This window comes from Burkholderia sp. AW49-1, assembly GCF_053427845.1.
This window is the reverse complement of record NZ_JBSAXF010000017.1, coordinates 56,239-112,554: the sequence shown is the minus strand read 5'-3', so window position 1 is coordinate 112,554 and position 56,316 is coordinate 56,239. Positions and strand designations below refer to the sequence as shown.

Sequence of the window (56,316 nt, the reverse complement as noted above, 5' to 3'; positions counted from 1 at the left end):
GAAAAACTCGCTGTCGGGGTCGACGACGATGATGTCGTTGCGCTTGAAGGTATTCCGGTAAGCCTGCAGGCTCGCGTAGAACTGGTAGAACTGCGGATCACGGCCGAACGCATCGGCGGCGATCGACGCGGCCTTCGCGTCGCCCTCGCCCTTGATCGTCTGCGCGGACTTGTACGCATTCGCGAGCACCGCCTGCTGTTCGCGTTCCGCGTCGGCCTTGATCTGTTCGACATCGGCGGCGCCATCCGCGCGCACCTGTGCGGCCTGGTCGCGCAGCGCGGCAATCATCCGCTGATAGACGGCATCCGTCTGCGCAGCCGGCAAGTCGACGCGCGTCAACTGCACGTCGACTACGTCGACACCGAAGCCCGATGCCTTCGCGCGCACCGCCTCGCGCGCCGCATTGGCGATGTCGCGCTGGCCGCCGAGCGCGTCGTCGAGCGCGCGCTTGCCGAACGCGTCGCCGAGTGCGCCCTTCAGCGCGCCGGCCAGACGCTCGGTGGCAGCCGCCGGGTCGCCGCCCGTCGCCGTGAAATACTTCATCGGATCGGTGATCCGGTACTTGACCGCATACGCGACGAGCAGGTCGTGCTTGTCTTCGGTCGCCAGTTGCAGCGGATCCGACGACTCGAGCGATTGCAGGCGCGTGTCGATCAGCGTCGCCGTCTGCAGCGGCGGCGGCAGCTTGAAATGGATGCCGGGGCCCGCGAGTTCGGGTTGCGCGCCGTCGCGGCCCGACAGCACGGCAGTGTGGCGCGGGTCGACGGTCAGGACGGTCGATGACGCCGCGAAGGCGGCGATCACGATTGCGACGACGAGCGCAATGATTCGGTTCATGTTCTGCGCTCTCCGTTACTTCGTATCGTCTTCACGCGACCGGCTGCGAAACGCTTCGCGCGACCGCAGCACGTCGCTGCCAGGTGCGGGCGCCGCCGCGGCCGAAGCCGCGCTCGCGGGTGCGCTCGACGCAGCAGCGCCCGAGGCCGGCGCCGCGACGGGCGCGGATGCACCGGCAGGCGCCGCGGCATTCGCGGCGTTTTGTCGCCCCTGCTCGACGAGCTTGTCGAGCGGCAGATACACGACGCTGTTGCCGCCCTTGTTGCCGACGAACACCTTCGTCGCGTTCGAATAGATTTCCTGCATCGTCTCGAGGTACATCCGCTCGCGGATCACCGCGGGCGCCTTCGAATACTGTGCATAGACCTGTTTGAACCGGTCGGCGTCGCCTTCTGCCTCCGTGACCACGCGCTCGGCATACGCCTTCGCTTCGTCGGCGAGTTTCGCGGCATCGCCCTGCGCCTTCGGCAGCAGGTCGTTCGCGTAGGCCTGCGCGGCACGCTTCGCGGCCTCGCGATCTTCGCGCGCCTTCGCGACTTCGGCGTACGCGGCCTGCGTCTGTTCGGGCGCCGCGACGCTCTGCATCGTGACGGCCGTGACCTCGAGGCCCGACTGGTAGCGATCGAGATCGCGCTGGATCGCGGCGGACAATTGCTCACGCAGCGCATCGCGATCCTGGTTCAGCATGTCGGCCGCGCTGCGCGTACCGACGATTGCGCGCACCGCGGCCTGGGCGGCTTGCGACACACTGCGCTCCGGATCGACGCTGCGGAACAGGTAGTCGGTTGCCGAACGAATCCGGTACTGGACGATGAAACGCACGTCCACGATGTCGGCGTCGCGCGTCAGCATCGCCGCTTCCTTCACGTTCGCGAGACGCACGACGTTGTTCCGGCCGATCTCGATCGAACGGACCTGCGATGTATCGACGATTTCGTGCGACGCGAACGGATACGGTGCGCGCCAGTGCACGCCCTGGCCAACCGTGCCGGACAGCTTGCCGAACTGCAGCACGACGCCCGTCTGGCCGTCCTGCACGACGAACAGCCCGCTGCCTGCGTAGACAGCGACCAGCACGCCGATCACGATGCCGACGCCGACGCGCGCGGCCCGGCCATTGTCGGGCCGGAAACCGTTGCCGCCCTTGCCGCCGAACAGGCCGCTCAGACGCCGGTTGAAGTTGCGCCACATCTCATCGAGATCGGGCGGACCGTCACCGTCGCCACCGGGCGGACGCTTCGATTCGTTCGCACGCGGACGGGATCCGTCGTTGCCCTTGCCTTCGCCGCGCCCCCAGCGGGGATCGTTGATCGACAGCAAGGCGCGCATCCGCCGCCAGGTACTCCGCTCGTTGTATTCGTTCACCAGAGTTTGTTCACCAGATTAGACGCCGGCGAACCGGCCGGGACCGGTTAGCGCCCGTGTTCGGAAATCGTGTGGTCTTCGTGTGGTTCAGCGGGTGCGCCGTCGAGCGCGCCGTTGGGTAACGTCGCGCCGGAAAGGTGTTCCGCGGAGGCGATCTCGGCGATGGCGGCACGCAACACATCAAGACCCTGACCGGTGCGTGCGCTCAAAAAGACGCGCGAAATATTACCATACTCGTCCCGCTCGACCGCGTCGCCGCGGGCTGCCAACTCGGGCACGGCGTCGATTTTGTTGAACACCAGCACCTGCCGGATCGTGTCCGCACCGATCTCGTGCAGCACGCCGTTCACCTGCTCGATCTGTTCGAGCCGCACCGCGCTCGACGCGTCGACGACGTGCAGCAGCAGATCCGCATGGATCGTTTCCTCGAGGGTCGCGCGAAATGCGGCAACCAGCTGGTGAGGCAGTTCGCGAATGAACCCGACCGTATCGGACACGACGATCTGGCCTGCCTCGTCGCCGAGGTATACGCGCCGCGACGTCGTATCGAGCGTGGCGAACAGCTGGTCTGCCGCATAAGCCTGCGCTTTCGTCAGCGCATTGAACAGCGTCGACTTGCCCGCGTTCGTATAGCCGACGAGCGACACCGACATCGTGCCGCTGCGCGCGCGCTGCCGACGCTGCGTGCTGTGCTGCCGGCGCAGCCGGTCGAGCCGCGACTTCAGCATCTTGATGCGCTCGCCGATCAGTCGGCGGTCGGTTTCGAGCTGGGTTTCACCGGGGCCGCGCAGGCCGATACCGCCCTTTTGCCGCTCCAGGTGGGTCCACGCACGAATCAGGCGGGTCGACAAGTATTGCAGCTGCGCGAGTTCGACCTGCAGCTTGCCTTCGTGGCTGCGGGCACGCTGCGCGAAGATATCGAGGATGAGGCTGGTGCGATCGACCACTCGCCTGTTAAGCGCCTGCTCCAGATTGCGCTGCTGCGCCGGTGCCAGCGCGTGGTTGAAGATGACGATTTCGACGTTGTGCGCGTCGCAGGCAAGCCGCAATTCTTCGGCTTTGCCGCTGCCGATGAACATCTTGGCATCAGGACTGGCGCGACGGCCCGTGAGGGTGACGGCGGGACGGGCCCCCGCACTGGAGGCGAGAAGACTGAGTTCTTCGAGACTGGCTTCGAAATCGGTCTTGCCGAAGTCGATGCCGACGAGCGCTGCGTTGATCAAATTATCGGGTGTCAAGATAAGGCGGCTGGCATCGGTCGCTCGCGGCGACCGGACGCCGGCCGCTGCGATGGGTTAGGACGAGGCTTCCGCGTCCGGGTGGAAATTCACCGGGCGCGCCGGCACGACCGTCGAGATGGCGTGCTTGTAGACCATCTGGGTCACCGTATTACGGAGCAACACGACGTACTGGTCGAACGATTCAATGTTCCCTTGCAGCTTGATGCCGTTGACGAGATAGATCGAAACGGGAACGTGCTCTTTGCGCAGTGCGTTCAAAAACGGGTCTTGTAACAATTGCCCTTTGTTGCTCATGGCGTACTCCATCTTTTTTTGCAGGTTGATCTTGATTGGCGACGAAGAAAAAGAGATCCGGCGCCAATCGCTACACTATAGCCGATTTTGCATGCACCGCCCGGGCGTAGGCCATGCGGCCTATCCCTTGCAGGACATGCTTCAGCCCTTGTCCGCGTACGGGTTGCTCGACGAACGGAACTCTATGCGCAATGGAGTCCCGGTCAGTGAGAAAGTTTCGCGGAATCGGTTTTCGAGGTAACGCTTGTAGGTTTCCGTCACCGCGTCGAGCGCGTTGCCGTGGATGACGATCAGCGGCGGATTCTGGCCGCCCTGGTGCGCGTAGCGCAGCTTCGGACGCACCGGGCCGCGACGACGCGGCTGCTGGAACTCGACTGCCTCGATCAGCGCGCGCGTGAGCTTCGGCGTCGGCAGTTTCGCCATCGCCGCCGCGTATGCGTCATCGACCGAGCGCATCAGCGCGCCGATACCGGTCTTCTTCGCGGCCGAAATGTAGTGGGATTTCGCGAAGTCGAGGAATTTCAGCTTGCGGGTCAAATCCGCTTTCGCGCGATCGCGTGCGTGGTCGTCGAGACCGTCCCACTTGTTGACGCCGATCACGAGCGCGCGGCCCTGTTCGACGACGAAACCGGCGATGTGCGCGTCCTGATCGGAAATGTCCTGCTGCGCATCCAGCAGAAGAATGACGACGTTCGCGTCGGAGATCGACTGCAGCGTCTTCACGACAGAGAATTTCTCGATCGCCTCGAATACCTTGCCGCGACGTCGCAGGCCCGCGGTGTCGATCAGCGTATATTTTTTGCCGTTGCGCTCGAAGTCGACGTAGATCGAGTCACGCGTCGTGCCCGGCATGTCGAACGCGATCACGCGGTCCTCGCCGATCAGCGCGTTCACGAGCGTCGACTTGCCGACGTTCGGCCGGCCGACGATCGCGATCTTGATGCCGCGCGACGGATCGTCCTCGTCCGCTTCCTCCGGCTGGCCCGCGTATGCGACTTCCAGCGCCTCGTTGATCATGTCGGTCACGCCGTCGCCGTGCGCGGCCGAGATCGCGCGCGGATCGCCGAGTCCGAGCTCGTAGAAGTCCGTCGCGACCGCCGTGTACTTCATCCCCTCGGCCTTGTTGACGACCAGGAAGATCGGCCGGCCGGTCTTGCGCAGGTAGTCGGCGATCGACTTGTCCTGCGGCGCGAGGCCGTTACGGCCGTCGACGATGAACACGACGACGTCGGCTTCTTCGACGGCCTGCCGCGTCTGACGCGCCATCTCGTGCAGGATGCCGTCCTTCGCGACGGGCTCGAAGCCGCCGGTATCGACGACCAGATACGGCCGTGCGCCGACCCGCCCTTCGCCGTAATGGCGATCGCGCGTCAGGCCCGGCAAGTCGGCGACCAGCGCATCGCGCGAACGCGTGAGCCGGTTGAACAGCGTGGATTTCCCCACATTGGGGCGCCCAACGAGGGCAATGACCGGTTTCATCTGTGTTTTCTACGGTGATGCGCAGCAGCGGGAGGCCCGCTGCTGCGGGCGGCTGCGCTGAATGAAAATATCACGAATTCGCGCCGCGCCGGATGCGCGCGCCGGGCGCGCGTTGCGCGCCGTCGTCTTTCGTTTCGAACTGCCTTTCAAATACCGAGCGGCCGGGGACACCGGCCGCCTTCATGCGCGCTATCGCGGCGCGCGGGACGAGCCCGCCGCGCCACGATTGCGCTCGTGCGTGCGCGTCAGCGCGGACGGAACCCGTACAGGCCACCGTCCTTCGTCTGCACGACGAGCGTATTGCCGGCCAGTACCGGCGCCGCGGTAATCGCGCTGCCGTCGGTCTTCATCCGGGCAATGAAGCTGCCGTCCTCACGCGACAGGAAGTGCACGAACCCCTTGTAGTCGCCCATCACGACCGCATGACCGAGCAGGTAGGGCACGCCGACGTCGCGGCTCTTCAGCTTGTCGTTACGCCAAAGCTGGTTGCCGCTCGCCGCGTCGTAGGCCGTCACGACCGACCAGTCGTCGCCGCCGGCGACGACCGAATCGTCCTGCGCGAGACCGCTGCGGCTCGAGAACGCCTTTTCCCACAGCGGACGGCCCGAGTTCGCATCGAAGCAGCCGAGCTGGCCCTGGAACGTGACCGCGCACGCCTCGGCACCCACGAGCGTCGGCGGACCGCTGACGTCGTTGATGCGCTCGACTTCGGTCACGCCCTTCGGGAACGACACGGGCGTCTGCCAGAACGGCTCGCCCGTCTGCAGGTTGATCGCGACGAGACCACCGCCGGGGAAGCCCGCCAGCACGGCGGCATCGCCCGCGAACGTCATGCCTGCCGACACGCGCAGATTCAGCGGCACCGCGCGGTTACGGTAGTTCCACTTCTGTTCGCCCGTCTGCGCGTTGAACGCGATCACCTGGCCGTCGATCGTGCGCACGATCACGAGACCGTTGCCGACCAGCGGCGGCGAGAAGATCTCGCCCTGCACGCTCGTCTTCCACAGCTGCTTGCCGTCGGGGCCCAGCACGAACACACCGCCCTTCAACGCGCCGACGGCGGTCAGGTTGCCGTCGCTGCCGACTCCGGCCGACAGGTCCGAACCGACCTTCGCGCGCCACAGGGTCTGGCCCGTCTTCGCGTCGATCTTCTCGACCGAACCGTTCTCGCCCGCCGCGTAGACGGCGTCGCCAACGGCCACCGGCGAGAACAGGTAGCGCCCGCCCTTGCCGACGCTCGCCTTCCAGACCTGTTGCACGTCCATGACGGGCTTGAACTCGGTGAGCGGCGTCGGCACGCGGCGCGCGTCCTTCGACGACGAGCAGGCCGCCAATGCCAGGACAGCCGCCGCGCAGGCTACGGGCACAGCGTAACGTTTCAGCAAATTCATCGGTTAGCGAAGCAGAGTTAAGAGGTTGAGGGGGCCGGGATCAGCCGCCGAGCGCATCGAGCTTGAACTGCACGAGCTGACGCGCGGACTGGTCGTCCTGCGACAGGCCGGCGAGCGCGAGCTTGTACGCGGCGCGCGCATCGTCGGTCTTGCCTTGCGCCGCAAGCAGATCGCCACGGCGATCAGCCACGAGGCCCTTGAATGCATCGACCGGCGTGCCGGACAGCAGCGCGAGGCCCGCGTCGTACGCCTTCTCGTCGAGCAGCAGCGATGCGAGACGCAGCTTCGCGATCTGCTTGTACTCGTCGTCCTTGGCGTGATCGACGGCCCATTGCAGCTGCGCCTTCGCGCCGGCGGCGTCGCCGGCCGCGTACAACGTCTTCGCAGCCGACAGTGCGGTCATCTGCGCATACGGCGTGCTGCCGAACTTGCTTTCCATGTCGGCGGCCGCGCGGGCCATCGTCGCCTTGTCATTCGCGGCGGCGGCCTTCTGCACCTGCTCGTACAACCCGGAAGCCTCGGCGGCCTGACGGCGCTGCCAGTAATTCCAGCCGTTGAAACCGGCCGCGACGACCAGCGCCGCGAGCACGATCCACGTGGTGAGGTTGCCCCAACGGGCCCACCACGCCTTGAGACTTTCAATCGATTCTTGTTCGTCGTGATAACTCATCGGCGAGCGATTCCTTCCTTTTCAGGCTTTTCTTGTCGAGCGAATGCCAGCGCGATCAGTCGTCGCCGTCTTCGGCGGATGCAACCATCGCATTGATTAGGAATTCGGTCAAGCTTTCGACCGGTACGGTCTGCTGAACGTTCTTTTCCCCGTCCTCGCCCGCACCGCGCAACGCTTTCACGCCCACCGTGCCGTTCGCAACCTCTTCTTCGCCGAAGATCACCGCGAACGCGGCACCGCTCGCATCGGCCCGCTTCATCTGCGACTTGAAGCTTGCCGGGCCGCCGTCGGCGCTACAGTGGAAAATCACGTCGAGGCCCGTATCGCGCAGACGCTCGGCCGCGATGAACGCCTGTTCGCGCGCCGTCTCGCCCTGATGCACCACGTACACGTCGACACCTTCCTGCTCGGGCGCGAGATCCTCTTCCTTCAACAGCTCGAGAATGCGCTCGATGCCCATCGCCCAGCCGCATGCGGCGGTCGGCTTGCCGCCGAGCTGCTCGATCAGCGGATCGTAGCGGCCGCCAGCCGCGACCGTGCCCTGCGCGCCGAGCTTGTCGGTCACCCACTCGAACACGGTCAGATTGTAGTAGTCGAGGCCGCGCACGAGACGCGGATTGATCTTGAACGGGATGTTGTTCGCGAGCAGCAGGCGCTGCAGCCCTTCGAAGTGGGCACGCGACTCGTCGCCGAGGAAGTCGATCAGCTTCGGCGCGTTCTGCGCGATTTCCTGCAGCGCGGGGTTCTTGGTGTCGAGCACGCGCAACGGGTTTGTGTACAAACGACGCTTCGCATCCTCGTCCAGGACATCGGCAAACTGCTCGAGATACTTGATCAGTTCGACGCGGTGCGCGGCACGCTCTTCGGCGAGACCAAGCGAGTTGATCTCGAGCTTGATGCCGGTCAGCCCGAGGTCGTCCCACAGGCGCTGGCACATCATGATGATCTCTGCATCCGCATCCGGGCCCGCGAAGCCGAGCGCCTCGACGCCGACCTGGTGGAACTGGCGGTAGCGGCCGCGCTGCGGACGCTCGTGACGGAACATGGGGCCGATGTACCACAGGCGCTTCGGACCGTCATACAGCATGTTGTGCTCGATCGACGCGCGCACGACGGCCGCGGTGTTCTCCGGGCGCATCGTCAGGTTCTCGCCGTTCAGCGCGTCGGTGAAGCTGTACATTTCCTTCTCGACGATGTCCGTGACTTCGCCGATGCCACGCGTGAAGAGCTGCGTATGTTCGACGATCGGCGTGCGGATGTTCTGATAACCGTACGCGCGCAGCAGCGATTTCACGGTAGCTTCGAAGAACTCCCAGAGGCCGGCATCCTGCGGGAGGATGTCGTTCATGCCCTTGACGCCGGTGAGCTTCTCGATCTTGCGTTTCTGTTCAGTCATCGTTCGTGTGTGTGGACGAATTTAGTTCAGGGCCTCGGTGCGGCCGTAATTGCGTGCGACGTAGTCGCTGACGATCTGCTGGAATTCCTCGGCGATCCGCTCACCGCGCAGCGTCTTGACCTTCTCGCCGTCGATGAAGACGGGCGCGGCCGGGTTTTCGCCCGAACCCGGCAGGCTGATGCCGATGTTCGCGTGCTTCGACTCGCCCGGGCCGTTGACGATGCAGCCCATCACCGCGACGTTCATCTTCTCGACGCCAGGATATTCCTTGCGCCAGACCGGCATCTGCTCACGCAGATAGGTCTGGATCTGCATCGCGAGTTCCTGGAACAGCGTGCTCGTCGTGCGGCCGCAGCCCGGGCATGCGATCACCATCGGCGCGAACGAGCGCAGACCCATCGTCTGCAGGATTTCCTGGCCGACGATCACTTCGCCCGTGCGCGACGCGCCCGGCTCCGGCGTCAGCGAAATGCGGATCGTGTCGCCGATCCCTTCCTGCAGCAGCACGCCGAGCGCGGCCGTCGAAGCGACGATGCCCTTCGAGCCCATGCCGGCCTCGGTCAGACCGAGGTGCAGCGCGAAGCCGCAGCGGCGGCCGAGCTCACGGTACACGGCGATCAGGTCCTGCACGCCGCTGACCTTGCAGGACAGCACGATGCGGTCACGGCCGAGACCCAGTTCGACCGCGCGCTCGGCCGAGCCGATTGCCGACTGGATCAGCGCTTCGTACATCACGCTCTGCGCATCCCACGGCTGCGAACGCGCGCCGTTCTCATCCATCATGCGCGCGAGCAGGTCCTGGTCGAGACTGCCCCAGTTCACGCCGATTCGCACCGGCTTGTCGTACTTTGCTGCGGCTTCGATCATCTGCGCGAACTGCGTGTCGCGCTTCGCGCCCTGGCCGACGTTACCCGGGTTGATCCGATACTTCGACAGCGACTCCGCGCAGCCCGGGTAGTCGCGCAGCAGCAGGTGGCCGTTGTAGTGAAAATCCCCGACGAGCGGGACGGTCACGCCCATCCGGTCGAGCTGCTCGCGGATCGCCGGCACCGCAGCCGCGGCCTCCGGCGTATTGACCGTGATGCGCACCAGTTCGGAGCCCGCGTTCGCGAGCTCCTTGATCTGGATCGCCGTGCCGATCGCATCGGCCGTGTCGGTGTTCGTCATCGACTGCACGCGCACCGGCGCATCGCCGCCGATCGTCACGAGCTGCCCGCCCCAACGAACATCCACCGCATGCGACACGCGACGCGGCTGATGCCCGCCGAACACCGGCTCGGTTGAACAAATCTGACTGCTGCGTGGGGATTGAGCTTCGGATTGCATCGATAGATCCATTTACGCGGAATGCGCCGCAAGGCGGCGCATGAATTGAAAAAGCGCCGTGCCCTTGCGGCCTGTCCAGGGCAGGCCTGCGTCACGGCGCTTGACGTCAGGGCAGCGTGAACCGCGCCACGTTACCCCGCGCTGCCGAATATTTCGCCGGATCGACAGGCTTTCCGTCGAACGCGACCGTATCAAGACCTGCCTTGTTCCCGATCGTGACCTTGAACGGCCCGTCGCCGGCGACCTGCTTCGTCTCGCCGGCCCGCACCAGCGCCGAGAACAGCTCCTTGCCGTTCTTGTCACGCACGCTGAACCAGCAATCCTGCTTGACCTTCAGTTCGACCATCGACTGCCCTGCCGCCGCCACGACGCTCGCGGGCTGCGCCGGCACGGCCGCGCCGCTCGCCGCTGCTGTCGCGACGATCGGTTGCGACGCAGGCACGACGGCCGTCGGGGCCGGGGCTGAAGCAACCGGAGCAGCCGATGCAACGGCTTGCGGTGCCGCGGCGGATGCTGCAACCTGCGCCGGGACGTCGTTGCCGACTGCCGTCGACGCGCCGCCCGCGGCCGCCTCGTCGGCGGAAGACGCTGCCGGCGCGCTCGCCGCCGACGCATGTTCGGTGTCGCCACCGCCCTTGAAGCGGGCGAGCCAGCTCGACGAATCGCCGCCAGTGTGCCACATGAGCACCGCGATCACCGCGACGACAACGATCGCCGTTCCCCACAGCCACGGATGATGGCGCGACGAACCGCCGAGCGGAATCGACACGCGACCGCGCGGCAGATCCGTCCCCGACGACGCGGGCATCGACAGATCGACTTCCGGCACGCCGCGCTCGCGGCGCAATGCCTGGGCAAACGGCTCGGGATCGACACCGAGCATTTTCGCGTAGCTGCGCACGACACCGAGCGCGAACGTCACGCCGGGTAAATGGCTGATGTCGCCTGCCTCTAGGGCACGCAACTTCTGCGGGGCGACCTTGAGCCGCGCCGACACGTCGTCGACCGTCCAGCCCTTCGCCTCCCGGAGCTGCGCCAGCCGGCTGCCGACGGCCGCCAACGTTTCAAGCCCTGCCTGCGCCGGCTTCGCGGCATTCGTCTCTGCGCCGTTTGTCGGCTGCGGCTCACTCATCCTTGTCCTCGCGTCGATTCTTCTTCACTGGCGGGCGCCGCCGGCTCCCGCAACCGTCCATATCATGCGCGGCGCCGAGGCGCCGCGACCGATCGCTATTCGCGTGTTGTACCGCCAAAAGGTTCGGGCATCCCCGTCAAACCGCCCGAACTTCGATGATTTTTGCTGCTGCGCCCGTTCGCTCCGCCAGGCGCGTGCGATCCTTCACGGCGCCGGCCAGCTGGCCGCACGCGGCATCAATGTCGTCGCCGCGCGTCTTGCGCACGGTCGTGACGACACCCGCGTCGATGAGGACCTGTGCGAAACGCTTGATCTGCTCTGGCTTCGAGCGGATGAGGCCCGATTCCGGAAACGGATTGAACGGGATCAGATTGAACTTGCAGGGCACGTCGCGCGTGACGGCCAGCAGTTCGCGCGCATGCGCTTCGGTGTCGTTGACGCCGTCGAGCATGCAGTATTCGAAAGTAATGAAGTCGCGTGGCGCAACTTTCAGGTAACGCTGGCACGCGGCCATCAGCTCGCGAAGCGGATGCTTCTTGTTGAGCGGCACCAGCTCGTCGCGCAGCGCGTCGTTCGGCGCGTGCAGCGAAACGGCGAGCGCGACCGGCAATTCGGCGCCGAGGCGGTCCATCATCGGCACCACGCCGGACGTCGACAACGTGACGCGGCGACGCGACAGGCCGTAGGCGTTGTCGTCGAGCATCAGCCGCATCGCGGGCACGACCGCGCTGTAGTTCAGCAGCGGCTCGCCCATGCCCATCATCACCACGTTGGTGACGACCCGTTCGGCCTTGCCGTTCGGACCGGGCGCGCGACCAAGCGACGCACGCAGCGCAAATTCGGCCATCCGGAGCTGGCCGATGATTTCGGCTGTCGACAGGTTGCGGGAGAAACCCTGCTTGCCCGTCGAGCAGAAGCGGCAGTTGACCGCACACCCGGCCTGCGACGACACGCACAGCGTGCCGCGCGTCTCTTCCGGGATGAAAACGGTTTCGACCGCGTTGCCGTTTCCGACGTCGATCAGCCACTTGCGCGTGCCGTCGGTGGAAACGTGATCGCTGACGATATCGGGCATCACGATCGACGCGCGGCCCTTGAGCTTTTCTCTCAGGGACTTCGCGAGGTCGGTCATGCCGTCGAAATCGCCGGCGTTGTACTGATGGATCCAGCGCTGCAACTGCTTGGCGCGGAACGGCTTCTCGCCGAGGCTGCCGCAGTACGCGACAAGACCCTCGGCATCGAAGTCGAGAAGATTGACGGAAGTTTCGCTCGTCATGATGTGCTGCCTTGCCGCGTGCGCTGAATCCTGCCTACTTGTTGCCAGCCAGGGCTTAGCGCGAGTAGACGTTCATTTCCGGGAAGAAGAACGCGATTTCGACCGCGGCCGTTTCGGCAGCGTCCGAGCCGTGCACGGCGTTCGCGTCGATGCTGTCGGCGAAGTCGGCGCGAATCGTGCCCTTTTCCGCCTTCTTCGGATCCGTCGCACCCATCAGGTCGCGGTTCTTCAGGATCGCGCCTTCACCTTCCAGAACCTGGATCATCACCGGGCCCGAGATCATGAAATCGACGAGATCCTTGAAGAACGGGCGCGCTGCGTGAACTGCGTAGAACTTCTCTGCATCCGCACGCGACAGATGTGCCATGCGCGATGCGACGATCTTCAGGCCGGCGCCTTCGAAACGGCTGTAGATCTGGCCGATCACGTTCTTTGCCACCGCATCCGGCTTGATGATCGACAGGGTGCGCTCGATTGCCATAAAAACTCCAAGAAATTAAGAAGTTACGGGTTCAAATGAATCCGCTATTGTAGCACGATCCCGTGTATCATTGCGATTGAACCCTTACACGAGTGAAAGGTTCAGAATCCATATGTTTTTACGCCGTCCGGCCATTGAAACCTCGCGGCGCGGAACGTATCTTAGCCATAGCTGCTCTGGTTTGCTGCGCCGCACACCGCGCGCGCCGAACCGGGCCGGGACGCCCACGCGTTCAATGTTAGGAGAAACCATGAACGACTATCCGTACAATTTCGGCCGCGGCGGCTCCGTCAGCACCGCGGAGGTCCGCAATCGCGTGCTGCGGAACACGTACTGGCTGCTCGCGCTGTCGATGGTGCCGACGGTGCTGGGCGCATGGGTCGGCGTCGCGACGGGCTTCTCGCTGTTCGCGGCCACGAGCCCGATGATGAGCCTGCTCGCGTTCTTCGCGATCGCGTTCGGCTTCATGTTCGCGATCGAGCGGACGAAAAACAGCGGGGCCGGCGTGTTCGTGCTGCTCGGCTTCACGTTCTTCATGGGCCTGATGCTGTCGCGCCTGCTCAGCTTCATCCTCGGCTTCTCGAACGGCCCGTCACTGATCATGCTCGCATTCGGCGGCACCGGCATCATCTTCGCCACGATGGCGACGATCGCCACGGTCAGCAAGCGCGACTTCTCGGGGCTCGGCAAGTGGCTGTTCATGGGCGTGATCGTGATCCTGCTTGCTTCGGTCGCGAACGTCTTCCTGCAACTGCCGGCGCTGATGCTCACCGTGTCGGTGCTCGCGATCGCGATCTTCTCGGCCTACATGCTGTTCGACGTCCAGCGCGTCGTGAACGGCGGCGAGACGAACTACATCTCGGCTACGCTTGCGATCTATCTCGATCTGTACAACGTGTTCACGAACCTGCTCGCGCTGCTGGGCATCTTCGGCGGGAACCGCAACTGACGGTCGCTGCACACCATGAAAAAACCGGCCTCGAGGGCCGGTTTTTTTACGTCCGCCGCCCGTCCGCTCAGTCGCGCTCGAACAACGCGATCGATTCGACATGCGACGTATTCGGGAACATGTTCACGACCCCGGCACCCTTCAGCCGATAGCCGGCCTCGTGCACGAGCAGGCCCGCGTCGCGCGCGAGCGTCGACGGATTGCACGACACGTAGACGATGCGCTTCGGCAGCGGGCCTTCGCCGCTCTGCGCGATTTCGGCCAGCGCCTTCGACACCGCGAGCGCGCCTTCGCGCGGCGGGTCGATCAGGAACTTGTCGAACGCGCCGAGCGCACGGAGATCGTCGCCCGTGACTTCGAACAGGTTCCGGCACGCGAACGTCGTGTGGCCGTCGACACCGTTCTCGCGCGCATTCGCCAGCGCGCGCGTCGTCAGCGTCTCGCTGCCTTCGATGCCCATCACCTCGCGCGACAGCCGCGCGAGCGGCAGCGTGAAGTTGCCGATCCCGCAGAACAGGTCGAGCACGCGATCGTCGCGCGACGGCGCGAGCAGGCGCAGTGCGCGGCCAACCAGCACGCGGTTGATCTGATGGTTGACCTGCGTGAAGTCGGTCGGCTTGAACGGCATGCGGATGCCGAATTCCGGCAGCGTGTAGTCGAGCGGCACGTCGAGCGGATAGAACGGCGTGACCGTGTCCGGGCCCTTCGGCTGAAGCCAGAATTGCACCTTGTGTTCGTCCGCGAACGCGCGCAGCAGCGCTTCGTCATCCGCGTTGATCGGCTCCAGCACGCGCAGCACGAGCGCCGTGACTTGCGAACCGACCGCGAGTTCGATCTGCGGCATCCGGTCACGGATGGACAGCCCCTCCACCAGTCGACGCAGCGGCACGAGCATCGCCGACACGTGCGGCGGCAGCACCTCGCAGCTCGTCATGTCGGCGACATAGCTGCTCTTTTTTTCATGGAATCCAACCAGCACGCCGCCCTTCTTCGCGACGTTTCGCACGGTCAGGCGCGCGCGGTAGCGGTAGCCCCACGACGGGCCGTGGATCGGCGCGAACATCGTCTCGGCGCGCAGCTTCGACAGGTGCCACAGGTTGTCCTCGAGCACGCGCTGCTTGATCGCCACCTGCGCACGCATGTCGAGGTGCTGCATCGAGCAGCCACCGCAGGTGCCGAAAAATTTGCACTTCGGCTGCGTGCGCAGCACGCTCGGGCGCAGAATATCGACGACAGTCGCCTGCTCGTAGCTCGGCTTTCGACGATAGCTCGAATAGGTCACGCGCTCGCCGGGCAGCGCGCCCTCGACGAAGATGACCTTGCCCGGCGAGCCGTCCTCGGTCGCCGTGCGGCCGACACCGCGCGCTTCCATATCGAGCGATTCGATCTCGAGAATCGGGGCAGGCCCGGGCGCGACGGGCGCATTTTTCGATTTGCGCGCAGAAGTGGGGACGGCTTCGGACACCAGCTTTTCCTGACAAAACGTTGAAGAAGGCGAGATTGTAGACGACGAAAGCCCGCATCGCCCGCTTTCCTGGCGCAAGCGTCGATATGGATGCGTCTACCGCCCCGCGTCATGCAGGAACGGCCCGCCGCCGGCCCGCATGCGCGGCGTGCCTCCAGGCCACCGGGTGACACAAGTTCTGCTCGCAGGAGATTCAGGAGACTCGACCATGCGACTGATCGACTGGAACATTCAATGGGGTCGGGACGCAGACGGCGTCGTCGACCTCCCCCGCACCGTCGCCGCCGCCCGCGGGCTCGGCGACTTCGATGTGTTGTGTCTGCAGGAAGTGACACGCGGCTTCGGCGCACTGCCCGGCCGGCCCGGCCCCGACCAGTTCGCCGAGCTGGCAGCGTTGCTGCCCGGCTACACGATCGTCGATGCGATCGGCGCCGACCTGCCGGCGCTCGAATCCGGGGCTCCGCGCCGCCAGTTCGGCAATGCGATCGCATCGCGGCTGCCCGTCCGGCGCGTGCTGCGCCACCTGCTGCCGTGGCCGGCGGACGCGGGCGCACCGTCAATGCCGCGTGTCGCGCTGGACGTCGAGCTGGTGACCCGATCGGGCCCGCTGCGGGTCGTCACGACGCACCTCGAATTCTATTCGGCGCGCCAGCGACTCGCCCAGGTCGATGCGTTGCGTGATCGGCATCGCGAAGCCTGCGCCCACGCGGACCGGCCCGCGCCGGCGGAAAATGCGACGGGGCCGTTCAGCGCGACCGGCCAGCCGCGCGACGCGATCGTCTGCGGCGATTTCAACAGTGCGTTCGACAGCGACGCGTACCGGCGCATGCTGGCGCCGATCGACGACGCGCCGCCGTTCGTCGATGCGTGGATTGCCCGCCACCCCGGCTGCACGCCGCCGCCGACTGCCGGCGTCTATGACACGGCGCAATGGTCGGAAGGACCGCTCGCATGCGATTTCGTGTTCGTGACCGATACGCTGCTGCCACGCGTCACGCGCTGCGAGATCGACGGCGATCTGCGCGCGTCGGATCACCAGCCGGTCGTGCTCGAACTCGATTGATCGCTGCCGCGGCGCGAGCCGCCTGCGTCACACGTCGAAGCCGGCCAGGTATTCGGTCCAATGCGACGCGGGCTCCTGTGCCAGCGCGTTCTTCACGAGCAGGATCTCGTCGGCATATTCGCTCGGCGTCAGGCCGCCCCGCATCAGCTGGAACCGGCAATACAGCAGGTAGGTATTGACGACGTCGGTTTCGCAATAGTTGCGGATTTCCTCGATCCGGCCGTCCTGGAATGCGGGCCACACCTGGCTGCCGTCCATCCCCAGCTTGCCCGGAAAGCCGCACAGCTTCGCGAGCGCGTCGAGCGGCGCATTCGCGCGCGCCTGATACATCGCGAGCACGTCCATCAGATCGGTGTGTCGCGAGTGATAGCGCGAGATGTAGTTGTTCCACTTGAAGTCGCGGTCGTCCTCGCCCAGATCCCAGTAGCGCGTCGCGGGGATCCCGTGCACGAGCGCACGGTAGTGGAGCACCGGCAGATCGAAGCCGCCGCCGTTCCACGACACGAGCTGCGGCGTGTATTTCTCGATCACGCGATAGAACGACTGGACCAGCGTCGCCTCGTTGTCCTGGGGCGTGCCCAGCGAGCGCACGCGAAAACCGTTGTTGTCACGGAACACGCAGGAAATCGCCGCGATGCGCTGCAGGTGATGCGGCAGAAAATCGCTGCCGGTCTTCTCGCGACGCGCGGCGAACGCATGTTCGGCCACCGCGGCATCGTCGAGCGTTGCGGGCAGGTCTTCCAGACGGCGAATGCCGTCGACATCGGGAATGGTCTCGATGTCAAAAACGAGAATCGGAGTCATCGGTTACAGAACGGCGTCCTTGCGCACGCCGTTGGAGGCAAAGAACCGCTTGAGGCGCACCAGCGCTTCCTGCTGGATCTGCCGCACGCGCTCGCGCGTGAGCCCCATCTCGTCGGCCAGTTCCTCGAGCGTGGCCGGTTCGATGTGGTTCAGGCCGAAGCGGCGCTCGATCACGTGCCGATGCTTGTCGGACAGCCGCGACAGCCACGCGCGCGTCAGCGTCTCGAGTTCGCGGTGCTGCACCTCGGCGTCGGGCGACTGACTCTGGTCGTCGGGCAGCAGGTCGAGCAGGCTGCTTGCGGGATCGAGATCGAGCGGCGCGTCGAGCGACGCGGTGTGCTCGTTGAGCGCGAGGATGTCGGTGACTTCCTCGGCGGTCTTGCCGGTGAGATAGGCGATGTCGTCGATGCTGGCTTCGCGGCGCTCGGCCGCCTCGCCCGTCGACATCGAATTCTTTTCGAGGTGGCGCTTCGCACGCAGCACCTGGTTCAGTTCGCGAATCACGTGCACGGGCAGGCGCACGGTGCGAGCCTGGTTCATGATCGCCCGTTCGATGCTCTGGCGGATCCACCACGTCGCGTAGGTCGAGAAACGAAAGCCGCGCGTCGGATCGAATTTCTCGATCGCGTGCATCAGGCCGAGGTTGCCTTCCTCGATCAGGTCGAGCAACGGCACGCCACGATTCAGGTAACCCTTCGCGATGCTGACGACGAGACGCAGGTTGCGCTCGATCATCACCTGCCGCGCTTCGAATTCGCCGGCCTTCGCGAGACGCGAATAGCGCTGCTCCTCCTCGACGGTCAGGAGCGGCTTCACGCTGATGCGATTCAGGTAATGCTGGATCGTGTCGGCCGTGAGTTCGGCCTGCAGCAATGCGCGGAAATCGTCGACGTCGGGCGCGGCTTCCGCACGGCCTTCGCGCTCGTCGTCGCCGTCCGCTTCGGCGTCGCGTGCCTCGAGATCACGTTCGTTTTCCGCGACGTCGTCTTCGTCGTCCGTCGAAGCGCCAGCTCGCTCCACCGATGCTTGCGTGGCACGACTGATCTTCTCAGACTCGGCTTGCGGCTCGTGGCGCTTCGATTTCGGCATGGTCGTCTCGGTTATTGAGGCGGCAAATACTTCAGCGGATCGACAGGTTTACCCTGCCGGCGAACCTCGAAATGCAGCATCACGCGGTCGGCATCGCTGTTACCCATCTCGGCGATCTTTTGCCCCTTCGTCACCGCGTCCCCCTCTTTTACCATCAAAGCGCGATTGTGTGCATACGCCGTTAGGTAAGTTGCATCGTGTTTGATGATAATGAGGTTGCCGTAGCCACGCAGGCCGTTGCCCGAGTAGACGACGCGGCCGTCGGCCGCCGCCTTCACGGCCTCGCCGGACGTGCCGCCGATATTGACGCCCTTGTTCTTCGCGTCGTCGAAACCGTTCAGCACCGGGCCGCGCACCGGCCACGCAAACGTCACGGGGCCGCCGGGTGCTGCGGCCGTATCGCTCGATGCGGCGGCAGCCGGCGGCGTGCTCGCGGACGACGAGCCCGCAGCCGGCGTCGCGGGACCGCTGCTGAGCGGCGCCGTCGCAACGGCGGCGCCGGCGATCGGCGCAGCAGCCGGCGAACCGGCAACCGCGGCACCGCCCGGCGGCGCGACGCGCAGCAATTGGTCGACTTCGATCTGGTTCGGGTTCGCCAGGTTGTTCCACGTGGCGATGTCGCGATAATTCTGCCCGTTTTCGAGCGCGATCCGGTACAGGGTATCGCCCGGTTTCACACGGTAGAAGCCGGGCGGCGGCGGGCCGAGCGGCACCGCCGGCTGCGCGGCGGCGGTCGTGCCGAGCGTTCCGGAGCGATCGACGACGGGCGCGTTGTCAAGCCGCGTCGCACAGGCGGCCAGTAGCGTGGAGAACGCAGCCACACAGATCGCGCGCTGGGCGAACGTGAGCGGTTCCCTGGTTCGGTTGTTTTGCATCGCGCGCAACATACTCATCGGTTTCAAATCACTCCGGATTTTAAAGGGACAAAGAAAACGCGATCAAGCCGCGACTCCCGCCATTGCGCGTGCGCGACGCGCTCGACAAGCGTGAGCACCTGGGGCTGCCCGCTCTGCGCGCCGACCGGCGCGACGAGCCGACCGCCGATCGCAAGCTGCTCGAGCAGCGCCTGCGGCACGTCGAGCCCCGCCGCCGCGATCACGATCGCGTCGAACGGGCCCGCCGACGGCAGGCCGACACGCCCGTCGCCGTAATGCAGACGGATGTTCGGCACGCGCAGCGGCCGCAGGTTCAGCTTCGCGCGCTCGTAGAGCGGCTTGATGCGTTCAATCGAATACACGTCGCGTGCCACGTGGCTCAGCACCGCGGCCTGGTAGCCGCAACCGGTGCCGATCTCGAGGACGCGCTCGAGCGTGCGGCCGGCCATCGCGAGCTCGATCATGCGCGCGACGACCGACGGCTTTGAAATCGTTTGCTGATGGCCGATCGGCAGCGCGGCATCTTCATAGGCCTGCGTCGCGAGCCCCGGATCCACGAACATGTGGCGCGGCACCGCAGCCATCGCATCCAGCACGCGCGCGTCGGTCACGCCGTTTGCGCGCAGGCGTTCGACCATGCGCTCGCGCACACGTTCCGACGTCAGCGCGAACGCACCGGCCGGCGCGACGCTCGGCGCAGCCGGCTTGGGCATCGCGGGCTTCGGCACGGTCGGTTTCGGCGCGGTCGCCGGCTTCGCGGCGGTCGTGCCGGGCGCCGTGCGAGCGCCGCCCGTTTTCCCCGCCGCGGGCCGCAGCACGGCGGCGGACTTGTCGACGGTCTTCGGGACTGCGCCCGCCGCATGGCGCTCGCCGGTCCGGCCTTCCGATTTGCGTGGCGCTCGCTTGAGATCTTCGAGCGCGAGCGGAAACCGCTTCGCGCGCTCGCCGCTCATGAAGCCCGCCCTCCTGCGCGCACCCATTCTCGCGTTGCGGGCAGCATTTGCGTATGCGTGAGATCGAGCTGCAGCGGCGTGATCGATACGAAACCGTTTGCGACGGCGTGGAAATCGGTGCCTTCGCTCGCGTCCAGCGCCGCACCCGCGGCACCGATCCAGTAGACCGGCTCGCCGCGCGGGTCGGTCTGGCGAATCACCGGCTGGGATGGATGACGCTTGCCGAGGCGCGTGACCTGCCAGCCTTTCAGTTCCTCGTACGGCAGATTCGGAATATTGACGTTCAGTAGCGGCTGACCGGGCAGCGGATGTGCGAGATAGTGTTCGACGATTTCCGCGGCGACGCGCGCCGCGTCGGCCAGATGCGCCCAGCCCTTCTCGGCCAGCGAAAACGCGATGGCCGGCACGCCGAACATGATGCCTTCGGTGGCGGCCGCAACTGTCCCTGAATAGAGCGTGTCTTCGCCCATGTTCTGGCCGTTGTTGATCCCGGACACGACGAGGTCGGGCCTCGCGTCGGCCATCCCCGTCAGCGCGACGTGCACCGAATCGGTCGGCGTGCCGTTCACGTAGAAGAAACCCGTATTCGTCGCGCGCTGCACCGACAGCGGCCGCGACAGCGTGAGGGAATTCGATGCGCCGCTGCAATTCTGCTCGGGCGCGATCACCGTGAGGTCGGCCAGCGGCTGCAGCGCGTCGCTGAGCGCGGCGAGACCGGGGGCGAGATAGCCGTCGTCGTTGCTGAGTAGGATTCGCATCCGGCGATTGTAACCGAGGAAAGATGGCGCGAGAGCGACAGTCAGGTGGCTGCGGACGGGCCTGCGTACACGACGCATGCGCGGTGCGGCGGCGCATTGCGCGGTGGCGTTCCGCAGGCGCGAGACAACGTTATGCCGCCTGGCGTTTTCCGCCCTGAGGGGTGCCCCTCGGGAGGGGCTGCCCTCGCGGAGGCCCGACGCGAAGCGCCCGGCCTTGGAGCACTCAGATCGCGCCGGCCTCGCGCAGCGCGGCGATCGCCTGTGCGTCGTAGCCGAGGCCGCGCAGCACCGCGTCCGTATGCTCACCGAGCTCGGGCCCGAGCCAGCGCGTTTCGCCCGGCGTATCGGACAGCTTCGGCGTGATGTTCGGCAGCGGAATGTCGGTGCCGTCGGCCAGCTTGAAACGCTGGATCATCTGCCGCGCGACGAACTGCGGATCGGTGAACATGTCTGCTGCGCTGTAGATGCGCCCGGCCGGCACGTCGGCCGCGTTGAGCACGACGAGCGCCTCGTCGATCGTGCGCGGCGCAAGCCACGCGGCGATCGCGTCGTCGATCTCCTGCGTGCGCGGCACGCGTCCGTCGTTCCGTGCAAGCGCCGGATCGTCGGCGAGATCGTCGCGTTCGATCGCCTTCATCAGTCGCTTGAAGATCGGGTCGCTGTTGCCGCCGATCACGATGCTGCCGTCGCGGCACGCGTAGGTGTTCGACGGCACGATGCCCGGCAGCGACGCACCGGTGCGCTCGCGCACCATCCCGTACACGCCGTACTCGGGCACCACGCTTTCCATCATGTTGAACACCGCTTCATACAGCGCAACGTCGACCACCTGCCCCGCGCCGCCGTTCACCTTGCGGTGGTGAAGTGCCATCAGCCCGCCGATCACGCCGTGCAGCGCGGCGATCGAGTCGCCGATCGAGATGCCGATGCGCGGCGGCGGCAGGTCCGGATAGCCGGTGATGTGGCGCAACCCGCCCATCGATTCGGCGATCGCGCCGAATCCCGGCCGGTCGCGGTACGGGCCCGTCTGCCCGTAGCCGGACAGGCGCACCATCACGAGACCGGGGTTGTCGGCCGACAGCACGTCGTAGCCGAGCCCGAGCTTCTCGAGCAGGCCCGGGCGGAAGTTTTCGATCACGATATCGGCCTCGCGCGCGAGCTGCCGCGCGATCGTCTTGCCGGCATCGGATTTCAGGTTGAGGGTGACCGATTTCTTGTTCCGAGCCTGGACCGACCACCACAGCGACGTGCCGCCCTGCTCTGGATGCAGCTTGCGCCACTTGCGCAGCGGATCGCCGCCGTTCGGATCCTCGATCTTGATCACTTCCGCGCCGAATTCAGCAAAGAGGCGCGACGCGAACGGCCCCGCGATCAGCGTCCCGAATTCGAGCACTTTGACGCCCGCGAGGGGGCCCTGGCTGGTGCTCATGTGTCTCCCTGACATGAGGAACGGCGCCGCCGACCGGCGGCGCCCGGCTTACATCGTGCGGCGGTCGAGCATCGCGCGGGCGATCGTGCCCGCGTCGACGTATTCGAGCTCGCCGCCCACCGGCACGCCGCGCGCGAGGCGCGTGACCGCGAGCCCGCGCGCCTTCAGCGTCTGGCCGAGGTAGTGCGCGGTGGCTTCGCCCTCGTTCGTGAAGTTGGTCGCGAGCACGACCTCCTTGACGATCCCGTCGGACGCGCGCCGCACGAGGCGGTCGAAATGGATTTCCTTCGGGCCGATCCCGTCGAGCGGGCTCAGCCGCCCCATCAGCACGAAATACAGGCCGCGATACGTCATCGTCTGCTCGAGCATGATCTGGTCGGCCGGCGTCTCGACGACGCACAGCAGCGTCGGATCACGCTCCTCGTCGCTGCACACCTCGCAGATCTGCGCTTCCGTGAACGTATTGCACTTCTCGCAGTGTTGCAGGTGCTCGGTCGCGAACAGCAGCGACCGGCCGAGCCGCTCCGCGCCCTCCCGATCGTGCTGCATCAGGTGATACGCCATGCGCTGCGCGGATTTCGGCCCGACGCCGGGCAATATGCGCAACGCTTCGACGAGCGCGGACAGGGCGGACGGCTGTTTCATACGGCGGCTGAAAGCTGAACGAACTGATCGGGCTGAACGGACGCTGCGCTCAGAACGGCAGCTTGAAGCCCGGGGGCAGCGGCAGGCCCGACGTCATGCCGCTCATCTTTTCCTGCGACGTCGCCTCGGCCTTGCGCACGGCATCGTTGAACGCAGCCGCGACGAGATCCTCGAGCATGTCCTTGTCGTCCGCGAGCAGGCTCGGGTCGATCGCCACGCGACGCACTTCGTTGCGGCAGGTCATCGTCACCTTGACGAGGCCGGCGCCCGACTGCCCTTCGACTTCGATCTGCGCAAGCTGCTCCTGCATCTTCTTCATGTTTTCCTGCATTTGCTGCGCTTGCTTCATCAGTCCGGCGAGGTTGCCTTTCAACATGGGAATACTCCTTCTTGATCGTGTGAAAACCGGCACGCGGCGCGTGCCGGTCGATTTGTGCGGGCGTGATTGTGCCTGTCGCGGTGCGATTCGTTCAATGCAGCGTCGGAGGCGTGCCGTCCTGCGTCGAATCGGCAAGCGGCCGCACCGAGCCTTCGACGATACGCGCGCCGAAGTCACGCACGAGTTGCTGGACGAACGGGTCGCCATGGATGTCCTGCTCGGCCTCGCGCTGGCGTGCCGCACGCGCGGCCGCATCCAGCGCCGCCGCGGTGCGCCGTGCGGGCCCGACCTCGACCGCGACCTCGACGGGCTTGCCGAGCGCGTCGGCCAGGGCGGCCTTCAGCTTCGCCACCTGGGCGGCGTCCGCATACTGCGGCACCGGCACGGACAGTTTCAACGTCGTCGCGTCGACGGCCGTCAGCTCGCTGTTGAACGCGAGCTGATACGCGACGCCCTTCAGCGGCAGCCGTGCGGCCAGCGCCGGCCATTCGCCGTCGAAACCGACCGGGTCGAGCGCGATCGCGGGCGGCAGCGGGCGCGTGTCGACCGGCGCGGACGGACGGGCCTCCGCCTGCTTCGGCGCTATGCGCACGTCGTCGGGGCCGCTGTCGAACACCGGCACGAAGCCGTCGTCCGCCGCACCGCCGAACATCTCGTCGGCGCTGAGCGGCACGTATTCGTCCGGCGGAATGTCTTCCCACGGCGGCGGGGCCTGACGCGTGTCGGCCGGCTGCGGCGCGCGTGCCGCCGCGCGCGGCGTCGGCACCTGCACGGCAGGTCGCGATGCCGCCGGTTTCTCCGGGGCCGGCTGGGCCGGCGCCGGTTTCGACGCGCCGCCCGTCCGCGAGCGGTCGGACGACACGCGCATGCCGGCATTGCGCAGCACGTCGAGTGCGGCAGCCGCACCACCGCGGACCGACGGGCGCGCGGCGGACTCGGCCGGCACTGCACGCGGCGCCGGTTCGGCAGCCGGCGCCGGTTCGTCGTTGCGCTTGGCGGCAGCAGGCAATTCGGGTTCGTTGCCGACAGCGGGCAACGCATCGCTCGTCGGCGCCGCTTGCGGTGCCGCGTTCGCTTCCGGCTGCGGCGCGACCGGCGCCGCGGCCGCTGCCGGCGTCGAAACAGGCTTCACGGCAGGCGGAGTCACGGCATCGTCAGACCGGGCCGGTGACGGACGCGCAGCAGGCGCGACCGGAGCGGCCGCTTGCGGGCGTGCCGCGCCCTCGGCGGCAGCCGGTACCGAAGACGGCTTGGGCGCCGCCGACGCGGCAGCAGCCACACGCGACGCGGGCGCGGATACGGCACGCGGCACGGCCGGCTGACCGCCCGGCGCACTGCCGGCGCCGACGGCCGGCTCGAACGCGAGCATCCGCAGCAACGTCATCGTGAACCCGGCGTATTCATCCGGTGCAAGGCCGAGCTCGGCGCGCCCGACCGTCGCGATCTGATAAAACAGTTGAACCTGCTCGGGGCTCAGCGTCTCCGCGAAGCGGCGCAGGTCGGCCGCTTCCGGCCATTCGTCGAGGACCGAGCCCGGCGCGAACTGCGCCCATGCGATCCGATGCAGCAGGCTCGCAAGATCCTGCAGTGCGGTGGAAAAGGACAGGCTGCGCAGCGACATCTCGTCCGCGATCGCGAGAATCTCCGGGCCGTTGCCGGCCGCGAGCGCATCGAGCAGGCGCACCATGTAGGTCTGGTCGAGCGCGCCGAGCATGCCCGACACGGCCGATTCGGTCACTTCGTTCGCCGAATAGGCGATCGCCTGATCGGTCAGCGACAGCGCATCGCGCATGCTGCCCTGCGCGGCACGCGCGAGCAGGCGCAGCGCCTGCTGCTCGAACGAGATGCGCTCTTCGCCGAGGATCCGTTCGAGATGCGACACGATGTGCCCGGCCGGCATCTGCTTCAGGTTGAACTGCAGGCAGCGCGACAGCACGGTGACGGGAATCTTCTGCGGATCAGTTGTCGCGAGGATGAACTTGACGTGCGGCGGCGGCTCCTCGAGCGTCTTCAGCATCGCGTTGAACGCGTGGTTCGTCAGCATGTGCACTTCGTCGATCATGTAGACCTTGAAGCGCGCATCGACGGGCGCGTACACCGCGCGCTCGAGCAGCGCGGCCATCTCGTCGACACCGCGGTTGCTCGCCGCGTCCATTTCGACGTAGTCAACGAAGCGGCCTTCGTCGATCTCGCGGCACGCGCGGCACACACCGCACGGCTGCGACGTGACGCCGGTTTCGCAGTTGAGTGCCTTCGCGAAGATCCGCGACAGCGTCGTCTTGCCGACGCCGCGGGTTCCGGTAAACAGATAGGCGTGATGGAGACGCCCGCCGTCGAGCGCGTGCGTGAGCGCCCTGACGACGTGCTCCTGGCCGACGAGCGAAGCGAAATCCTTCGGACGCCACTTGCGTGCGAGAACTTGATAGGTCATCGGGAAATTGTATCAGTAACGCTGCGTTGCGCCGACACGCGAAACGGTGCGGAAAACGGGCAACACGCAGGCAAAACGGAGAATGACGCAGAAATAAAAAACGCCCGGCGAACGGGGCGAGAGGAAAGGTGACGAGCCCGACCCTCGGCACTGGCGGAAAACGATTGTGGCTGCTTCGTTCCCGACCTGACCAGGTTCACCGCCCCACCATGCGAGGAGGCCCGTCACGGCATATTCTATCACCGCTTCCTGCCGAATGCGACCGTTTGTTCGCAACAAGGCGAAAGATCGAGCAAACCGACGCGCGTGCGAGCACGCCAATCCAGGGCGGGCTTGCGGATATATATCGTGACGCTTCGTGACTCTTGTATTTTGCGCGCCGGCCTCCACCTTCGGGGCACAACGGTCGAACGGCGCGTCGTACCCCTACTCGCGTAGCGGCTACTATCGCTGCCCGCAGCAGATAGCAATTTAGGCTAATATGACGCCCGAACGACCCGCGAGCCGCGCCATGCAGCGCTTACGCCCTTCCTTCGGAGAGCGGAGTGACCTGCCGCAGCGGCCGGTAGCCAATAAGGCCGCCGGAGCGCCGCAACGCGCCGAGCAGGCAGTCCCCGAACCGTAAGAGGTATTGACCCAATGAGCGAACAGATCAAACACATCAGCGACGCATCGTTCGAGCAGGACGTCGTCAAATCCGACAAGCCCGTGCTCGTCGACTTCTGGGCCGAATGGTGCGGCCCGTGCAAGATGATCGCCCCGATCCTCGACGAAGTCGCGAAGGATTACGGCGACAAGCTGCAGATCGCGAAGATCAACGTCGACGACAACCAGGCAACGCCCGCGAAGTTCGGCGTGCGCGGCATCCCGACGCTGATCCTGTTCAAGAACGGCGCGGCCGCCGCGCAGAAGGTCGGCGCGCTGTCGAAGTCGCAGCTCACCGCATTCCTGGACAGCCACCTGTAATACCGGCCGTTCCGCGGACGTGTTGTCAACCGACAACACGTCCGCCGTCAAGCCGCCGATCGGCCGCTCAGGCGCGAATCGGCGTATGCTAGAATCAAAAAACGTCTACAAGACGCATTAAGTCTCAGAGCGCTTCCGCTCGCCCTCCTCCCTTATTTCTTTTCGTCGCTTCTCCTCCCTGGCGGGTTCTCCGTATGCATTTATCCGAGCTCAAGTCTCTGCACGTGTCCGAACTGATCGAAATGGCCAATGGCCTGGAGATCGAAAACGCGAACCGCCTGCGCAAGCAGGAGCTGATGTTCGCCATTCTCAAAAAGCGCGCCAAGACGGGAGAGACGATCTTCGGCGACGGCACGCTCGAAGTGCTGCCGGACGGTTTCGGCTTCCTGCGCTCGCCGGAAATGTCGTACCTCGCGAGCACCGACGACATCTATATCAGCCCGTCGCAAATCCGCCGCTTCAACCTGCACACCGGCGACACCATCGAAGGTGAAGTCCGCACGCCGAAGGACGGCGAGCGCTACTTCGCACTGGTGAAGGTCGACAAAGTCAACGGGCAGCCGCCCGAGGCCTCGAAACACAAGATCATGTTCGAGAACCTCACGCCGCTGCACCCGAACAAGCCGCTGTCGCTAGAACGCGAAATGCGCGGCGAAGAGAACGTCACGGGCCGCATCATCGACATGATCGCGCCGATCGGCAAGGGCCAGCGCGGCCTGCTCGTCGCGTCGCCGAAGTCGGGCAAGACCGTGATGCTCCAGCACATCGCACACGCGATCAAGCAGAACCATCCGGACGTCATCCTGTTCGTGCTGCTGATCGACGAACGCCCCGAAGAAGTGACCGAAATGCAGCGCTCGGTCGCCGGCGAAGTGATCGCTTCGACGTTCGACGAACCGGCCACGCGTCACGTGCAGGTCGCCGAAATGGTGATCGAGAAGGCCAAGCGCCTCGTTGAAATGAAGCACGACGTCGTGATCCTGCTCGACTCGATCACGCGTCTCGCACGCGCATACAACACCGTGATCCCGGCGTCGGGCAAGGTGCTGACGGGCGGTGTCGACGCGAACGCGCTGCAGCGCCCGAAGCGCTTCTTCGGTGCGGCGCGCAACATCGAGGAAGGCGGCTCGCTGACGATCATCGGCACCGCGCTGATCGAGACCGGCAGCCGCATGGACGACGTGATCTACGAAGAATTCAAGGGCACCGGCAACATGGAAGTGCACCTCGAGCGTCGTCTCGCGGAAAAGCGCGTCTATCCGTCGATCAACCTGAACAAATCGGGCACGCGCCGCGAAGAAATGCTGATCAAGCCCGAGATCCTTCAAAAGATCTGGGTGCTGCGCAAGTTCATCCACGACATGGACGAAGTCGAGGCGATGGAATTCCTGCTCGACAAGATCCGCCAGACGAAGAGCAACTCCGAGTTCTTCGACCTGATGCGCCGCGGCGGCTGATCGCCCCCGCCCCGCAACGAACGGCCGCCCGCGCGTTTCGCCCGGCGGCCGTTTTTTTCACGCCAACCTGAACGTGAACGTACAGGTTGATCTATAATCGCGCCATTGCCCCGACCCAGGCCCCGCCATCCCGATGCCGAACGACCCTTCCCCTTCGCTGCTGACGGTGAGCGACGCCGCGTCGCGGCTCGGCGTCACACCGCGCACGCTGAAGTATTACGAAGAGCGCGGGCTCGTCACGCCGTCACGCAGCAGCGGCCGCTATCGCCTTTACGACGACGCTGATCTCGAACGCTTCGCCCGCATCCTGCGGCTGCGCGCGCTCGGCTTTTCGCTACACGGCATCACCGAGATGCTCAAGCGCCCGCTGGAAGAAACGGGCGACGGCCGGCGCCGCTACTCGGACGCGTCGTTGCGCGACATCCGCTCGGGGCTCGCCGGGCAAATCGACACGCTCGACCAGCGGATCGCGGCCGTCCAGCGCGAGTTGAAGGAAGCCATCGCGCTGCGCAAGGAACTGCAGCACGACATCGACTACATCGAACGGCGCCTCGCCGGCGAAAACCCCGACACGCTGATCGCGCAGCGGCAAGCCGAAGCCGGCACGCGGCGCGCGCGCAAGGACCGGGAATGAACGTCGCGCCAGGTCGCCCGCCACTGTGGAGCCGCGCGAACCTGCGCGCGGATTTGTTCCCGTGGGCGCTCGCGCTCGTCACCGGCATCGACTACTTCGACAACGCGGCCTTCTCGTTCTTCGCGAGCTACATCGCGGGCGGCATCAACGCGTCGCCCGACGAACTCGTGTGGTCGTCGAGCGCGTATGCGGTCACGGCCGTGCTCGGCATCCTCCAGCAGCAATGGTGGGTCGATCGGCTCGGGCATCGCCGCTACGTCGCCGGCTGCATGCTGATGTTCTCGTTCGGCGCGATCGCGGCGGCGCTTGCCGACACGTCGCTCGAGCTCGCGTTCGCGCGCGGCTTCCAGGGCTACTTCATCGGCCCGATGATGGGTGCATGCCGGATCCTGATCCAGATCAGCTTCAAGCCGCAGGAGCGGCCGCCCGCCACGCGCGCGTTCCTGATCATGATCCTGCTCGGCAGCGCGCTTGCACCAATCGTCGGCGGGCTGCTCGTCGCGCATTCGACGTGGCGCGCGCTGTTCGCGTGCACCGCGCCCGCGGGCATCGCGTTCGCGATTCTCGCGCTCCTCACGCTGCCCGATTCGGGCAGGACACCCGACGACGAACGCGGCTCCGGGCATTTCTGGCCGTACGTCGTGTTCGCGCTCGCGCAAGGCGCGCTGCAGATCGTGCTGCAGCAGGTGCATTACCAGCTCTACAGCGGCTCGCCGATGCTGATCCTGCTGACGATCGCGGGCCTCGGCGCGCTCGCGTGGTTCGCGTATCACCAGTGGAACCATCCGACGCCGCTCGTGCGACTGCATGCGTTTCGCGAGCGCACGTTCCAGGTCGGGCTGCTGCTGTACATGTTCTATTACTACGAGTCGACGGGCTTCAGCTACCTGACCTCCCGCCTGCTCGAAGGCGGGCTCGGCTATCCGGTCGAGAACGCCGGGCGCCTGGTCGGCACGATGTCGCTGATCTCGGCCACCGCGCTGTTCGCCTACCTGCGCCATGCGAAGCGCGTCACGCACAAGAAATGGTTCGTCGTGCCGGGGTTCGCGATCGCGATCGTCGCCGCGCTGTGGATGACGCGGATGACGCCCCAGGTCGGCGAGGCCGCGCTGATCGTCCCGCTGCTGCTGCGCGGGCTATTGCTGCTGTTCATCGTGCTGCCGGTCGCGAACCTGACGTTCCGCATCTTCGCAATCGACGAATACACGCACGGCTACCGATTGAAGAACATCGTGCGCCAACTGACGATCTCGTTCGCGACGTCGTCGGTGATCATCGTCGAGCAGCACCGGCTGGCCGTACATCAGACGCGGCTCGTGGAGCGCGCGAACGTGTTCGATCCGCTGTTCCAGCAAACCGTCGACGCGCTCACGCGCAGCTACGCGGCCGCCGGCCATGCGCTGAACGAGGCGCACGCCCTCGCGATCGCATCGATCGCGCGGATGGTCGCACAACAGGCGTCATTTCTCGCATCGCTCGACGGTTTCTATTTCCTCGCGGGCGTCGCGCTCGTCGGCGGCCTCTTCGCGGCATGGCAAAAAGAGATCGATTGAGTTAAAAGACAGGCTTTGGATTCTCCCGCGCTGCTTCCATGCTCTCGAAACTGACCCGCTGGTTCGACGACCGCCGCCGCGACCGTGCGCTACGCAGCCATCCGATTCCCGATGCGCTGTGGCAGGACACCGTCTCGCGCCTGCCGTTCCTCGACGCGCTGTCGCCCGGCGACCTTGGCCGACTGCGCGAACTGACGAGCCTGTTCATCGCGAAGAAATCGTTCTCGACCGCGCATGGACTCGAGCTGACCGACGCGATGATCGTCGCGATCGCCGCGCAGGCGTGCCTGCCCGTGCTGAACCTCGATTTGTCGCTATACGACGGCTGGGTCGGCGTCGTCGTCTATCCGGGCGAATTCGTCATCCGCAAGACCGTGCAGGACGAGGACGGCGTCGTCCATGAAGTCGAGCAGGATGCGAGCGGCGAAGCGTGGGAAGGCGGCCCGGTGATCCTGTCGTGGGAAGACGCGCAGATGACGGACGGCCGCGACGCGTACAACGTCGTGATCCACGAGTTCGCGCACAAGATCGACATGGTGAACGGCGAAGCCGACGGGTATCCGCCCCTTTTTCGCCGCTGGCACGCGCCGCACCTCGACGCGCAGGCCTGGGCCGACGTGTTCGAGCATGCATACGACCAGTTCTGCGCGCGCGTCGATGCGGTGCCGGACCGCGCGTGGGCGCGCTTCGAGCGCGACTCGCTGATCGATCCCTATGCGGCCGATCATCCGTCGGAGTTCTTCGCGGTGTGCAGCGAGGCGCTCTTCGTGCGCCCGCGTGCGTTCGAGTCCGAATTTCCGGAGCTCTACCGGCTGCTCGCCCGCTACTATCGGCAGGATCCGGCCCGGACGGGCGCCCTCGACGCACGATGAAAATTATTCGTCAACCGTCTGATTTTCTGGCATAATCGCCGTTTTTCGACCTTAGGCAAGTGGCTCGCGCCGGGCTTGACGTCGTCTGAATCGCGCAAATGCGTGCGGTCCGGCACGGCAAGCGGCGGGTTGGCTACCGCTCTCACCAAGGAACATCATGAAACCTGGCATTCACCCGGACTACCGCGAAGTCGTCTTCCAAGACATGTCGAACGGCTTCAAGTTCATCACGCGCTCGACGATCCAGACGCGTGAAACCATCGATCACGAAGGCAAGACCTACCCGCTCGCCAAGATCGAAGTGTCGTCGGAATCGCACTCGTTCTACACGGGTCAGCAAAAGATCATGGACACGGCAGGCCGTGTCGAGAAGTTCAAGAACAAGTTCGGCGCACGCGCCAGCGGCAAGGTCGCGAAGTAAGCTTCGCACCGATCCGGTGGTTGCAACGCACCGGTACCGCACGAAAGGGCAGCCCAGGCTGCCCTTTTTTGTCTCCGCTCGCCGGGAAAACACCGCGCGCCGGCCGGTGTCGGGGCAATCGTCCCACGCGCAACGGCCGGCGCGTCTACAATGCCGGATGCTCGAATCCGGCGCCGTCGGCGGGCGCATGACCGCGCCGGCCGCCCGCCCATAACAAATCGCTCATCTGCATGAAGCCAGTCGTTCGTCTCACCGCCTCCGCCACGCGCGCGCTGCCGCGCTGGCTGTTGCTCACGCTCTGCCTCGTCTACGCGGCGTTCGGCCTGTTCGGCCGCGACCCGTGGAAGAACGAGGACGCGGCGGGCTTCGGCGTGATGTGGACGATGGCCTCCGGCGGCTGGCACGACTGGCTGCTGCCGAATCTCGTCGGCAAGTTCATCACGACCGACGGGCCGCTAGGCTACTGGCTCGGCGCGCTGTCGATCCGCGCGCTGGCGCCGTGGGTCGATGCAAGCAATGCGTCGCGCGTCGATACGGGCGTGCTGTTCTGCGTCGCGTGCGCGTTCGTCTGGTACGCCGCCTACCTGCTCGGCCGGCGCGCCGAGGTCCAGCCGTTCAAGTACGCATTCGGCGGCGAGCCGGAGCCGCGCGACTACGGCCGCACGCTCGCCGACGGCGCGCTGCTGGTCCTCGTCGCGTGCTTCGGGCTCGCGGAGCGCGGCCACGAAACGACACCGCAGCTCGCGCAGTTCGCGTGGATCGCGATGTTCGTGTACGGCATCGTGCGCGGCATCGACAAGCCGATGCAGGGTGCGCTGTGGTGGGGCATCGCGATCGGTCTCGTCGCGCTGTCCGGCAACCCGGTGCTCGTCGTCGCGCTGCTCGCCGGCACCGCCGCGCTGTGGCTCGTCACGCCGGAGATGCGCAACCTGCGCCTGCCGCTGATCGGCCTGCCACTCGCGGCCGCGATCTTTGCGCTGTGGCCGCTCGCCGCGTTCCACGCGGCACCCGACGACGCCGCGTGGTTCTTCAACCAGTGGATCCACGGCAGCCTGATGCGCTTCTCGGGCCCGCCGACCGCGGTGCTCGCCTACGCGGCGAAGAACCTGCCGCTGTTTACGTGGCCCGCGTGGCCGCTGGCGATCTGGGCCTGGTGGAGTTGGGCCGGCATGCGCCGCCGCGCGCACATCGCGATTCCGCTGTCGGCCGTGGTACCGCTCGTCGCGCTCGTGATCCTGCAGAGCCAGCAATCGAACCGCATGTACATGCTGCTGCTGCCGCCGCTCGCGGTGCTGGCAACCTTCGCGCTGCCGACGCTCAAGCGCGGCGCGATCAACGCATTCGACTGGTTCGCGGTGCTGAGCTTCACGATTCTCGGCACCTTCGTGTGGCTCGTATGGCTCGCGTCGCTCACCGGCTTCCCGCACCCGCTCGCGCGCAACCTCGCGCGCCTCGTGCCGGGCTACGAACCGCACTTCAAGATCCTGTCGTTCATCTGCGCGGTAATCGTCACCGCGTGCTGGTGCCTGCTCGCGCGCTGGCGCATCTCGCGCCAGCCGAAGGTGCTGTGGCGCAGCGTCGTGCTGTCGGGCGCGGGCACCACGCTGATGTGGGTGCTGCTGATGACGCTGTGGCTGCCGATCGTCAACTACGGCCGGACCTACAGCGACGTCGCGCAGCAGATTGCGTCGCATCTGCCGAAAGACTATGAGTGCATCTCGCCCGTGCGGCTCGGCGATGCGCAGATCGCGACCTTCGCGTACTTCGGCGACATGCACTTCGAGTTCTCGGGCGAATGCGACGTGATCCTGCGCCAGGATCGCGCGGACTTCGGCGAGCCGAGCGCGATGTCGCAATACGTGTGGCGTCTCGTGTGGGAAGGCCGCCGCGTCGCCGATCGCGACGAACGCTTCCGCCTGTACGAGCGCATCGAGCGGCCGACGGCGCCCGTCAAGCGCCGCGGCCCGCGCCACCGGACGGTCGATTGACGATGTTCGCCGACATCCGCCGGATCGTCGGTCTCGCGTGGCCGGTGCTCGTCGGCCAGCTCGCGATCATCGCGTTCGGCGTGATCGACACGGCAATGGTCGGCCGCTATTCGGCCATCGACCTGGCCGCACTCGGGCTCGGTTCGTCGATCTACGTGTCCGTCTACATCGGGATGACGGGCATCCTGTCCGCGCTGCAGCCGATCACCGGGCAACTGTACGGTGCGCGGCGCTACGCGGAAATCGGCGAAGAGGTCCGCCAGGCGCTGTGGCTCGCGCTGATGCTCGCGGCGCCCGGCTTCCTGCTGCTGCATTTTCCAGAACCGCTGCTGCACATCGCCCACGCGCCGCCCGCGCTGCACGACCGCACGGTCGATTACCTGCGGATCCTGTCGTACGGCCTGCCGGCGAGCCTCGTGTTCCGGATCTACAACGCGCTGACCAACGCAGCCGGCAAGCCGCGCCTCGCGATGGTCCTGCAGGTCGGCGCGCTGCTGCTCAAGTTTCCGCTCAACGTGTGGTTCATCTTCGGCGGCCTCGGCGTGCCGGCCCTCGGCGGCCCCGGCTGCGGGCTCGCCAGCACGCTGATCAACTGGGCGCTCGCGCTGATCGGCTTCACGCTGCTCGCAAAGCTCGACGTGTTCTCGCCGCTTTCGATCTTCTCGCGCTTTTGCTGGCCCGTCTGGGCACGCCAGAAGGCGATCCTGAAGCTCGGCGTGCCGATGGGCCTGTCGTACCTGATCGAGGTCACGTCGTACACGTGCATGGCGCTCTTCATCGCGCAATTCGGCACGACGACGCTCGCCGGCCACCAGATCGCCGGCAACATCGGCGCGGTGCTGTACATGACGCCGCTGTCGATCGGCGTCGCGGCGTCGACGCTGGTGGCGCGCGCACTCGGCGCCGGCCGCCCGGACGAGGCACGCCTGCTCGGCCGGCACAGCGTGATGCTCGCGTGCGGAATCGCGGCCGCGTACGGCGTGCTCGTGTTCACGCTGCGTCCGCTGATCGTCGGCGGCTACACACCGAACCCGGCCGTGGCCGCCGCCGCGCTGCCGCTGGTCGCGATCGTCACCTGCTACCACTTCTTCGACGCACTGCAGATCACGTCCGCCTTCGTGCTGCGCGCGTACAAGGTCGCGGTCGTGCCGACCGTGATCTATGCGGTCGCGCTGTGGGGCGTCGGACTCGGCGGCGGCTACATGCTCGGCTTCGACGTCGGCGGCATCGCACCGGCCTGGCTGACCGGCGCGCGCGGCTTCTGGTTCGCGAACACGATCAGCCTGATGCTCGCGGGCGCAGGCCTCGCGCTCTACCTGCGCCACGTCAGCCGCGCGCAACCCTCTGTCAGCGCATACAGCGCATGACGCACTGCCCGCGGCCTACGCGTCCTCCAGCACGTCGGCCGCGTGGTACGAGGACCGCACGAGCGGGCCTGCAACGACTTCCCTGAAACCGAGCGACAGCCCCTCGTCGCGCCACGCGGCGAACGCGTCGGGGCTCACGTAGCGGCGCACCGGCAGATGATGCGCGGACGGCGCGAGATACTGGCCGAGCGTCAGCACGTCGACCTCGTGCGCGCGCAGGTCGCGCAGCGTGTCCCGCACCTCGTCGTCGCGCTCGCCGAGCCCGAGCATCAAGCCCGATTTCGTCACGAGCGTCGGCCGCGCGGCCTTCGCCTGCGCGAGCAGGTCGAGCGAACCGCGATAATCGGCGCCCGGCCGCGCCGCCCGATACAGCGACGGCACCGTTTCGACGTTGTGATTGAACACGTCCGGCCACGCCGACGACAACGCATCGAGCGCCCGCGCGACGCGGCCACGGAAATCGGGCGTCAGCACCTCGACGCCGATGCCCGGCACGCTCGCGCGCACCGCCGCGATGCAGGCCGCAAAATGCGCGGCGCCGCCGTCGCGCAAGTCGTCGCGATCGACCGACGTGATCACGACGAAGCGCAATTCGAGCGCTGCGACCGCGGCGGCGAGCCGCGCGGGCTCGTCGGGATCGAGCGGCTCGGGACGACCGTGCGCGACGTCGCAGAACGGGCAGCGCCGCGTGCATAATCCGCCCATGATCATGAACGTCGCGGTGCGCTGCGCGAAGCATTCGCCGATGTTCGGACACATCGCCTCCTCGCAGACGGAATGCAGCCGGTGATCGCGCAGCACGGCCGCCATGTCGGCGACCGCCCCGCTCATCATCGGCCGCGCCCGCAGCCACGGCGGCTTCGGCAGCGCCGCGCCGGCCGCGGGCTCGACGCGCACCGGAATGCGCGCGAGCTTGTCGCGGCTCCTCGCGCCCGGTTGGCCGAGCGCGGTGAGACTGGGTCGTTCGAGCGCGGCGGCCATCGTCAGTCTCCGAGAAACGCGACGATCAGGCGGTTCACGTCGGCAGCCGCCTCCATCTGCACCATGTGGCCGCTGCCGGCGATCACCTCGGCCCGCACGCCGTCCGGCAAGCCCTGCGCGTGCTGCGCCGGGATCACCTGGTCGCGCTCGCCCCAGATCACGAGCGTGCGCGGCGCGAGCGCCCCGACGCGGTCGCGGAACACGCGCCGCTGGGATGCGCCGTCGAATGCGGCGTTCGCGATCTTCTCCAGCGCGGCCTGCACGCCTTCGAGCCGCTTGTACTTGACGAGGTCCTCGACCAGCTGCCGCGTGACGAGCGCGTTGTCGGCGAACAACGCGCCGAGGTGCGGCTTCAGCGTATTGCGGCTGTTGCCGGCGACGAAGCCGTCGATGTAGCCGCGATTGATGTCGGCGCCGAGCCCGGCGCTCGCGATCAGCGTCAGCGAGGCAACGCGTTGCGGCGCGCGCTCCGCCGCCGCCATCGCGACCGCGCCGCCCATCGAATGCCCGATCAGGTGCGCGCGATCGATGTGCTGCGCGTCGAGCAGCGCGAGCACCGCGTCGGCCAGTTCGTCGAGACTGCCGGTGTCGACCGTCTTGCCCGACTCGCCGTGCCCGGGCAGGTCGAGCGCCCATACGGGCCGATGCGCGGCGAGCTCCGCGTGGTTGAACAGCCAGTTGTTCAGGTCGCCGCCGAAGCCGTGGATCAGCACCGCTGGCGTGCCCGACCCGTCGCCGAGTTTCAGGAACCGGACCGTGCGTCCACCGATCTGCGCCTTCTCGGGTTGCGGGCCGGCCGCGTCATCGGCGGCCGCGGTCGGCACGAAGTCGCGCTGGAATTCGGCGATCGCCGCGTCGATGTCGGCATCGCTTGCCTCGGCTGCAGCCACCACGCCGAGCAACGCACCGACCGGCAGCGTCTCGCCTTCCTGCGCGACCTGACGGCGCAGCGTGCCGTCGAACGCGCATTCGACACCCGACGAGATCTTGTCGGTCTCGACGTCGAGCACTTCGTCGCCCTTCGTCACGCGCTCGCCGATCGCCTTCAGCCAGCCGTTGACCTGCCCCTGCTCCATCGACAGCCCCCACTTGGGCATCGTGATCATGTGAATCGACATCGTGTCAGCTCCTCGTCTTGAGTACCGCCTGCGCGATCGCGTCGGCGGACGGGATGTAAAGGTCTTCCAGCACGCCGGCGAACGGCGCGGGCGTATGCGGTGCGGTCACGAGCTCGATCGGTGCCTTGAGCGACCGGAACGCGCGCCGTGCGACGAGCGCGGCGATGTCGGTCGCGATCGAGCAGCGCGGGTTCGCTTCATCGACCACCACCACGCGCCCGGTGCGCTCCGCGCTTTCGAGGATCGTTTCCTCGTCGAGCGGCGACGTCGTGCGCAGGTCGATCACGTCGACCTGGACGCCGTCCTTCGCGAGCTTCGCGGCCGCGTCGGTCGCGAGATGCACCATGCGGCCATACGTGACGATCGTCGCGTCGTCGCCGTCGCGCACGACGTTCGCCTCGCCGAACGGAATCGCATAGGATTCCTCAGGCACATCGCCTTCGCGGGTGTAAAGCAGCTTGTGTTCGAGGAAGATCACGGGATCGTTGTCGCGGATCGACTGGATCAGCAGCCCCTTCGCGTCGTAAGGCGTCGACGGGCACACGACCTTCAGCCCCGGGATGTGCGTAAACAGCGACGTGAGCATCTGCGAATGCTGCGCGGCCGCGCGCAGGCCGGCGCCGTACATCGCGCGGATCACGACCGGCGTCACGGCCTTGCCGCCGAACATGTAGCGGAATTTCGCGGCCTGGTTGAAGATCTGATCGAAGCACACACCCATGAAATCGATGAACATCAACTCCGCGACGGGCCGCATCCCGCACGCGGCCGCACCGACCGCCGCGCCGATGTAGCCGCCTTCCGACAGCGGCGTATCGAGCACGCGGCCCGGAAACTTGTGGAACAGCCCCTTCGTCACGCCGAGCACGCCGCCCCATGCGTCGTCCTCGCCCGGCGCACCCGCGCCGCCCGCGTTGTCCTCGCCCATCACGATCACGCTGTCGTCGCGCGCCATCTCCTGCGCGAGCGCCTCGTTGATCGCCTGCGAATAAGTGATCTTCCTTGCCATGTCCGTCTCCTGGAATATTGGGTTCGCCGTGCCGGCTTCGGGCCGGTGGCCGCTGTGTCACATCGCGCTCACGGGTACGACACGTACACGTCGGCCAGCAGGTCAGCCGCGTCGGGCAGCGGCGCGGCCTTCGCCTGCGCGACCGCGTCGTCGATCAACGCCTTCACCTGCGCATCGACCGCGCGCAGCTCGTCGGTCGTCAGCGCCTCGGCACGCACGACGCGCGCTTCGAAATGCTTCAGGCAGTCCTTCTCGTCGCGCAGCTTCTGCACTTCGCCGGGCGCGCGATAGGTCTGCGCATCGCCTTCGAAGTGACCGAAATAGCGCGTGAACTTCACTTCGACGAGCGTCGGGCCGCCACCGTTGCGTGCGCGCGCGACCGCTTCGCCGAGCGCTTCGTGCACCGCGAAGAAGTCGAAGCCGTCGACGATCACGCCCGGCATCCCGAAGCCGTTCGCGCGATCGGCGATGTTGTCGGTCGCGACCGACCAGCTCGACGACGTCGCTTCCGCATAGCCGTTGTTTTCGGCCACGAAGATCGCCGGCAGCCGCCACACCGACGCGAGGTTCATCGATTCGAAGATCACGCCCTGGTTCGACGCGCCGTCGCCGAAGAAGCACACGCCGACGCCGCCCGTCTTCTTGTGCTTGGCTGCGAGCGCCGCGCCGCACACGAGCGGGCCGCCCGCGCCGACGATCCCGTTCGCGCCGAGCATCCCCATCGACAGGTCGGCGATGTGCATCGAGCCGCCCTTGCCGTGGCAGACGCCCGTCTTCTTGCCGTAGATCTCGGCCATCATCCCGTGCACGTCGACGCCTTTCGCGATGCAGTGGCCGTGCCCGCGGTGCGTGGTGGCGACATAGTCTTCGAGTCCGAGGTGCAGCATCGTGCCGACCGCCGAGGCCTCCTCGCCCGCGTACAGATGAACGAAGCCGGGGATTTCGCCGGTCGCGAACTCGACGTGCAGGCGCTCCTCGAATTCGCGGATCGTGCGCATCAGCCGGTAGGCGTCCAGCAGCGTGTCCCTGCTGAGCTGTGTCGAAACGGTCATGTGTGTCTCCTGAGTAGGTCTGACTGCGAATGCCGCCGCGGCAACGCCCCGGCGACGGATTGCACGACGGCACGGCCGTCGGTGAAACGTGAAGCCGCCGTCAGTCGCGCCACGCGCCGGCATCGCGCAACAACTGCCGCGACGACGCGTAACGCAGCGTGCGGCCGACATCGACCGTCAGCGGCCCGCGCCAGTCGAGCGCGATCTCGTAGCGGTCGCCGCGCGTGACCTCGATCTCGCGCTCGCCATCGAATGCGAGCGTGCCGTGCACGAACGGGATCGTCTGCCACGCACCCGGCTCGAGTCGCTCGCAGCTGCGCATCACGACGCGATCGACGCGCCCGGGTGCGATCGGCGCGACGAGCGGCGTGCCGGCGGTCTTGCCGTCGGCGGCGAAACGCATTGCGAGCCCGTGCGGCGCGCTGCGCTCGAGCGGCGCCCACGCGCCGCCGAGCGCGGACAGGCCGATGCCGTCCGGCTCCGCGAAAGTCAGATAAAGCGTGTCGATGTCGTCGGGCCCCGAGATCGCGCGCGCGCCGATGAAGCGCTGGCGGGCTGCGCACACGTCGACGAGCGCGATCTCCTCATGCCCGGCGTTCGCGCCCGCCGCGCAGCGCACGACGAGCCGCTTGTTGCGCACGAACGCGACCTCGGCCGGCACGGCGCCGGTCGCGGCGAGCCCTGCCGCAACGCCCGCGACCGTCGCCTCGCGATGTTCGGGAAACGCGTTGTTGGTGCCGGTGGACAGCGCGACGAGCGGCGTCGCGCCGCAATGCGCGGCGACCGCGCGATGGGTGCCGTCGCCGCCGAGCACGACGATCAGCGCGACTTCCATCCGGTGCATGTATGCGGCGCCGGCGTGCGTGTCGGCGACGGTGTCCGAGATCGGCAGGTCGACGAATTCGACGTCGGGCCAGCGTTCGTGCGGCGCGACCGCGCGATGCGTATCGAGCGCACGCATCAGCAGCGTCGCAATGCCCGTCTTGTCGCGCAAGGTCAGCACGCGCTCGACGCCCATCGCGCCGAGGCCGGCGAGCAGGCGCACGACCATGTTGGCCTTCTCCGCAGTCGGGAACACGGATGCATGCGTCGTCAGGCGGCGAATGTCGCGCCCCGATGCGGGGTTCGCGATCACGCCGACGGTCACGGGCGTCGTCACGGGCTTGTCTCCATCCAGTGGACCGGCACTCACGCCGGTCCTGCATGTGTCGTCCGCCGTCATCGAGGGCAGCGGATCGTCGTCGCCGACGCGACCGCGCCGAGCTTGCCCGTGACATCTGCAAGCGGCGTGCCACCACACGTGCAACGACCGCGGAACCCGCTTCCAGACTGGCGCGGCGGCCATGCCGGCCGTTGCCGGCTGCTGCTGCGACAGCCCGACGCCCCGCGCAACCGCCCATGCGTCTCACGCCGTCGATCTACCGGCGCGCCGGCTTCGGCACCTTCATCCGGATCGCGCTTCGGCCCGCAAGCCACGTGTAGCGCGGCGCGGCACGCAACGTCATGATGCGGGCCACCGTCGCACCCGGCATGCCCGCGCGTCTCAATCGCGCGAGACCGGCTGAGATGCCACTGAGACGAACGTCTCACGCCACGCGCGTGCTGCGATGCAATGTGATCCGCGCAGGCGGATGTGCTACAAGAACATCGAATTCCCCGCCGTACGGAACCGGAGCCGACCATGCCCTATGCCGTCCCCCAGGCCCAGCACGCCGACCGTGTGCTCGGCGCGCTCGCCGGACGCCTGCCCGCGCCGGCCGATTCCGCGCGTCTCGTGTCGTCGTGGCAGCGCTCGCTCGAGCGCTACGCGCTCGACCCCGCCTCGTCGATCGGCCCCCGCGTGCTGACCGCGGCCGAGCTGCGCGAGGTGCGCGACAAGGAGGAGGCCTTCCTGCGCGCGTCGGGCCAGTGCCTGACGCGCCTGCACGACATGATTCGCGTCGCCGATTACTGCGTGATGCTGACCGACGCGCACGGCGTGACGATCGACTACCGGATCGACCGCGAACGCCGCAACGACTTCCGTCATGCGGGGCTGCACATCGGCTCGTGCTGGTCGGAAAGCGAGGAAGGCACCTGCGGGGTCGCGAGCGTGCTGACCGATCTCGCGCCGATCACCGTGCACAAGACCGACCACTTCCGCGCGGCGTTCACCACGCTCACCTGCAGCGCGGCCCCGATCTTCGCGCCGGGTGGCGAACTGATCGGCGTGCTCGACGCGTCGGCCGTCCAGTCGCCGGACGGCCGCGACAGCCAGCGTCTCGTGTACCAGCTCGTGCGGCAAAGCGCGGCGCTGATCGAGGACGGCTATTTCGTGCACAGCACCGCGCAACACTGGATATTGTTCGGGCATCCGAATCGTCACTACGTCGAGGCGCAGCCCGAATGGCTGATCGCATTCGACGAATGCGGCAACATCGTCGCCGCGAACCGGCACGCGCGCGACGCGCTGCCGGCGCTGCGCGAACCGCGACATATCGACGAGATCTTCGACGCGACCGAGATGCCGCTGCGCGACGCCGCACGGCTCGACGCGATCGTCGCGCTGCGGTTGCGCGCGACCGGCGCACCGCTCTATGCACGATTGCGCGCGCCGCTCCGGCGCGCCGGCCGCGAAACCGGCACCGCATCGCGCCGCCCCGGCACCGCGCAGCGCCACGTCGGCGCGCTGACGCCGTTCCTGCACAGCAGCGACGCGCGCGTTGCTCGACAGGCCGAGCTCGCGCTGCGTGTCGCGAGCAAGCGGCTGCCGATTCTCGTGCTGGGCGAAACCGGTGCAGGAAAAGAAGTATTCGCCCGCGCGATCCACGATGCCGGTGCGCGACGCGCACGGCCGTTCGTCGCGGTCAACTGCGGCGCGCTGCCCGAGGCGCTGATCGAAAGCGAGCTGTTCGGCTATGCGGCCGGCGCGTTCACCGGTGCGCGCAAGCACGGCGCGCGCGGCAAGATCGCGCTCGCAGACGGCGGCACGCTGTTCCTCGACGAAATCGGCGACATGCCGCTCACGCTGCAGACCCGCCTGCTGCGCGTGCTCGCCGACGGCGAGGTCGTGCCGCTCGGCAGCGATACGCCGGTGCGCGTCGATCTCGACGTGATCTGCGCGACGCACCGCGATCTCGCACGAATGGTGGCCGACGGCACGTTCCGCGAGGATCTGTATTACCGGCTGAGCGGCGCGACGTTCGAACTGCCGCCGTTGCGCGAGCGCGCGGACGTGCGCGACGTGATCGCCGCGGTATTCGCCGAGGAAGCGCAGGCGACCGGCCACGTGCTCACGCTCGACGCGTCGCTCGCCGAGCAACTCGCCGCGTACCCGTGGCCCGGCAACGTGCGGCAGCTGCGCAACGTGCTGCGCTATGCGTGCGCGGTATGCGACGCCGCACGCGTGACGCTGCGAGATCTGCCGGCCGATCTCGCAGCGCAGCTCGGCGCCGGTCCGGCCGGCGCGCTGCCGGACGACGAACGCGGCCGTATCGTCGCGGCGCTCACCGCGCACCGCTGGCGGCCCGACGCGGCCGCGCAGGCGCTCGGCATCTCGCGCGCGACGCTGTACCGGCGGATCGCGAAACACCGGATCGTCGCGCCGCACCGCCTTTGATGTACCGGCACGCGTCGCATCACGCGGCGTGCGCGTCCGCTTCGGTCGTGCCGCCGTTCCGGCCGGCCGCCTCATCGCGCCGCGTGAACACCTCGTGCGCGGCGAACAATGCATTGAGCGCGGCCGGAAACCCCGCGTAGACGGCCATCTGCATGAATACCTCGACGATCTCGTCGCGCGTGCAGCCGACATTCAGCGCCGCCTCGACATGCACCTTCAGTTGCGGCTGCGCGTTGCCGAGCGCCGCCAGCGCGGCGATCGTCGCGATCTCGCGCGCCTTCAGGTCGAGCTGCGGCCGGCTGTAGATGTCGCCGAAGCCGAACTCGACGAGCAGCCGCCCGAAGTCCGGCGCGATCGGCGCAAGCGCCGCGATCACGCGTTCGCCCACTTCGCCGTCGATTTCCTTCAGCTTGTTCCAGCCGCGCGTGTAGCGATCTTCAACGAGTCGTTCCATGGTGTCCGTCCTGTTCCGAGAGTGAATGAGTAGCGTTCGCCCGTCGCTCCGTCTCGCGTTCCTGCGTCTCGTAATACGCGATCTTGTCGCTGATCGCGTCGAGGCTCGCCTGCAATTCCGCGATATGCGCGCGCACCGCGTCACGATGCGCGGCCAGCAAGCGCCGCCGCGCACCGAACGTCGACTCGCCTTGCGCGCGCAGCGCCGCGAACTGCTGCATCTGCGCGATCGGCATGCCGGTCGCCTTCAGGCGCATCACGAAGGCAAGCCAGTCAAGATCGGCCGGCGCATAGAGCCGGTGCCCGGCCGCCGTGCGCGAAATCGCGCGCAGCAGGCCGGCCTGCTCGTAATACCGCAGCGTATGCGTCGACACGCCGGTCAGTTCGGCGACTTGCCCGATCGTCAGCGGACCGGCGGCGGAAGGTCTGGATACGGTTTTCGACATGGCAGGATCAAGGTTAGGAGTTAGAGTTCACTCTAAGTCAAGCGTTATCGATCGGCCAAGTACAACGATCTGAATCGCCGCCGCGGACACCGTAAAGAATGGTCAAAACCACGGCCCCGCGCGGCTTGTTGTCTTTACAGCGACGCAAGCCTTCAGCAAGATTCGGTCAGCCTGTCTCAAAATGGGCACGCATTTGTCCTATGCTTAACGGCGACGCCCGGCGAAGTCTCGCCCCGCCGTCCGTTGCAACAGCCATTCATCCGTCAGAACCAGGGAGCCTTTGCCATGCTGAAAAAGCTGCTGATGCTGTTCGTCGCGTTATCGCTGTCGCTTGCCGCCGGTCTCGCCGCGGCCGTCGAAGTCAACACGGCCGACCAGGCCGCGCTCGAATCGGTGAAGGGCCTCGGGCCCGTGAAGTCGAAGGCGATCATCGACGAACGCACCAAGAACGGCCCGTTCAAGGATGCGGACGATCTCGCGAACCGCGTGAAGGGTCTCGGCACGAAGTCGGTCGGGCATCTCGAGGAAAACGGCCTGACGATCGGCGGCTCGTCGACGCCGCCGAAGGGCGTGAAGCTGTCGAAGCCGGCCGCGACGACGTCCGCGACCCCGTCGGCCACGACGTCGGCAGGCACGGCTCCGACGCCGGCGGCCGCAACGCCGGCGCCGACCCCGGCCGCCAGCGCGCCGGAAGCGGCGTCGAAGCCGGCCAGGAGCAAGCGCGCGTCGAAGAAGGAAAAGGCGGCCGCGGCCGCAGCGGCATCCGCCGATGCGGGAGCGAGCGCGAGCGCGCCGGCCGCAGCGTCGTCCACGAAGGCGACGAAGGGTTCGAAGAAGAAGAGCAAGAAGGACAAGGCAGCCTCCGCCGCCGCGGCGTCGGGCGCCTGATGTGCGCCGCGCGCGCGATCGTGTGCGCGCGGCATTCGATCAACGGGCGCCGTCGTTGCGGCGCCCTTTTCAGTGAAGGTGAAGAACCATGGGTCTCCTCGACATCGTTGGCGGTCTGATCGGCGGCCAGGCCGGCGGCAACTCGCAAAGCGCGCTCATCACGACCGCGCTCGAATTCATCAACAACCAGCCGGGCGGGCTGAACGGCCTGATCGAGAAGTTCAAGGCCGGCGGCGCCGGCGACATCATCGGCTCGTGGGTCGGCAACGGCGAAAACCAGCCGATCTCGGCCGACACGCTGCAGAACGTGCTCGGTTCCGACGTCGTCGGCTCGCTGGCGAGCAAGGTCGGCATCGATCCGTCCCAGGCATCGTCGATCCTCGCGCAGGTGCTTCCGCACGTCGTCAACGGTGCGACGCCGAACGGCGAAGTGCCGGCCGGCGGCCAGGTCGATACGTCGAACGTGCTCGGCACGCTCACGCAGCTCGCCGGCATGTTCGGCGGCAAGCAGGCCTGAGCCCGCACCGCGCCGGCTGACGGTCTCGACGGCGGTTTCGGCCGCCCCATATGCAAACACCCCGCCTGAGCGGGGTGTTTGTTTTTGCGCGCCCGGCGCGAACCGGGCGTGCGGCCGATCACCGGCGATCAGTGCACGACGCGGTCGAACACGAACTTGCCGTCGCTGACGTCGACCGGGATGACATCCTTCGGACCGAAGCGGCCCGCGAGGATCAGCTTCGCGACCGGGTTCTCGATCTCCTGCTGGATCGCGCGCTTCAGCGGCCGCGCGCCGAACAGCGGATCGTAGCCGACCTTCCCGATCTGTTCGAGCGCCGCCGGCGACACGTCGAGCGCCATGTCGAGCTTCGCGAGCCGGTCGTGCAGGCGCGCGAGCTGGATCTTCGCGATCGATTCGATGTTGCTGCGGTCGAGCGCGTGGAACACGACGACGTCGTCGATCCGGTTCAGGAACTCGGGGCGGAAGTGCTGCTTCACTTCGAGCCACACGGCGTCCTTGATCTCTTCCTGCGGTGCGCCCGTCATTGCCTGGATCACCTGCGAGCCGAGGTTCGACGTCATCACGATCACCGTGTTCTTGAAGTCGACCGTACGCCCTTGCCCGTCGGTCATGCGACCGTCGTCGAGCACCTGCAGCAGCACGTTGAACACGTCCGGGTGCGCCTTCTCGATCTCGTCGAGCAGGATCACGCTGTACGGCTTGCGGCGCACGGCTTCCGTCAGGTAGCCGCCTTCCTCGTAGCCCACATAGCCCGGCGGCGCGCCGATCAGCCGCGCGACGCTGTGCTTCTCCATGAACTCGCTCATGTCGATGCGGATCAGGTGCTCTTCCGAATCGAACAGGAACGCCGCCAGCGCCTTGCACAGCTCGGTCTTGCCGACGCCCGTCGGGCCGAGGAACAGGAACGAGCCGTACGGGCGGTTCGGATCGGCGAGACCGGCGCGCGAACGACGGATCGCATCCGCGACCGCGCCGATCGCCTCGTGCTGGCCGACCACGCGTTCGTGCAGCTTTTCCTCGATGTGCAGCAGCTTCTCGCGTTCGCCCTGCATCATCCGCGACACCGGAATCCCGGTTGCGCGCGACACGACTTCCGCGATTTCTTCCGCGCCGACCTGCGTGCGCAGCAGACGCGGACGCGTCGGGTTGTGCTGCTCCTGCTCTTCGGCCTGCGTGACCTGCTTCAGTTGCGACTCGAGTTGCGGCAGCTTGCCGTACTGCAGCTCGGCGACCTTCTCCAGCTTGCCTTCACGCTGCAGACGCGCGATGTCGGCCCGCACCTTCTCGATCTCTTCCTTGAGTTGCGCGCTGCCCTGCACCGCGGCCTTCTCGGCGGTCCAGATCTCTTCCAGGTCCGCATATTCGCGGCCGAGGCGATCGATCTCTTCCTCGATCAGTTGCAGGCGCTTCTGCGACGCCTCGTCCTGCTCCTTCTTCACGGCCTCGCGCTCGATCTTCAGCTGGATCAGCCGGCGATCGAGCTTGTCCATCTCTTCGGGCTTCGAATCGATTTCCATCTTGATCTTCGACGCAGCCTCGTCGATCAGGTCGATCGCCTTGTCCGGCAGGAAACGATCGGTGATGTAACGGTGCGACAGCTCCGCCGCGGCGACGATCGCCGGGTCGGTGATGTCGACGCCGTGGTGCAGTTCGTACTTCTCCTGCAGCCCGCGCAGGATCGCGATCGTCGCCTCGACGCTCGGCTCGTCGACGAGCACCTTCTGGAAGCGGCGCTCGAGCGCGGCGTCCTTCTCGATGTATTTGCGGTATTCGTCGAGCGTGGTCGCGCCGATGCAGTGCAGCTCGCCGCGCGACAACGCCGGCTTCAGCATGTTGCCTGCATCCATCGCGCCCTCGGCCTTGCCGGCACCGACCATCGTATGGATCTCGTCGATGAACACGATCGTCTGGCCTTCGTCCTTGGCGATGTCGTTGAGCACGGCCTTCAGGCGCTCCTCGAACTCGCCACGATACTTCGCGCCGGCGAGCAGCGCGGCCATGTCGAGCGACAGCACGCGTTTGCCCTTCAGCGTCTCGGGCACTTCGCCGTTGACGATACGCTGCGCGAGCCCTTCGACTATCGCGGTCTTGCCGACGCCCGGCTCGCCGATCAGCACCGGGTTGTTCTTGGTCCGGCGCTGCAGGATCTGGATCGAACGGCGGATTTCGTCGTCACGGCCGATCACCGGATCGAGCTTGCCCGCGCGGGCGCGCTCGGTCAGGTCGACCGTATATTTCTTCAGCGCCTCGCGCTGGCTTTCCGCGTCCTGGCTGTGCACCTGCGAGCCGCCGCGCACCGCGGCGATCGCGGCTTCGAGCGCCTTGCGCGTAAGGCCATGCTGACGGGCGAGCTTGCCGGCTTCGCCCTTGTCGTCGGACGCGGCGAGCAGGAACATCTCGCTCGCGATGAACGTGTCGTTGAGCTTCTGCGCTTCCTTGTCGGCCTGGTTCAGCAGCCCGGCCAGCTCGCGGCCGATCTGGATGTCGCCGCCCGTGCCCGTGACTTGCGGCAGGCGCGAAATGGCTTCGTTCAGCGCGCCTTGCAGCGCCTGCACGTGAACGCCCGCGCGCGACATCAGCGAGCGGGCGGAGCCGTCCTGCTGCGCGACCAGCGCCGCCAGCACGTGAACGGGTTCGATGTATTGATTGTCGCGGCCTGCCGCGAGGCTTTGCGCGTCCGCGAGTGCTTCCTGGAACTTGGTGGTGAGCTTGTCGATTCTCATTTGGCGAGACCTCCAATTTTCGATTAACACCAAGATGTGGATGGTTATACGGGTTTCAAGCGAAATTCGGGTTGATTCAGCGCAAAAATCGCCGGGCGGCGATGCGTCGGCCTGCGGGCCGGTCGCCGCCCGGATGGCAGGGGTGGTGCCGGCGCGTCAGCCGACCTTCGACGGCGATTCGGCGGACGCCGGCGCGTCATCCCCGGAAGGCTCGGCACGCACCAGCGCGATCGGACGAATGCCCAGCAGCGCGACGAGCGGCGACGCGGGCACGGCCAGTTCGCCGAGCGTGTGACGGTCGAGTTCGGCGAAGAATGCGTCACGCGCGGCCGCCAGCACGCCCTTCAGGCGGCACTGCGGCTCGATCACGCAGCCGCGCGACTCGTCGCCGTCGGGCGCAAAGCAGCCGACCAGCGCAAAATCGTTCTCGGTTGCGCGTACCACCTGGCCGACCGTCAGCTTCAGCGAATCGGGAAACAGTCGCAGCCCGCCATTGCGGCCGCGGACGGTATCGACCCAGCCGAGCTCGCCGAGCTGCTGCACGACCTTCATCAGATGGTTCTTCGAGATGCCGTAGGCGTCCGAGATCTCCTGGATCGTCGCGAGCCCCTCGCCGCGCACGGCGAGGTACAGCATGACGCGCAGCGAGTAGTCGGTGTAGTCGGTGAGTCTCATGAGCGAATACGGAAAAGGATCGATCGCGCCCCGATCAAGCGGGCCGGATCAATCGGAGCGCGCGCCGGGACGGTTCGCGAGGCCGCTTGACGGCGCCGGGTTGCCGGGACGGCCTGCGCGCAATAAGATGCATAGCATCTGCGCATTTTTCAGGCATTGGTGGACGCTATTTTGCGTCAAAATTCTGTCGGTGTCCTGCGCGTTGCCCACGCTGCCGTTCCACCAACACGACGCCGACGCCCCGATTTCCCGGCCCTTTTTGCCATGACCGCCCTGCCAGCCTCGCCCGAAACCGCTCCGGCCTGCCCTCGCGACGCCGAGCCAACAGAAGACAACATCCGCGACCTCGTATACGCGTTCTACGACCGCGTGCGCGCCGATCCGCTGCTCGGCCCCGTGTTCGACGCGAAGCTGGAAGGCCGCTGGGACGACCATTTGCCGAAGATGGTGAGCTTCTGGTCGAGCCTCGTGCTCGGCACCAAGGGCTACCGCGGCAACGTGCAGCAGGCGCACCAGCCACTCGACGGGATCGAGCCCGCGCATTTCAGCCGCTGGCTGTCGTTGTTCCTGAAGACCGTCGAGGGGCGCTACACGCCGCCTGCGGCCATCCGCTTCATGGAGCCCGCGCTGCGCATCGCGCAGAGCCTGCAGTTGAGCCGCTTCGGCTGGGATTATCGGATTCCGCCCGAGCAGCAGGCGCTGCTCGACGCGATCGCGCCACGCCGTCGCGACGCGGGCAACGATCCGCATGCGCTTCCGTCACGCGCCCGCGGCGAGCCGTTTCCGACGAAGATCATCGGGCGCGGAACCGATCCGGACGCCTGACACGACGATTCGCAGCGCCGGAGCGCTTGAGTACCTGCGGCACATCGCCGCACGACACGAACGCCGCGCTCAGCGCGGCGAGTTGCCCGATTCGACACCCCAGCGCGCGAGCGCCGCATCGTCGGTGCTGCGGGCATCGACCCAGCGCTCGCCGTCCGGCGTCGTTTCCTTCTTCCAGAACGGCGCCTCGGTCTTCAGGTAGTCCATCACGAACTCGCACGAGGCGAACGCATCGCCGCGATGCGATGCGACCGTCGCAACCATCACGATCTGGTCGAGCGGCAGCAGCCGGCCGACGCGATGCACGATCGCGACGTCGATCCCGGGCCAGCGCCGGGCGGCCTCGGCGGCGATCTTCTCGAGCGCCTTCTCGGTCATCCCCGGATAGTGTTCGAGTTCCATCGCGGCGACCGAATCGCCTTCGTTCAGGTCGCGCACGGTGCCGACGAAGCACGCGACCGCCCCGATCTTCGGGTTGCGCGCGCGCAGCGCCGCCACCTCGGCGTTCAGGTCGAAATCGTTAGTCTGTACTCGTACCGTAGCCATCGTCTGCCTCTGTCGACCAGAGTTGGCGCTTCAGCGCTTTACTCTGGTCCCATGCTTCGCGGTCGACCAGAGTTGGCGCTTCAGCGCTTTACTCTGGTCCCATGCTTCGCGGTCGACCAGAGTTGGCGCTTCAGCGCTTTACTCTGGTCCCATGCTTCGCGGTCGACCAGAGTTGGCGCTTTAGCGCTTTACTCTGGTCCCATGCTTCGCGGTCGACCAGAGTTGGCGCTTCAGCGCTTTACTCTGGTCCCATGCAAAGCTCAACCGCCCGTCACGGGCGGAAAAAACGCGACCTCGCAACCGTCGGTGAGCCGCGTATCGGGGTCGGTCATCTCGTGATTGCATGCCATGCGCAACGCGCGCCCTTCGGCGAGCGTCTCGGCCCACGCGCCGCCGCGCATGCGCAGCCATGCGCGCACGTCGCCGACGGTCGTCACGCCGTCCGGCACGTCAGCCTGTTCGTCGGACACGCCCAGCGACTCGCGCACGCTTGCAAAGAATTTCAGTTGAATCTTCATGGGTCAGGAAGCCGTCGCGTTACGACAGCAGTTCGGAAAACGGAATGAAACGCACGGTCTCGCCCGCGCTGATCGCGTGCTGCGGCGGATTGTCGATCAGGCCATCGCCCCAGACCGTCGACGTCAGCACCGCCGAGCTCTGGTTCGGGAACAGGTCGAGGCCGCCGGCCGCGTTGACGCGTGCGCGCAGGAATTCGTTGCGCCGGTCGCCCTTGCTTTGCGAGAAGTCCGCGCGCAGCGACAGCGCACGCGGCGCGACGTCGCGCACGCCGGACAGGCGCAGCAGGAACGGCCGCACGAACAGCAGGAACGTGACGAAGCTCGACACGGGATTGCCCGGCAGCCCGATGAAATGCGCGTCGGGACGCGCGTCGCCGCGGCGCACTGCGCCGAACGCGAGCGGCTTGCCCGGCTTCATCGCGATCTGCCACAGCGAGAGCCGCCCTTCGGCCTCGACGGCAGGCTTCACGTGATCCTCGTCGCCGACCGATACGCCGCCGCTCGTCAGGATCACGTCGTGATCGCGCGCGGCCTCGCGCAGCGTGTCGCGGGTCGCTGCGAGCGAGTCGGGCACGATCCCGAAGTCGGTCACGTGGCAGCCGAGCCGCTCAAGCAGCCCGCGCAGCGTGAAGCGGTTCGAATTGTAGATCGCGCCGGGCTTCAGCGGCTCGCCCGGCATCGTCAGTTCGTCGCCGGTGAAGAACACCGCGACGCGAATCCGCCGCGCGACCGACAGCTGCGCACAGCCGACCGACGCGGCCAGCCCGAGCGCCTGCGGGGTGAGCCGCGTCCCGGCCGGCAGGATCACCGAACCCTCGCGGATGTCCGCGCCCTGTGCGGTGATCCATTCACCGGCCTTCGGCGTGTGGAGGATTTCGACCGCATCGCCGTCGGCCGACGTCTGCTCCTGCATCACGACGGCATCCGCGCCGGGCGGCACCGTCGCGCCGGTGAAGATCCGTGCGGCCGTGCCCGCCGCGAGCGGCGCGGCCGGATGGCCGGCCGGGATCCGCTGCGACACCGGCAGGCGGCGCTCGCCGTGCAGCAGGTCGGCGACGCGCACCGCATAGCCGTCCATCGCGCTCGTATGCATCGGCGGCACGTCGAGCGGCGAGCTCACGTCGGCCGCCAGCACGCGGCCGAGCCCGTCGAGCGTGGCGACGGTTTCGAAGCCGGGCAGCGGCTTCGCGGCTTCGAGCAGCGCGGCGAGCGCTTCGGCGGTCGACAGCATCGGCGCGCGCGGCGCCGCGGGATTCGGGTTCGACATCGATGGAATCGGGGATCGTTGGAATCAATACGTCATTGTAGCGACGCCATCGCGCCCACGCGCGATATGCCGGACATGCGGCAACTGTGATCGGCGCGAACGCGCTGCACTGGCACTTGTTTCGCGCGCCATCCGGCAACGCGCCCGCGCGCGGCCGCCACCAAGCGAAACGGCCGGAACCCCGATCCGTGCGACGAATCGGCATTCCGGCCGTCGTGCGCCGCCGGGCTTGCAACCCTGCGGCCCGGCGCTGCCCGGGTGCTAGGTTATGCGCCCGTATGCGCGGCGATGAAGTCCTTCACCTGCTGCGCATCGGCCTTCACGACCTCGAAACGCTGCGGCAGCGCCTCGAGCCCGTCGAATGCGGCCGGCCGCTCGGCCTCGCGATCGAGCGCCTCGCGGATCGTCTCGCCGAACTTGATCGGCTGGGCCGTCTCGAGCACGATCATCGGCACGCCCGCGTCGAGGTGCTCGCGCGCGACCTTCACGCCGTCGGCCGTGTGCGTATCGATCATCGTGTCGTAACGCGAGAACACGTCGCGGATCGTCGCGATGCGGTCCGTGTGGCTGCTGCGACCCGACACGAAGCCGAACTCGGCGACGCGCGCGAAGTCGCCACTCGCCGCGAGATCGAAACCGCCCTTCTCCTCGACGTCGCCGAACAGCTGCATCACGCGTGCCGGATCGCGCCCGAGCAGGTCGAACACGAAGCGCTCGAAGTTCGACGCCTTCGAGATGTCCATGCTCGGGCTGCTCGTGTGATACGTGTTTTCCGCGCTGCGCACGCGATATGCGCCGGTGCGGAAGAACTCGTCGAGCACGTCGTTCTCGTTGGTCGCGACCACGAGCTTCGCGATCGGCAGGCCCATCATCCGCGCGATGTGCCCCGCGCAGACGTTGCCGAAGTTGCCCGACGGCACCGTGAACGACACGCGCTCGTCGTTGGACGTCGTCGCCGCGAAATAGCCCTTGAAGTAGTACACGACCTGCGCGACGACGCGCGCCCAGTTGATCGAGTTGACGGTGCCGATCTTCTGCTGCGCCTTGAACGCGTGATCGTTCGACACGGCCTTCACGATGTCCTGGCAGTCGTCGAACACGCCTTCGACCGCGAGGTTGAAGATGTTCGGATCCTGCAGGCTGAACATCTGGGCGGTCTGGAACGCGCTCATCTTCTTGTGCGGCGACAGCATGAACACGCGCACGCCGGCCTTGCCGCGCATCGCGTATTCGGCCGCGCTGCCCGTGTCGCCCGACGTCGCGCCGAGGATGTTCAGCGCTTCGCCGTGCTTCGCGAGCGTGTACTCGAACAGGTTGCCGAGCAGCTGCATCGCCATGTCCTTGAACGCGAGCGTCGGGCCGTTCGACAGTTCGAGCAGCGAGATCGGCGCGCCGTTCTCGGTGCCGAGCGTCTTCAGCGGCGTGATGTCGGACGCGTTCTCGCCGTGGCGCGTGTTGCTGTACACGGCGGCCGTATACGTGCGGCGCGTGATCGCGCGCAGGTCGTCGGCCGGCACGTCGTCGCAGAACTTCGACAGGATCTCGAACGCGAGATCCGCGTACGGCAGCGTGCGCCAGCGCGCCAGTTCGTCGGCCGATACCTTCGGATACTCGGCCGGCAGGTACAGCCCGCCGTCCTTCGCGAGACCGCCGAGCAGGATGTCGGAGAACGTGTGGCGCTCGCCGATGCCGGCGCCGCGCGTGGAGATGTAGTTCATGTCGTTCCTGGTCCTCAGTTCAGCGCTTCCATGCGCAGCTTCGTCACCTTCGATACCACGGTCGCGAGGCCTTCGATCTGCGCGATCGCCGCGTTCACGTGCTTCTCCAGCGTCTCGTGCGTGATCAGGATGATGTCGGTTTCGCCGTTCGCGTCGTCGACCTGCTCCGATTCCTTCTGCAGCAGCGCGTCGATCGAGATGCCCGTCGCGGCGAGGATGCGCGTGATGTCCGCGAGCACGCCCGTCTGGTCGGCCACGCGCAGGCGCAGGTAGTAGCCGCTCGTCACTTCCTCGATCGGCAGGATCGGCGTGTTCGACAGGCTGTCCGGCTGGAACGCGAGATGCGGGACGCGATGCTCGGGGTCGGCCGTGTGCAGGCGCGTGACGTCGACGAGATCCGCGACGACCGCCGACGCGGTCGGTTCCGCGCCCGCGCCCTTGCCGTAATACAGCGTCGTGCCGACCGCGTCGCCGTGCACGACGACCGCGTTCATCGCACCCTCGACATTCGCGAGCAGGCGCTTCTCGGGAATCAGCGTCGGATGCACGCGCAGCTCGATGCCGTTTTCGGCGCGGCGCGTGATGCCGAGCAGCTTGATCCGGTAGCCGAGCTCTTCCGCGTAGCGGATGTCGGTCGCGTCGAGCTTGCTGATGCCTTCGACGTACGCGCGGTCGAACTGGACCGGCACGCCGAACGCGATCGCGCTCATGATGGTCGCCTTGTGCGCGGCGTCGACGCCTTCGATGTCGAAGGTCGGATCGGCTTCCGCGTAGCCGAGCTCCTGCGCGGCCTTCAGCGCGGTCGCGAAGTCGAGGCCGCGGTCGCGCATTTCCGACAGGATGTAGTTCGTCGTGCCGTTGATGATGCCGGCGATGTACTGGATGCGGTTCGCGGTCAGGCCTTCGCGCAGCGCCTTGATGATCGGGATGCCGCCGGCGACGGCCGCCTCGAACGCGACCATCACGCCCTTTTCGCGCGCGGCCTCGAAGATCTCGGTGCCGTGCACCGCGAGCAGCGCCTTGTTCGCCGTCACGACGTGCTTGCCGTTCGCGATCGCGCGCAGCACGAGCTCGCGCGCGATGCCCGTGCCGCCGATCATCTCGGCGATGATCGAAATCGACGGGTCGTCGACGACCGCGTTGAAATCGTCGGTGATCTGCGCGGCGCCGGCGTTACCGCCGAGCGCGGCCTGCGCCTTGGCCGGGTTGCGCACCGCGATGCGCGCGACCTCGATGCCGCGTCCCGCGCGTCGCTTGATTTCTTCCTGGTTGCGGTGCAGCACCGTGAAGGTGCCGCTGCCGACGGTGCCGAAGCCCAACAGGCCAACTTTGATCGGTTCCATGCTGCGTGTGATCGATGAGTAAGAATGAATGAATGCCGGGGACCTTGTCCGCTCAGACCGAATGGCGCTTGCGGTAGCCGTCGAGGAAGCGCGCGATCCGGTTGATCGAATCGGTCAGGTCGTCGAGGTTCGGCAGGAAGACCACGCGGAAGTGATCCGGCGCCGCCCAGTTGAAGCCCGTTCCCTGCACGAGCAGCACGCGTTCCTCGAGCAACAGGTCGAGAATGAACTGCTGGTCGTTCTGGATCGGATAGAGCTTCGGATCGAGGCGCGGGAACATGTACAGCGCGGCCTGCGGTTTCACGCAGGTCACGCCCGGAATCGACGTGAGCATGTCATACGCCAGCTCGCGCTGCTTGTACAGGCGCCCGCTCGGCACGATCAGCTCCTTGATGCTCTGGTAGCCGCCGAGCGCGGTCTGGATCGCGAACTGCCCGGGCACGTTCGCGCACAGGCGCATCGACGACAGGATTCCGAGCCCTTCCAGATAATCCTTCGCGCGCCGGCGGTTGTCGCCGCCGAGGCCCGACACGGCCATCCAGCCCGCGCGATAGCCGCACGAGCGATAGCTCTTCGACAGGCTGTTGAACGTGACGGTGATCACGTCTTCCGACAGCGAGCCCAGCGCCGTGTGCTCGAGCCCGTCGTAGACGATCTTGTCGTAGACCTCGTCGGCGAACACGATCAGCCCGTGCTGGCGCGCGATCTCGAGCAGATCGCGCAGCAATTCGTCGGAATAAAGCGCGCCGGTCGGGTTGTTCGGGTTGATCACGACGATCGCCTTGGTGTTCGGCGTGATCTTGCGGCGGATGTCGTCGAGGTCGGGCATCCACGCGTTCTGCTCGTCGCACACGTAATGCACGGGCGTGCCACCCGACAGGCTCACGGCGGCCGTCCACAGCGGGTAATCGGGCGCCGGCAGCAGCACTTCGTCGCCGTCGTTCAGGAGCGCCTGGGTCGCCATCACGATCAGCTCGGACGCGCCGTTGCCGATGTAGATGTCGTCGAGACCGACGCCCACGACGCCCTTTTGCTGCGTGTAGTGCATCACGGCCTTGCGTGCCGAGAACACGCCCTTCGAATCCGAATAGCCGGACGACGCCGGCAAGTTACGGATCATGTCCTGGATGATTTCGTCAGGCGCGTCGAAACCGAACGGCGCGAGGTTGCCGATGTTCAGCTTGATGATGCGGTGGCCTTCTTCCTCGAGGCGCTTCGCGTGCTCGAGCACCGGGCCACGGATGTCGTAGCAGACGTTGAGCAGCTTGTTCGACTTCTGAATCGGTTTCACGACGACACGGTTCCTGGGTTGGCCTTGCGGCCGGGGGACGGGATCAAAACTGGAGAGCGGCCGGTCTGTGCGCGCTGTCTAGACTGGGAAAAATGCGGGCGGTCGAACGCGGCTTGTGGCGACGCACGATGCAAGTGGCGCCCGGGGGCGACCAAAAAGTTATAATTTAGCGGATTTTGGCCGACTTTCGCAATGCACCATGGCCGCTCCGGGCCCGCGCCGTCAGGCGTCCCGCGCGCGGCGGTCGCGAAACCGGCCGCCCGGGCCCGTGCGGCCCTTGCCAGACACTCCCTCCACGGAACCGCGGAATACCGATTTGAAACTGCACCAGGACACGAGCGGCGTGCTCAACACCGTCA

52 protein-coding genes and 1 other RNA gene (2 of these 53 cut by a window edge) are annotated in these 56,316 nt (G+C 66.8%); 15 read left to right on the top strand and 38 right to left on the bottom strand.

The window, feature by feature from the left end; all coding sequences use genetic code 11:
- The 12 genes from hflC to ndk all read right to left on the bottom strand — a co-directional run.
- Positions 1–837: the 5' portion of a protease modulator HflC gene (gene hflC, locus ACV22W_RS23465; RefSeq protein ID WP_448022075.1), read on the bottom strand. 63 nt of this gene lie to the left of the window's left edge; 837 of the gene's 900 nt are visible here — the first part of the coding sequence; it begins with the start codon at positions 835–837; its stop codon lies beyond the left edge, outside the window.
- 15 nt (positions 838–852) lie between these two features.
- Positions 853–2,202 (bottom strand): FtsH protease activity modulator HflK, encoded by a 1,350-nt coding sequence (gene hflK, locus ACV22W_RS23460; protein WP_448022073.1) that lies wholly within the window; start codon positions 2,200–2,202, stop codon positions 853–855.
- A 47-nt stretch (positions 2,203–2,249) separates the two neighbouring features.
- Positions 2,250–3,425, bottom strand: a complete 1,176-nt coding sequence (gene hflX, locus ACV22W_RS23455; protein WP_448022095.1) for a GTPase HflX — start codon at positions 3,423–3,425, stop codon at positions 2,250–2,252.
- 72 nt (positions 3,426–3,497) lie between these two features.
- Entirely contained in the window at positions 3,498–3,737 is a 240-nt protein-coding gene (gene hfq / locus ACV22W_RS23450) for an RNA chaperone Hfq (RefSeq protein WP_006399927.1), read from the bottom strand.
- A 141-nt stretch (positions 3,738–3,878) separates the two neighbouring features.
- Complete coding sequence (gene der / locus ACV22W_RS23445; protein WP_448022071.1) at positions 3,879–5,216, bottom strand: ribosome biogenesis GTPase Der; 1,338 nt, start codon at positions 5,214–5,216, stop codon at positions 3,879–3,881.
- Positions 5,217–5,461: 245 nt separating this feature from the next.
- The gene (gene bamB, locus ACV22W_RS23440; protein ID WP_448022069.1) at positions 5,462–6,607 is read right to left on the bottom strand and encodes an outer membrane protein assembly factor BamB; all 1,146 of its coding nucleotides are present in this window, start codon (positions 6,605–6,607) and stop codon (positions 5,462–5,464) included.
- Positions 6,608–6,647: 40 nt separating this feature from the next.
- Positions 6,648–7,277 (bottom strand): tetratricopeptide repeat protein, encoded by a 630-nt coding sequence (locus tag ACV22W_RS23435; RefSeq protein WP_059529930.1) that lies wholly within the window; start codon positions 7,275–7,277, stop codon positions 6,648–6,650.
- A 55-nt stretch (positions 7,278–7,332) separates the two neighbouring features.
- Positions 7,333–8,673, bottom strand: coding sequence for a histidine--tRNA ligase (gene hisS / locus ACV22W_RS23430; protein WP_044848982.1), 1,341 nt, complete (start codon positions 8,671–8,673; stop codon positions 7,333–7,335).
- A 21-nt stretch (positions 8,674–8,694) separates the two neighbouring features.
- Positions 8,695–9,999: a flavodoxin-dependent (E)-4-hydroxy-3-methylbut-2-enyl-diphosphate synthase gene (ispG, locus tag ACV22W_RS23425; protein WP_027787235.1), complete on the bottom strand. Its 1,305-nt coding sequence runs from the start codon at positions 9,997–9,999 to the stop codon at positions 8,695–8,697.
- A gap of 106 nt (positions 10,000–10,105) precedes the next feature.
- The gene (locus ACV22W_RS23420; protein WP_448022066.1) at positions 10,106–11,131 is read right to left on the bottom strand and encodes a helix-turn-helix domain-containing protein; all 1,026 of its coding nucleotides are present in this window, start codon (positions 11,129–11,131) and stop codon (positions 10,106–10,108) included.
- Positions 11,132–11,267: 136 nt separating this feature from the next.
- Complete coding sequence (gene rlmN, locus ACV22W_RS23415) at positions 11,268–12,407, bottom strand: 23S rRNA (adenine(2503)-C(2))-methyltransferase RlmN (RefSeq protein WP_014896906.1); 1,140 nt, start codon at positions 12,405–12,407, stop codon at positions 11,268–11,270.
- A 55-nt stretch (positions 12,408–12,462) separates the two neighbouring features.
- Entirely contained in the window at positions 12,463–12,888 is a 426-nt protein-coding gene (gene ndk, locus ACV22W_RS23410; protein WP_006478674.1) for a nucleoside-diphosphate kinase, read from the bottom strand.
- Positions 12,889–13,138: 250 nt separating this feature from the next.
- Between ndk and ACV22W_RS23405 the strand changes: the two genes are divergently transcribed.
- Entirely contained in the window at positions 13,139–13,837 is a 699-nt protein-coding gene (locus ACV22W_RS23405) for a Bax inhibitor-1/YccA family protein (RefSeq protein WP_448022064.1), read from the top strand.
- A 67-nt stretch (positions 13,838–13,904) separates the two neighbouring features.
- Here ACV22W_RS23405 and rlmD read toward each other — a convergent pair whose 3' ends face one another.
- A complete protein-coding gene (rlmD, locus tag ACV22W_RS23400; protein ID WP_448022063.1) occupies positions 13,905–15,302 on the bottom strand; it encodes a 23S rRNA (uracil(1939)-C(5))-methyltransferase RlmD in 1,398 nt (465 codons plus the stop codon).
- A 208-nt stretch (positions 15,303–15,510) separates the two neighbouring features.
- On the opposite strand from rlmD, the gene ACV22W_RS23395 reads away from it, so the two are divergent.
- Positions 15,511–16,365 carry an endonuclease/exonuclease/phosphatase family protein gene (locus ACV22W_RS23395; protein ID WP_448022061.1) on the top strand — a complete coding sequence of 285 codons (855 nt, stop codon included), beginning with the start codon at positions 15,511–15,513 and terminating at the stop codon, positions 16,363–16,365.
- Positions 16,366–16,392: 27 nt separating this feature from the next.
- On the opposite strand, the gene ACV22W_RS23390 is transcribed toward ACV22W_RS23395, so the two are convergent.
- The 10 genes from ACV22W_RS23390 to ffs form a co-directional block, all read right to left on the bottom strand.
- Complete coding sequence (locus tag ACV22W_RS23390; RefSeq protein ID WP_175911912.1) at positions 16,393–17,169, bottom strand: 3'-5' exonuclease; 777 nt, start codon at positions 17,167–17,169, stop codon at positions 16,393–16,395.
- 3 nt (positions 17,170–17,172) lie between these two features.
- Positions 17,173–18,258 carry an RNA polymerase sigma factor RpoS gene (rpoS, locus tag ACV22W_RS23385; protein ID WP_059604367.1) on the bottom strand — a complete coding sequence of 362 codons (1,086 nt, stop codon included), beginning with the start codon at positions 18,256–18,258 and terminating at the stop codon, positions 17,173–17,175.
- Positions 18,259–18,269: 11 nt separating this feature from the next.
- Positions 18,270–19,151, bottom strand: coding sequence for a peptidoglycan DD-metalloendopeptidase family protein (locus ACV22W_RS23380; protein WP_448022059.1), 882 nt, complete (start codon positions 19,149–19,151; stop codon positions 18,270–18,272).
- Between the two features lie 5 nt (positions 19,152–19,156).
- Positions 19,157–20,086 carry a protein-L-isoaspartate(D-aspartate) O-methyltransferase gene (locus ACV22W_RS23375; protein ID WP_448022058.1) on the bottom strand — a complete coding sequence of 310 codons (930 nt, stop codon included), beginning with the start codon at positions 20,084–20,086 and terminating at the stop codon, positions 19,157–19,159.
- Positions 20,083–20,844, bottom strand: a complete 762-nt coding sequence (surE, locus tag ACV22W_RS23370) for a 5'/3'-nucleotidase SurE (protein ID WP_448022056.1) — start codon at positions 20,842–20,844, stop codon at positions 20,083–20,085. The genes ACV22W_RS23375 and surE overlap by 4 nt, the downstream gene beginning before the upstream one ends.
- A 223-nt stretch (positions 20,845–21,067) precedes the next feature.
- Positions 21,068–22,273 (bottom strand): CaiB/BaiF CoA transferase family protein, encoded by a 1,206-nt coding sequence (locus tag ACV22W_RS23365; protein WP_448022054.1) that lies wholly within the window; start codon positions 22,271–22,273, stop codon positions 21,068–21,070.
- Between the two features lie 48 nt (positions 22,274–22,321).
- Positions 22,322–22,918, bottom strand: coding sequence for a recombination mediator RecR (gene recR / locus ACV22W_RS23360; protein WP_096508746.1), 597 nt, complete (start codon positions 22,916–22,918; stop codon positions 22,322–22,324).
- Positions 22,919–22,967: 49 nt separating this feature from the next.
- Positions 22,968–23,294 carry a YbaB/EbfC family nucleoid-associated protein gene (locus ACV22W_RS23355; RefSeq protein WP_006755698.1) on the bottom strand — a complete coding sequence of 109 codons (327 nt, stop codon included), beginning with the start codon at positions 23,292–23,294 and terminating at the stop codon, positions 22,968–22,970.
- A gap of 94 nt (positions 23,295–23,388) precedes the next feature.
- Positions 23,389–25,728, bottom strand: coding sequence for a DNA polymerase III subunit gamma/tau (gene dnaX / locus ACV22W_RS23350; RefSeq protein ID WP_448022052.1), 2,340 nt, complete (start codon positions 25,726–25,728; stop codon positions 23,389–23,391).
- A 127-nt stretch (positions 25,729–25,855) separates the two neighbouring features.
- Positions 25,856–25,954, bottom strand: an RNA gene (gene ffs / locus ACV22W_RS23345) — signal recognition particle sRNA small type.
- 413 nt (positions 25,955–26,367) lie between these two features.
- Here ffs and trxA point away from each other — a divergent pair.
- The 8 genes from trxA to ACV22W_RS23305 all read left to right on the top strand — a co-directional run bounded on the left by trxA (position 26,368) and on the right by ACV22W_RS23305 (position 34,986).
- Positions 26,368–26,694 (top strand): thioredoxin TrxA, encoded by a 327-nt coding sequence (trxA, locus tag ACV22W_RS23340; protein WP_006402348.1) that lies wholly within the window; start codon positions 26,368–26,370, stop codon positions 26,692–26,694.
- A 194-nt stretch (positions 26,695–26,888) separates the two neighbouring features.
- Positions 26,889–28,151 carry a transcription termination factor Rho gene (gene rho, locus ACV22W_RS23335; RefSeq protein ID WP_006478662.1) on the top strand — a complete coding sequence of 421 codons (1,263 nt, stop codon included), beginning with the start codon at positions 26,889–26,891 and terminating at the stop codon, positions 28,149–28,151.
- A gap of 133 nt (positions 28,152–28,284) precedes the next feature.
- Positions 28,285–28,785 (top strand): MerR family transcriptional regulator, encoded by a 501-nt coding sequence (locus tag ACV22W_RS23330; RefSeq protein ID WP_448022051.1) that lies wholly within the window; start codon positions 28,285–28,287, stop codon positions 28,783–28,785.
- A complete protein-coding gene (locus tag ACV22W_RS23325; RefSeq protein WP_448022049.1) occupies positions 28,782–30,338 on the top strand; it encodes an MFS transporter in 1,557 nt (518 codons plus the stop codon). Before ACV22W_RS23330 ends, ACV22W_RS23325 begins: the two co-directional genes overlap by 4 nt.
- A gap of 38 nt (positions 30,339–30,376) precedes the next feature.
- Positions 30,377–31,210, top strand: coding sequence for a M90 family metallopeptidase (locus ACV22W_RS23320; protein WP_448022047.1), 834 nt, complete (start codon positions 30,377–30,379; stop codon positions 31,208–31,210).
- Positions 31,211–31,367: 157 nt separating this feature from the next.
- Positions 31,368–31,631, top strand: a complete 264-nt coding sequence (locus ACV22W_RS23315) for a type B 50S ribosomal protein L31 (RefSeq protein ID WP_011884985.1) — start codon at positions 31,368–31,370, stop codon at positions 31,629–31,631.
- 230 nt (positions 31,632–31,861) lie between these two features.
- Positions 31,862–33,619, top strand: coding sequence for an ArnT family glycosyltransferase (locus tag ACV22W_RS23310; protein WP_448022045.1), 1,758 nt, complete (start codon positions 31,862–31,864; stop codon positions 33,617–33,619).
- 2 nt (positions 33,620–33,621) lie between these two features.
- Complete coding sequence (locus ACV22W_RS23305; RefSeq protein ID WP_448022044.1) at positions 33,622–34,986, top strand: MATE family efflux transporter; 1,365 nt, start codon at positions 33,622–33,624, stop codon at positions 34,984–34,986.
- 15 nt (positions 34,987–35,001) lie between these two features.
- On the opposite strand, the gene lipA is transcribed toward ACV22W_RS23305, so the two are convergent.
- The 5 genes from lipA to ACV22W_RS23280 all read right to left on the bottom strand — a co-directional run bounded on the left by lipA (position 35,002) and on the right by ACV22W_RS23280 (position 40,305).
- Complete coding sequence (gene lipA, locus ACV22W_RS23300; protein WP_448022042.1) at positions 35,002–35,967, bottom strand: lipoyl synthase; 966 nt, start codon at positions 35,965–35,967, stop codon at positions 35,002–35,004.
- A 2-nt stretch (positions 35,968–35,969) separates the two neighbouring features.
- Positions 35,970–37,085: an acetoin dehydrogenase dihydrolipoyllysine-residue acetyltransferase subunit gene (locus tag ACV22W_RS23295; protein WP_448022040.1), complete on the bottom strand. Its 1,116-nt coding sequence runs from the start codon at positions 37,083–37,085 to the stop codon at positions 35,970–35,972.
- A 4-nt stretch (positions 37,086–37,089) separates the two neighbouring features.
- Positions 37,090–38,094: an alpha-ketoacid dehydrogenase subunit beta gene (locus tag ACV22W_RS23290; protein WP_448022038.1), complete on the bottom strand. Its 1,005-nt coding sequence runs from the start codon at positions 38,092–38,094 to the stop codon at positions 37,090–37,092.
- A gap of 68 nt (positions 38,095–38,162) precedes the next feature.
- Positions 38,163–39,146 carry a thiamine pyrophosphate-dependent dehydrogenase E1 component subunit alpha gene (locus tag ACV22W_RS23285; protein WP_448022037.1) on the bottom strand — a complete coding sequence of 328 codons (984 nt, stop codon included), beginning with the start codon at positions 39,144–39,146 and terminating at the stop codon, positions 38,163–38,165.
- Positions 39,147–39,246: 100 nt separating this feature from the next.
- Positions 39,247–40,305, bottom strand: coding sequence for an ATP-NAD kinase family protein (locus ACV22W_RS23280; protein ID WP_448022036.1), 1,059 nt, complete (start codon positions 40,303–40,305; stop codon positions 39,247–39,249).
- Between the two features lie 522 nt (positions 40,306–40,827).
- Between ACV22W_RS23280 and ACV22W_RS23275 the strand changes: the two genes are divergently transcribed.
- Complete coding sequence (locus ACV22W_RS23275) at positions 40,828–42,744, top strand: sigma-54-dependent Fis family transcriptional regulator (protein ID WP_448022034.1); 1,917 nt, start codon at positions 40,828–40,830, stop codon at positions 42,742–42,744.
- Positions 42,745–42,763: 19 nt separating this feature from the next.
- Here ACV22W_RS23275 and ACV22W_RS23270 read toward each other — a convergent pair whose 3' ends face one another.
- Both ACV22W_RS23270 and ACV22W_RS23265 read right to left on the bottom strand, forming a co-directional pair.
- Complete coding sequence (locus tag ACV22W_RS23270; RefSeq protein WP_448022032.1) at positions 42,764–43,198, bottom strand: carboxymuconolactone decarboxylase family protein; 435 nt, start codon at positions 43,196–43,198, stop codon at positions 42,764–42,766.
- The gene (locus tag ACV22W_RS23265) at positions 43,182–43,643 is read right to left on the bottom strand and encodes a MerR family transcriptional regulator (protein ID WP_448022030.1); all 462 of its coding nucleotides are present in this window, start codon (positions 43,641–43,643) and stop codon (positions 43,182–43,184) included. Before ACV22W_RS23265 ends, ACV22W_RS23270 begins: the two co-directional genes overlap by 17 nt.
- Before the next feature lie 285 nt (positions 43,644–43,928).
- Here ACV22W_RS23265 and ACV22W_RS23260 point away from each other — a divergent pair, with 285 nt between their 5' ends.
- Positions 43,929–44,531 carry a ComEA family DNA-binding protein gene (locus ACV22W_RS23260; RefSeq protein ID WP_448022028.1) on the top strand — a complete coding sequence of 201 codons (603 nt, stop codon included), beginning with the start codon at positions 43,929–43,931 and terminating at the stop codon, positions 44,529–44,531.
- 88 nt (positions 44,532–44,619) lie between these two features.
- A complete protein-coding gene (locus ACV22W_RS23255; RefSeq protein ID WP_059529856.1) occupies positions 44,620–45,048 on the top strand; it encodes a YidB family protein in 429 nt (142 codons plus the stop codon).
- Between the two features lie 128 nt (positions 45,049–45,176).
- Here the strand turns inward: ACV22W_RS23255 and clpB are convergent, their stop codons facing one another.
- Both clpB and ACV22W_RS23245 read right to left on the bottom strand, forming a co-directional pair.
- The gene (clpB, locus tag ACV22W_RS23250) at positions 45,177–47,774 is read right to left on the bottom strand and encodes an ATP-dependent chaperone ClpB (RefSeq protein WP_448022026.1); all 2,598 of its coding nucleotides are present in this window, start codon (positions 47,772–47,774) and stop codon (positions 45,177–45,179) included.
- A gap of 156 nt (positions 47,775–47,930) precedes the next feature.
- Positions 47,931–48,449 carry an Rrf2 family transcriptional regulator gene (locus ACV22W_RS23245; RefSeq protein ID WP_448022024.1) on the bottom strand — a complete coding sequence of 173 codons (519 nt, stop codon included), beginning with the start codon at positions 48,447–48,449 and terminating at the stop codon, positions 47,931–47,933.
- Positions 48,450–48,713: 264 nt separating this feature from the next.
- On the opposite strand from ACV22W_RS23245, the gene ACV22W_RS23240 reads away from it, so the two are divergent.
- Positions 48,714–49,274 (top strand): group III truncated hemoglobin, encoded by a 561-nt coding sequence (locus ACV22W_RS23240; RefSeq protein WP_448022023.1) that lies wholly within the window; start codon positions 48,714–48,716, stop codon positions 49,272–49,274.
- 69 nt (positions 49,275–49,343) lie between these two features.
- On the opposite strand, the gene ACV22W_RS23235 is transcribed toward ACV22W_RS23240, so the two are convergent.
- The 6 genes from ACV22W_RS23235 to ACV22W_RS23210 form a co-directional block, all read right to left on the bottom strand.
- Entirely contained in the window at positions 49,344–49,820 is a 477-nt protein-coding gene (locus ACV22W_RS23235; RefSeq protein ID WP_448022022.1) for a molybdenum cofactor biosynthesis protein MoaE, read from the bottom strand.
- Positions 49,821–50,080: 260 nt separating this feature from the next.
- Positions 50,081–50,338 (bottom strand): molybdopterin converting factor subunit 1, encoded by a 258-nt coding sequence (gene moaD, locus ACV22W_RS23230; protein WP_448022021.1) that lies wholly within the window; start codon positions 50,336–50,338, stop codon positions 50,081–50,083.
- A 19-nt stretch (positions 50,339–50,357) separates the two neighbouring features.
- Positions 50,358–51,605: a molybdopterin molybdotransferase MoeA gene (locus ACV22W_RS23225; RefSeq protein WP_448022020.1), complete on the bottom strand. Its 1,248-nt coding sequence runs from the start codon at positions 51,603–51,605 to the stop codon at positions 50,358–50,360.
- Positions 51,606–51,871: 266 nt separating this feature from the next.
- Positions 51,872–53,323, bottom strand: coding sequence for a threonine synthase (thrC, locus tag ACV22W_RS23220; protein ID WP_448022018.1), 1,452 nt, complete (start codon positions 53,321–53,323; stop codon positions 51,872–51,874).
- Positions 53,324–53,337: 14 nt separating this feature from the next.
- Positions 53,338–54,666, bottom strand: coding sequence for a homoserine dehydrogenase (locus ACV22W_RS23215; RefSeq protein ID WP_059529834.1), 1,329 nt, complete (start codon positions 54,664–54,666; stop codon positions 53,338–53,340).
- Positions 54,667–54,718: 52 nt separating this feature from the next.
- Positions 54,719–55,957 carry a pyridoxal phosphate-dependent aminotransferase gene (locus ACV22W_RS23210; RefSeq protein WP_175908914.1) on the bottom strand — a complete coding sequence of 413 codons (1,239 nt, stop codon included), beginning with the start codon at positions 55,955–55,957 and terminating at the stop codon, positions 54,719–54,721.
- A gap of 316 nt (positions 55,958–56,273) precedes the next feature.
- On the opposite strand from ACV22W_RS23210, the gene ACV22W_RS23205 reads away from it, so the two are divergent.
- Positions 56,274–56,316, top strand: partial view of an Mth938-like domain-containing protein gene (locus ACV22W_RS23205; protein WP_448022015.1) — the start only. 332 nt of this gene lie beyond the right edge of the window; the window shows 43 of its 375 coding nt (coding positions 1–43); it begins with the start codon at positions 56,274–56,276; the stop codon falls past the right edge of the window.

What these genes read in the sequence shown, in the direction of transcription:
- hfq (WP_006399927.1), bottom strand. Translation starts at nt 3,737, where the DNA reads ATGAGCAACAAAGGGCAATTGTTACAAGACCCGTTTTTGAACGCACTG.
- der (WP_448022071.1), bottom strand. Translation starts at nt 5,216, where the DNA reads ATGAAACCGGTCATTGCCCTCGTTGGGCGCCCCAATGTGGGGAAATCC.
- bamB (WP_448022069.1), bottom strand. Translation starts at nt 6,607, where the DNA reads ATGAATTTGCTGAAACGTTACGCTGTGCCCGTAGCCTGCGCGGCGGCT.
- ACV22W_RS23435 (WP_059529930.1), bottom strand. Translation starts at nt 7,277, where the DNA reads ATGAGTTATCACGACGAACAAGAATCGATTGAAAGTCTCAAGGCGTGG.
- hisS (WP_044848982.1), bottom strand. Translation starts at nt 8,673, where the DNA reads ATGACTGAACAGAAACGCAAGATCGAGAAGCTCACCGGCGTCAAGGGC.
- ispG (WP_027787235.1), bottom strand. Translation starts at nt 9,999, where the DNA reads ATGCAATCCGAAGCTCAATCCCCACGCAGCAGTCAGATTTGTTCAACC.
- ACV22W_RS23420 (WP_448022066.1), bottom strand. Translation starts at nt 11,131, where the DNA reads ATGAGTGAGCCGCAGCCGACAAACGGCGCAGAGACGAATGCCGCGAAG.
- rlmN (WP_014896906.1), bottom strand. Translation starts at nt 12,407, where the DNA reads ATGACGAGCGAAACTTCCGTCAATCTTCTCGACTTCGATGCCGAGGGT.
- ndk (WP_006478674.1), bottom strand. Translation starts at nt 12,888, where the DNA reads ATGGCAATCGAGCGCACCCTGTCGATCATCAAGCCGGATGCGGTGGCA.
- ACV22W_RS23405 (WP_448022064.1), top strand. Translation starts at nt 13,139, where the DNA reads ATGAACGACTATCCGTACAATTTCGGCCGCGGCGGCTCCGTCAGCACC.
- ACV22W_RS23395 (WP_448022061.1), top strand. Translation starts at nt 15,511, where the DNA reads ATGCGACTGATCGACTGGAACATTCAATGGGGTCGGGACGCAGACGGC.
- ACV22W_RS23390 (WP_175911912.1), bottom strand. Translation starts at nt 17,169, where the DNA reads ATGACTCCGATTCTCGTTTTTGACATCGAGACCATTCCCGATGTCGAC.
- rpoS (WP_059604367.1), bottom strand. Translation starts at nt 18,258, where the DNA reads ATGCCGAAATCGAAGCGCCACGAGCCGCAAGCCGAGTCTGAGAAGATC.
- ACV22W_RS23380 (WP_448022059.1), bottom strand. Translation starts at nt 19,151, where the DNA reads ATGAGTATGTTGCGCGCGATGCAAAACAACCGAACCAGGGAACCGCTC.
- ACV22W_RS23375 (WP_448022058.1), bottom strand. Translation starts at nt 20,086, where the DNA reads ATGAGCGGCGAGCGCGCGAAGCGGTTTCCGCTCGCGCTCGAAGATCTC.
- surE (WP_448022056.1), bottom strand. Translation starts at nt 20,844, where the DNA reads ATGCGAATCCTACTCAGCAACGACGACGGCTATCTCGCCCCCGGTCTC.
- ACV22W_RS23365 (WP_448022054.1), bottom strand. Translation starts at nt 22,273, where the DNA reads ATGAGCACCAGCCAGGGCCCCCTCGCGGGCGTCAAAGTGCTCGAATTC.
- recR (WP_096508746.1), bottom strand. Translation starts at nt 22,918, where the DNA reads ATGAAACAGCCGTCCGCCCTGTCCGCGCTCGTCGAAGCGTTGCGCATA.
- ACV22W_RS23355 (WP_006755698.1), bottom strand. Translation starts at nt 23,294, where the DNA reads ATGTTGAAAGGCAACCTCGCCGGACTGATGAAGCAAGCGCAGCAAATG.
- dnaX (WP_448022052.1), bottom strand. Translation starts at nt 25,728, where the DNA reads ATGACCTATCAAGTTCTCGCACGCAAGTGGCGTCCGAAGGATTTCGCT.
- trxA (WP_006402348.1), top strand. Translation starts at nt 26,368, where the DNA reads ATGAGCGAACAGATCAAACACATCAGCGACGCATCGTTCGAGCAGGAC.
- rho (WP_006478662.1), top strand. Translation starts at nt 26,889, where the DNA reads ATGCATTTATCCGAGCTCAAGTCTCTGCACGTGTCCGAACTGATCGAA.
- ACV22W_RS23330 (WP_448022051.1), top strand. Translation starts at nt 28,285, where the DNA reads ATGCCGAACGACCCTTCCCCTTCGCTGCTGACGGTGAGCGACGCCGCG.
- ACV22W_RS23325 (WP_448022049.1), top strand. Translation starts at nt 28,782, where the DNA reads ATGAACGTCGCGCCAGGTCGCCCGCCACTGTGGAGCCGCGCGAACCTG.
- ACV22W_RS23320 (WP_448022047.1), top strand. Translation starts at nt 30,377, where the DNA reads ATGCTCTCGAAACTGACCCGCTGGTTCGACGACCGCCGCCGCGACCGT.
- ACV22W_RS23315 (WP_011884985.1), top strand. Translation starts at nt 31,368, where the DNA reads ATGAAACCTGGCATTCACCCGGACTACCGCGAAGTCGTCTTCCAAGAC.
- ACV22W_RS23310 (WP_448022045.1), top strand. Translation starts at nt 31,862, where the DNA reads ATGAAGCCAGTCGTTCGTCTCACCGCCTCCGCCACGCGCGCGCTGCCG.
- ACV22W_RS23305 (WP_448022044.1), top strand. Translation starts at nt 33,622, where the DNA reads ATGTTCGCCGACATCCGCCGGATCGTCGGTCTCGCGTGGCCGGTGCTC.
- lipA (WP_448022042.1), bottom strand. Translation starts at nt 35,967, where the DNA reads ATGGCCGCCGCGCTCGAACGACCCAGTCTCACCGCGCTCGGCCAACCG.
- ACV22W_RS23295 (WP_448022040.1), bottom strand. Translation starts at nt 37,085, where the DNA reads ATGTCGATTCACATGATCACGATGCCCAAGTGGGGGCTGTCGATGGAG.
- ACV22W_RS23290 (WP_448022038.1), bottom strand. Translation starts at nt 38,094, where the DNA reads ATGGCAAGGAAGATCACTTATTCGCAGGCGATCAACGAGGCGCTCGCG.
- ACV22W_RS23285 (WP_448022037.1), bottom strand. Translation starts at nt 39,146, where the DNA reads ATGACCGTTTCGACACAGCTCAGCAGGGACACGCTGCTGGACGCCTAC.
- ACV22W_RS23275 (WP_448022034.1), top strand. Translation starts at nt 40,828, where the DNA reads ATGCCCTATGCCGTCCCCCAGGCCCAGCACGCCGACCGTGTGCTCGGC.
- ACV22W_RS23270 (WP_448022032.1), bottom strand. Translation starts at nt 43,198, where the DNA reads ATGGAACGACTCGTTGAAGATCGCTACACGCGCGGCTGGAACAAGCTG.
- ACV22W_RS23265 (WP_448022030.1), bottom strand. Translation starts at nt 43,643, where the DNA reads ATGTCGAAAACCGTATCCAGACCTTCCGCCGCCGGTCCGCTGACGATC.
- ACV22W_RS23260 (WP_448022028.1), top strand. Translation starts at nt 43,929, where the DNA reads ATGCTGAAAAAGCTGCTGATGCTGTTCGTCGCGTTATCGCTGTCGCTT.
- ACV22W_RS23255 (WP_059529856.1), top strand. Translation starts at nt 44,620, where the DNA reads ATGGGTCTCCTCGACATCGTTGGCGGTCTGATCGGCGGCCAGGCCGGC.
- clpB (WP_448022026.1), bottom strand. Translation starts at nt 47,774, where the DNA reads ATGAGAATCGACAAGCTCACCACCAAGTTCCAGGAAGCACTCGCGGAC.
- ACV22W_RS23245 (WP_448022024.1), bottom strand. Translation starts at nt 48,449, where the DNA reads ATGAGACTCACCGACTACACCGACTACTCGCTGCGCGTCATGCTGTAC.
- ACV22W_RS23240 (WP_448022023.1), top strand. Translation starts at nt 48,714, where the DNA reads ATGACCGCCCTGCCAGCCTCGCCCGAAACCGCTCCGGCCTGCCCTCGC.
- ACV22W_RS23235 (WP_448022022.1), bottom strand. Translation starts at nt 49,820, where the DNA reads ATGGCTACGGTACGAGTACAGACTAACGATTTCGACCTGAACGCCGAG.
- moaD (WP_448022021.1), bottom strand. Translation starts at nt 50,338, where the DNA reads ATGAAGATTCAACTGAAATTCTTTGCAAGCGTGCGCGAGTCGCTGGGC.
- ACV22W_RS23225 (WP_448022020.1), bottom strand. Translation starts at nt 51,605, where the DNA reads ATGTCGAACCCGAATCCCGCGGCGCCGCGCGCGCCGATGCTGTCGACC.
- thrC (WP_448022018.1), bottom strand. Translation starts at nt 53,323, where the DNA reads ATGAACTACATCTCCACGCGCGGCGCCGGCATCGGCGAGCGCCACACG.
- ACV22W_RS23215 (WP_059529834.1), bottom strand. Translation starts at nt 54,666, where the DNA reads ATGGAACCGATCAAAGTTGGCCTGTTGGGCTTCGGCACCGTCGGCAGC.